Genomic DNA, 56,997 nt, shown 5'->3' with positions numbered 1-56,997 from the left:
TCTCCGCCGCGATCTCCTTCAGGAGCGCTTCGGTCACCTCATAGGCGCTCATCTCCGGTTTCAGGTCATAGGTGGCCACCTTGGGGGAGTCGATCAGAATCCGGTCCTCCCCCGGAAATGGATCTTCCCGGCCTCCGCTGAAGAAAAAGGTGACATGGGGGTATTTCTCCGTCTCGGCGATGCGCAGCTGACGGAGACCGTGTTGGGACAGGACCTCGCCGAGGGTGTTGTCCAGATCCGTCGGCCGGTAGGCCACATACCCCTGCACCGTCTCGCTGAAGTGGGTGAGACAGACATAATACAGGTTTTTCGGCCGTTGGGGTCCCCGGTCAAAGCCGCGGAAATCCTCGTTGGTGAAGGCGAGGGAAATCTGGATCGCCCGGTCGGGGCGGAAGTTGTAAAAGATCACGGCGTCGTCGTCTTCGATCAGACCCACCGGTTGATCCTTTTCATCGACGATCACCGTGGGCATCACAAACTCGTCGTAGACGCTCTTTTCATAGGATTCCTTGACCGCCTGGACGGGATCCCGGTATTTGGGTCCTTCTCCGTAGACCATCGCCCGGTAGGCCTTTTCCGTCCGGTCCCAGCGGCGATCCCGATCCATGGCGTAATACCGCCCCTGAATCGTGGCGAGCCGCCCGGTCCCCAACTCCTCCATCTTGGAGAGCAGCTGCCGGATGTATCGGATGCCGCTGTCGGGCGCCACATCCCTCCCGTCCAAAAAGGCGTGGACCAGCACATCGGGGACCTGCTGCCGGGCCGCCAGCTCCAGGAGGGCGAACAGGTGGTCGATATGGCTGTGAACCCCTCCGTCCGACAGCAATCCGTAAAGGTGCAGCTTGCTCCCGTGTTCCTTCACGTGGCGGATGGCTCCGAGGAAGGTTTCGTTTTCAAAAAAGCTCCCCTCCCGGATCGCCTTCGTCACCCGGGTCAGATCCTGGTAGACGATCCGGCCGGCACCGATGTTGAGGTGACCCACTTCGGAGTTGCCCATCTGTCCCTCCGGCAGGCCGACGGCCTCGCCGCTGGCCTGAAGAAGGGTGTGGGGATAGCGGGACCAATAGCGGTCAAAGTTGGGCTTTTTCGCCTGGGCGACGGCGTTCCCATGGGTTTCCTCCCGAAGGGCAAAGCCGTCCAGAATGATCAGAGCCACCGGTTTTTTGCGCTCGTTCATCCTTTCTCCCTCCCGGAAGCCGCGGCGGCGACCAGTTGCCGGAACGACTCCGGATCCAGGCTGGCTCCCCCCACCAGGGCTCCGTCGATGTCGGCTTCGGCCAGGAACGACCCGATGTTGTCCGGCTTCACGCTTCCGCCGTACAGGATGCGCACTTCAGCTGCCACCTGCTGATCGTAGAGATCGGCGATCGTCCGGCGGACGAATCCGATCACCTCGCCGGCATCCTCCGCCGTGGACGCCCGGCCGGTCCCGATGGCCCAGACCGGCTCGTAGGCGACGATCAGCCGCTTCACTTCCTCCGATCCGAACCCGTCCAGGGCCCGCAGGATCTGCTCCCGCACCACATGCTTCGTTTTTCCGCTTTCCCGCTCCTCGAGCGACTCGCCGACGCAGAGGATGGGTACCAGACCGTGTTTCAGGGCGGTCTTCCCTTTCCGGTTGACCGACTCGTCCGTCTCGGCAAAATAGGCCCGCCGCTCGGAATGGCCGATAATCGTGTAGCGAACGCCGATATCGGTCAGCATCCGGGCGCTCACCTCGCCGGTGTACGCCCCCTCTTCGGCCCAGTGCAGGTTTTGCGCCCCGATTCCGATGCCGGTTTCCTCCGCCGCCTCGACCAGCGCGGGAAGGGCGGGATAAGGCGCGCAGATCACCGTTTCCACATTCCCGGGCAACGATCCCGAGCGAAGGGTGCTGAGAAAGGACAGCGCTTCTTTGACGGTCTTATGCATCTTCCAGTTTCCTGCGATGACGGGAATGCGCATGGCTGTCCCCCTTTCTGTGATTAGTCCCGGTCGTCCAGCGCGGCCACACCCGGGAGCTCTTTCCCCTCCATCAATTCCAGGGAAGCCCCGCCGCCGGTGGAGATGTGGTCGATTCGATCCGCCAGACCCGACTTTTCGATGGCCGCCGCGGAATCGCCGCCTCCAACGATGGACCGGGCTTTTGAATCCGCCAGGGCCCGGGCGACCGCATTCGTCCCCTCGTCGAAGGGTTCCTGTTCGAAGACGCCCATCGGCCCGTTCCACACGACCAGTCTGGACTGGCGGATCACTTCGGCAAACCGCTCGCGCGTCCTCGGCCCTATATCCAGCGCCATCCGGTCGGGGGGAATCGCCTCCACCGCCACCGCGCCGATGTCTTCGGGCTGCTCCAGCCGGTCCGCAACCACCACGTCGATCGGCAACAGCAGGTGCACTCCCTTTTCCCCGGCCAGCTCGATCAGCCGGCGGGCCAGATCCACTTTGTCCTGCTCCAGGAGGGATTTGCCCACCTCATGCCCTTGCGCTTTGATGAAGGTGTTGGACAAGCCCCCTCCGATCAGCAGATTGTCCACCTTGTTCAGCAGGTTTTCGATGACGCCGATCTTGTCCTTCACCTTGGCCCCGCCGATCACCGCCGTGAAGGGTCTCTCCGGCGACTCCAGGGCCTCGCCCAACACTTCGAGCTCCTTCTGCAGCAAAAAACCGGCCACCGCAGGCAGGTGACGGGCGATCCCCTCCGTGGAGGCATGGGCCCGGTGAGCCGCCCCGAAGGCATCGTTGACGTACAGATCGGCCAGCTCGGCAAAAGCCTTGGCCAGTTCCGGATCGTTTTTCTCCTCACCGGGGTGGAAGCGGACGTTTTCCAGGAGGAGGATCTGCCCCTCCGCCAATCGGGACACCCGTTCCGCCACCGAGGGGCCGATCACGTCGTCCGCCTTTTCCACCGGTTTTTCCAGCAGTTCCGACAGCCGCTCGGCCACGGGGGTGAGCCGCAGCTCCTCCTTGACCTGCCCCTTCGGACGGCCCAGATGGCTGGCGAGGATCACTTTGGCTCCCCTCTCCGCCAGGTGACGGATCGTGGGGAGCGCGGCGCGGATCCTCGTGTCGTCGGCCACTTTTCCTCCCTCCAGAGGGACGTTGAAGTCCACCCGGCAAAACACGCGTTGACCCCGGACGTCCACATCGCTGATCGTTTTCTTTTTCACGAAGTCCATCTCCCTCCGCACATGAGAAGGAGGAGAAGGCCTCTCCTCCGTTCCTCTCATATTCTAGGCTTTCAGACCCCGCTTGACAATATAAGCGGCCAAGTCGACCACGCGGTTGGAGTATCCCCATTCGTTGTCGTACCAGGCGACCACCTTCACCATGTTTCCTTCCATCACCATCGTGGAGAGCGCGTCGACGATGGAGGACCGGGAATCGCCGTTGAAGTCCTTGGACACCAGCGGCTCCTCAGTGTAGCCGAGAATCCCCTTCAGATCCCCTTCCGCCGCAAGGCGCAACGCTTCGTTGACCTCCTCCGCCGTCACTTCCCGATCCAGTTCGGCCACCAGATCGACGACGGACACGTTGGGGGTGGGAACGCGCATGGCAAAACCGTTCAGTTTCCCTTTCAGCTCCGGCAGCACCTTGGCAACGGCCGCCGCGGCCCCCGTCGTCGTCGGGATGATCGACATCCCGGCCGCCCTGGCGCGGCGCAAATCCTTGTGGGGAAGGTCGAGGATCTGCTGGTCGTTGGTATAGGAGTGGACCGTGGTCATCAGCCCGCGGCGCACGCCGAATTTTTGGTGAAGGACCTTCACCACCGGCGCCAGACAGTTGGTGGTGCAGGAGGCGTTGGAAATGACGTGATGGTTGGCCGGATCGTAGCTGTCCTCATTCACTCCCATCACGATGGTAACATCTTCGTCCTTGGCAGGAGCCGAGATGATCACCTTCTTGGCTCCACCCTGCAGATGCTTGGCCGCATCCTCCCGTTTCCGGAACCGGCCGGTCGACTCCACCACCAAATCCACCCCGAGTTCCCCCCAGGGGAGGTTGGCCGGATCCCGCTCAGCCAGCACCTTCACCGGGCGGCCGTTAACCGCAAAGCCCTCATCGGTCACTTCCACATCCGCCTCCAGGCGGCCGTGAACCGAATCGTATTTGAACAGATGGGCCAGCGTGCCCGCGTCGGTCAGGTCGTTGACCGCCACCACTTCCAGTTCGGGATGATCCATCAGCGCACGAAAAACATTCCGACCGATCCGTCCGAACCCGTTAATGCCGATTTTCGTCTTGGCCATCACATTCACCCTCCGATCCCTCATGGTTTATTGGGAAAGTCAAAGCATTACTGCGCTTTCTCCAGAATGGCCCGGGCCGCCCCTTCATCGGTTATCAGTGTATCCCGGCAGGCGACCGAACAAATCGCGGCGATGGCATCCGCCTTGCTGGCTCCTCCGGCCACCGAGATGATCCGCTCCATCCGCTGCAGATCATCCAGCCGGATCCCCACCGTCTTCATCCTGTGGACGATCTCCCCTTGGCGGTTGAAGTAATATCCGAAGGCCTCGCCCACCGCCTCCTTCTCCCGAAGATGACGCAGCAACTCCATAGAAGATTTGCGACGGACGGCCATTTCCATGGCGCCGCCGATTCCGTGCACCGCGATCCGGGCCGTTTTCAACAGCTCCAACACCTCGCGGATGTGCGGTTCCCGGATCACCGTGCGGTAAGTCTCTTCGCTCAGCTGGTCGGGAACATGCATCAGGCGGTAACTTCCCCCGGTCTTCTTGGCCATGAGCGAAGCGATGTAGTTGGCTTCCAGCTCCACTGCCTCTCCCAGTCCGCCTCGGGCGGGCACGAAGGTGGTCTCCTTCAGCTGCGGCGTCGGGGCCATCATCTCGGCGACCGCCGCGACGGTGGTCCCGCCGGCCACCGCCACCACCTGACCGGGACGGGCTTCTTCCCGGAGAAGACGGGCTCCCGCCCGCCCCATCTCCTTTTTCACCCATTGGGACTGATCAGCGTCGCCGGAAACGATGATCACGCGCCGGAGCCCCAGATGACGCCGAAGCGCCTCCTCCAGTTCCGTCAGACCGAAAAGCTCCTTGATCAAGGGCTCCATTTCCGCAAGCAATTCGGCGCCCTGCTGGGTGACGCGCATCCCGAGGGGATCGACGTGCACCAGACCCTGCAACCTCAGGAAATCCACCTCCGCCCGCAGGATTCGCTCCGTCGTCCCCATGGCCGCCGCCAGACTCCGTCGTCCCACAGGCTGCATCAGCTGCAGGTGCCGCAGCGTTTCATAACGCTTGCGCATCACCTCCAGCATGTCGGGCAATAATTTCTTTTGCAGTTCCAACAGCGACTTCATCATCTCACCTTTTCGATCGGGACAATTAATGTCCCTGTATAACAAAATATGTCCCAAGGCGGCAAAAAGAAAAGGAGGAACGGCTTCCACCCTTATTGTATCCGATGGATCGAAGGCTGACAAGGTGCAGGAAAAGCCGTTCCCGCCTCCTCTGCAAAGATTCCCTTGATTGTCACAGGCTCGGATAAAAGAAGCGATCAGCCGTCGTACCTGCGCCGGGCCATCGAGGAGGGAATCCCGAGCTCTTCCCGGTATTTGGCCACGGTCCGCCGAGAGATTCGAAGACCCCCGGCTCGGAGACGGTCGGCGATCTGCTGATCGGATAAGGGCTTGCGCTTATCCTCCCCCTGAATCAATTCCGCAATGCGCTTTTTCACGCTTTTGGCCGCCGTGCCTCCCGAAGCGGAATCGACTCCGGACGGGAAAAAATAACGGAAGGAAAAGAGGCCGCGCGGAGTTTGCACGTACTTGTTTTGGGTGGCGCGGCTCACGGTGGACTCGTGCAGACCCAGCTCCTCCGCCACTTCCCGCAGAGTGAGCGGCTTCAAGCAATCCACGCCGCGATCCAAAAAGGCCCTCTGCTTCTCGACGATCACCCGCGTCACCCGGTACAGGGTTTGTCGCCGCTGTTCGATTCCCCGAACGAGCCAAACCGCCGATTGAAACCAATTCCTGAGATAATCCGCCGCCTTCCGGGCCTGCTCCCCGCCGTCCACCATCATCCGCTGGTATCGGTCGCTCACGGTGAGGCGGGGCAAAAATCCCTCATTGACCAGGACGACGTAATCTCCGTTCACCCGCTCCACGCAGACATCCGGCAACACGTAGCGGGGAGCGGAGGAAGCGAAGGTCATGCCCGGCCGGGGATTCAAACTCTTCAGGCGATCGACCGCCTCCTGCACGCGCCGGACTTCACATCCCAATTGCCGGGCGATCTTGCGGATCCGGCCCCCCGCCACGTCGGGAAGGTGTCTTTCGGCGATCCTGAGAGCCACTTCGTCCGGGGGATCCTCCCGCAACAGCTGGAGACGAAGGCACTCCGACAGGGAGCGGGCTCCCACCCCCGCCGGTTCCAGGGATTGAATCACCTGGAGAGCCCGCTCAAAGGCTTGCGAATCGGCATTAAAGCGTTTACATACGGAGGTGTCATCGATTCTCAGGTACCCGTTGTCATCCAGGTTTCCGATCAAATAGCGGCAAAGGGCCCTCGTGCCGGAATCCAGATGCAGGTAGCGCAGCTGGGACTCCAACGCCTCCGCCAGGGACTCCGACGGAGCCGCCAGATTTTCGAAGGGAAACCCCTCCGCATCGCGGTTGGGGGCTCCCCGCTCCCCCCTCCCGCTTCGCCGGACATACGCCATCCAATCCCCCGGATCGGCATCCAGCAGAGGGACGTCGCTCTCTTCTCTCCCTTCCCCGCTCGGTTCGTCAATTTCCAACACCGGATTCTCCGCCAACTGTTCATGAATATACTGCTCCAAATCCGCCGCGGAGAGCTGGAGCAACTGAATGGCTTGACGCAATTCCGGCGTCATCACCAGTTTCATTCGCTGCTCCTGTATCAGACCGTAACTGATTTGCAAGGCCATCTTTTCCACCTCCGCGCGATTTCGACATCCGTTCAGTCGACGAGCCGGGTTGATTATTCACTCTTTTTCGACTTGAGCAAAAACCTTCCCGCCGAACATTCCCGGGATGAAACCGATCGACGAAAGGGTGACATCCTTCGACGCCTCCGGTCGAAAACCGTGGGTCCGCGTCGCGCTTTCATATCCATTTTACCACAAAAACCGCTGCCTGCTCTCGCGGAATTCCGTGGAAAAGCCTTTTTCGGCACCGACGGTCTCACAAAAGCTCCACCCCTTGATGAAAAAAGCGGAGTTGGTTACAATAATCCGTGGAAAGGGGATCCGGTCTGGAACAAAATTTCCCCTTGCATTTTCTCTCGCAACCCGTTATAATATACTCTGTCGCTGGCAAACACAGCATGCGCCTATAGCTCAGGGGATAGAGCGCTGGTCTCCGGAACCAGGTGCCCAGGTTCGAATCCTGGTAGGCGCACCACATTGGAGCAAAACGGCAGCCGATGAATCGGCTGCCGTTTGTCGTTTTGTTCCAATTGAATCTTGACCTTTTTTGATCTTTGGGGATATGATGATAGTGAGGCGATGACAAAGCGGGGTGAAACGAAACATCCCGCCCGGCGCCCCCGGACGGGGCGAAGGGGCGGCCCCTCACATGCAGGGTTTGTCACAGCCTCATTCAACCCTGCCATCCAAGGAGGAAGCAACCCATGTCCACAATGATTCCCATCGTCATTGAACAAACCAGTCGCGGCGAACGATCCTACGATATCTACTCCCGCCTTCTCAAGGACCGGATCATCCTCTTGGGCACCCCCATCAACGATCAGGTGGCCAACCTCGTGGTTGCCCAGCTCCTCTTCCTGGCCGCCGAAGATCCGGAAAAGGACATTTACCTGTACATCAATTCCCCCGGCGGATCCATCAGCGCGGGCATGGCCATATACGACACGATGCAACACGTCAAACCCGACGTGCAGACCATCTGCGTCGGACTGGCCGCTTCCATGGGTGCCTTCCTGCTCTCCGCAGGGGCCAGGGGAAAACGCTTTGCCCTCCCCAACAGCGAAGTGATGATTCACCAGCCCCTGGGCGGAGCGGAAGGACAGGCTTCGGACATCGAAATCCGGGCCAAGCGGATCCTGCGCATGAGAGACCGCCTGAACAAGCTGCTGTCCGAACACACCGGTCAACCGCTGGAAAAAATCGAGAAGGATACGGACCGCGATTACTTCATGAGCGCGGAGGAAGCCAAGGAATACGGGATCATCGACAAGATCCTCGACCACCCTCCGAAAAAATCGTGAGCAAGGATGGCATTCAAAACCCGGCCGTATTTCGGCCGGGTTTCTGATGCTAGACGTTTTTCTTCAAGGCGTTCACCAAGAATGCCGTCACGACGGTCCCCGCCAGGATGGCGACGAAAAACATCGGGACATGATCGACGGCCTGGAACAAGGCCACGATCGGCCCCCCGTGGGGAACGTGATCGGCCACGCCTCCCAACATGGCGATGACTGACGCCGCCATGGAACCGATCATGATGCTCGGAATGACGCGGAGGGGATCGCGGGATGCAAAGGGGATCGCCCCTTCCGTAATGCCGACCATCCCCATGGCCAGGGCGGCCTTGCCCGCTTCCCATTCCTCGGGATAATATTTCCTCTTGGCCAGCAGCGTGGCCAGCCCCATTCCGAGAGGAGGGGTGCAGATCGCCGGAGCGATCGCCCCCATGATGAAGGGTTGTCCCTCCCCGATCATCGCCGCTCCGAACAAAAAGGCCACCTTGTTGATCGGACCGCCCATATCAAAGGCGATCATCGCTCCCAGGACCAAAGCCAGCGCCACTTTGCCGGCCCCCTGCATGTCGTGGAGCCACTCGGTCATCGCCGACATGATCCCGGAAATGGGGGCGCCGATCCCATGGATAAACAGGAGAGCCGTCAGAAGGGACGTGACCAGCGGAATCACCAGGATGGGCATGATGGGCTGAATCACCTTGGGCACCGGTATTGAACGGATGCCTTTGGCCAGATAGCCCGCGAGAAACCCGGCGATGATCCCCCCGATGAATCCCGCCCCCGCTTCGCTGCCATAAAAGCTCCCGTCGGCCGCAATGTAGCCGCCGATCATGCCGGGTGCCAAACCCGGACGGTCGGCAATGCTGTAGGCGATATATCCGGCCAGGATGGGCACCATGAACAAAAATCCGGTTTCGCCCACTGCCAGAACCGGCTTCCAGATGGAATCGTCGGGCACCACAAACCCTTCCGGCGTCGCTTTTCCCCCGAAGCCGAGGGACAGGGCGATCAACAAACCGCCCACCACCACAAAGGGGATCATGTAAGAAACGCCGTTCATCAGGTGGCGGTAAAAGGAACGACCGGATTCGGCCTTTTCAACCGGCGACTCCTCCCGTTTCGGCTCTTCCCGTTCCGGGGCCCCGAAGACGGGAACTTCTCCGTCGACCAATCGCCGGATCAACTCCTCCGGGCGGTGGATCGCATCCTGAACGGAGCATTCCAGCACCCGCTTTCCCCGGAAGCGGCTTTTGTCCACATCCTTGTCCGCCGCCAGGATCACCCCGTCCGCTTCCTCAATCTCCTCCTGTGTAAAGGCGTTTTCCACGCCGATGGATCCCCAGGTTTCCACTTTGATGGTATGGCCCGCTTCATCCGCCGCCTTTTTCAGCTTTTCGGCGGCGATGTACGTGTGCGCGATCCCTACCGGACAAGCGGTCACGGCCAGCAATTTCATCCCGGATTCCCCCCTTTGGAAATGTGGGGCGAACTCAAACGACCATTCCGTTCAAGAAACCTGAGACAACAGCTGCAAAAACCAAGGGATTCGACCGTCACACTTATCCATTCCTCCGGCGGAAACCCGTCAAACCCCGAACGGAGCGACGCGATCGGCCCGGTTGCCTCCCTCTACGAAGAACTGGCCGCCCGCTTCGACCACTCCCGGGGCACATAGGCGCAGGTCGGATCGCTCTCCAAGGGATCGCCGGTCACGGCGTAAGCACGGGCCCGGGATCCCCCGCAGACGGAACGGAACTCGCACACCCCGCACTTTCCCTTCAGCCGCTCCGGATCGCGCAGGGAGACAAAGGTCGGGTGCGTCCGATAGATCTCCGTGAGGGAGCGCTCCCGCACGTTCCCGCAGGCGATCGGCAAAAAGCCGCTGGGATACACATCGCCGATGTGGGAAACGAAGGCGAAACCGTTGCCGTCGTTGACGGCGCGCGGTGCCCGCAACTGCCGTTGGCGCCCGGCCACCCAGGGAGGAGCACCGGCCGCCGCTCCCGGACCGCTCTTCATTTTCTCCCGCTGCATTATCACGCGGCGGTAGGGAGGCGCCGCCGTCGTCTTGATGTCAAAGGGGACGCGCCCGGAGAGATCGGCCAGCCAGTGGAACACCCGCTCATGCTCCTCCGCGGTGATCATGTCGTCCGCCTTGCCGCGGCCGGTGGGCACGAGGAAAAAGACGCTCCACAGCACGATGCCCATCTCTTCGAGCAGGCGAGCAATGTCGGGCAGATCGTCGAGATTGTAGCGACTGACGGTGGTGTTGATCTGCAGCGGCATCCCGAGCTTGCGCAGCATGCCGATGGCGCGCATGGTCAGGTCGTAGGATCCGGACGTGCCGCGGAAGGCGTCATGGATCTCCGCCGTCGATCCGTCGAGACTGAAGGCCCATCGGTCGAGCCCCACCTCCATCGCCCGGCGCATCGCTTTCTCCGTCACCCGCGGGGTGGCGCTGGGCGTGAGCGATACGATCAGCCCCTGCCCTTTGGCGTATTCGGCCAGCTCAAAGAGGTCCTCCCGCATCAGCGGATCGCCGCCGGTGAAGACCAGCAGGGGGGCGCCCAAATCGCGAATCTCGCGAATCAAGGCTTTCCCCTCTTCCGTCGTCAACTCGCGGGGATCCCGACGATACTGCGCCTCGGCCCGGCAATGGAGGCATTTGAGGGCGCAGGCACGAGTCACTTCCCAGATGACCAGAAAGGGAGATTGGTGAAAGTCAATCAAAAGGGATTCCTCCTTATGAAAGGGATAACGACGCCCTGTTTTCCCGTCCCGGCGGGACCGAAACGGGAAATCCTGTTTGTTCACAACGTAACAAAGTCTTTGGAAAAACAGTATGAAGTTCGTCACACTCTCCCCTGAATCGTTGGGGTACAATGAAACCAAACACTCCGTCATGAGCGGACATCAAGTCTTTGCGGACATCAGGTCTTAGCGGAAGATTTGCGACATCGCCGGGCACAGCCCCCGGTCGGGCGGTTGTCCCAATTTTGATCCATCGAGGTGATGGACTTGTCTCAATTGGTCCCTCTTCTCCGCAATGTGCCGCTGTTTCTGGATCTCACCGACGAAGAGCTGGAACGGATCGCTTCCATCGCGATCCCGCGCTCCTACCCGAAGAAATCGCTCATCTTCGCGGAGGGAAGCCCGCGCGAAGCCGTCTATTTCATCGTCGACGGGCTCGTCAAAGCCTTTAAGGTGGATGCCAACGGACATGAGCAGATCGTCTCCCTGCTGGCCAAGGGGGACATGTTCCCCCACACGGGATTCTTCGATCAGAGCCCCTACCCCGCCAACGCCGAAGCCGTCAAGCCCACCCGCGTCTTCGCGATTCCCATCCAATCCTTCGAGCAGCTTTTGCTGTCCACTCCCACCATCGCGGTGAAGGTACTGCGGGTTTTGGGGGCAAAAATCCGCGAGCTGCAAGAAAAGCTGCAGGAACTCACCTACCAGGATGTGCGCCACCGCATCTGCGCCATCCTCCTGCGGCTGGCCGAAACCCACGGAACAACCCAGGACGGAACGGTGGTGCTCCGGCTCCCCGTCACACACCAGGACCTGGCCAGCATGGCGGGAACCACCCGCGAGAGCGTCAACCGCATGCTCAACGATTTGCGCCGCCAGCGCATTTTGGAAATGAACCGCAACCATATCGTCCTCAAGGATGTGGAAGCCCTCAAATCGTGGGCGGACGAGTGGCGGAAAAAGCGATGATGGAAAGGACGAGGAAGAGCAACGATCCGACGATCTCGATGATTCCCACCTTCATCGGACGGATCGTCTTTCCGCCCCACAAGAAGGCCCTGAAGGCCGAAAAAGCGTAGGGCAGGACGAACCAGGGCTCCAGGAGAGCCGTCAGGATCAGGAGCAGCAGGTGATATCCCTTTGAGGCGATCAGCCATCTTTCGTTTTTGCGCTCCCGAAACACCGACTTGACAAAAAAGACGCTCCCCAAAAAGTACAGGATACACGGCACCGCAACCCACAGGGCCATGGCGTCCCAACTCCCGGCTCCGACCATGTGGGCGGCCGCACCGCCGACCGAAAAGGCGAGAATGGCGCACAGGTCATTGACGAAGGAACGCTCGTTTCGCCGGTACGCGTACCACCCGTTGATGCAGAACAACGCGGCCAGCACGGGGCCCGCCCATAACAGCGAAGGCTCCCAAAGGAGCGGGGGGATCAGGAAAACCATCCCCAGGGCCCAATAAATCAGCGCCCAACGGACAAAATTGCGCCGATCTTTCCGCCGCATCAGCGCCAGGCGGAAGGGATAGGCCGCCAGGTAAAACAGCATCCATCCGAAAAACAGCGGAAGATGCAACCATTTGGGCCCACCCACGAACATGCCAAGGAGAAAGGGGACGGATACCATGGCCCATCCGCCATGTTCCCTCGGAAGGATCGGTTTCATCGCAGACTCCTCCAGTCTTCAAAATGAGCATCCCGCCGTGCCTCGGGGTTTGTTCTGTTCTCATCGTAACCCAGGACTCACCCCTTCATCGTGACAAATATCACAGTTTCGCAAAACCTTCACCATTCCGCTTCCTGCGCAAACGGAGAGGAGGATTCCCCATGACTTCCGCGGTGTCCGCCCATCGGTTTGTCGACTATTTCCAACCGGAGCAGCTGAAGCGGTTGAGCTCACTGATGACCTCCAAAAGGGTGAACAGCGGCATCAACTTGTTCCAGGACAAAGAACAAGCCGATTATCTCTACTTCATCCATGAGGGGATCGTCAAGATCTTCAACAACACCGAAAGCGGGGAGGAAATCGCGCTCTCCCTCAAGTACGCCGGAGACCTGGTCGGTGATCCCTGCACGCTCCCGTCCCCCTTCCAGTGGAGCAACGCCGTCACCTTGACGGATGCGTTCCTCGGCGTCATCCACAAGGAGGAATTGGAGGCCCTGCTGCTCCGCCACCCCGACCTGGCCATCCGGTTCATCCAGTGGCTCACCGTCAACCAGCGGATTTTGGAGACCAAAATGCGCGATCTCCTGGTATACGGCAAAACCGGGGCGCTCGCCTCCACCCTGATCCGCCTCTGCAACACCTGCGGCAAAAGGACGGAGGAGGGCATCCTGATCCCCATGCGGCTGACCAACCAGGATCTGGCCAACTTCATCGGCGCCACCCGGGAAAGCGTCAACCGCATGCTGAGCCGGATGAAAAGGGAACACATCCTCAGCATGCGGTCCGGCAGGCTGATCATCCACGATCTGAACCGCCTCCGAAAGCTGTGCCACTGTGACGGCCGCTGCCCCGGAAACGTATGTATCATCTGAATTTCCGAGATTCCCCGTCAAAAAATTGAAGCGGCGCATCCTCGACGGCATGCGCCGCTTTCCTTGCAGTCAAATCGCCTGAACCCTCTCCAGAAGCTCTTCCTTTTCCGCATCGGACAGGATGCGCTCCGCCATCGGAAAGAGCACGTTCTCCTCCTTCATAAAATGGTCCGTCAAGATCTGCACGGCCGTCTCCACCTCACCGGCGATCCTCCGGGCGGCATCCGCCCCGGCGGACTCGTCGAACTTCTCCACTTCGGAGAGGAACTCGGACAGGCGCGCCTTGGCTTGCTCGTGTTCGTATTCCATCACGGCGATGGGCCCCGTCTCCCGTCCGATATATTTGGCCATCATCGGAAACAGGACATCTTCCTCCCGCTTCGAGTGGAGATCCAACTCGGCCGTGAAGGAACGAACCTGTTCCTCCAGGGAGCGCAGGGCTTCCTTCCATCCCCCGCTTCCGGCATCGCCAGCGAACCCTCGGGCCGAATCCGCCAACTCCTCCATCTGCTTCAAAAGCGGCGGGTGTTCTCTTTTCAACCGTTCCAAGCCTGCGCAGAGGGGACCGGAGGCTTCAGCGAAACCCATCATCCCACAGCCGGGTCCGATATCCATCACCCTTCCCTCCTTGTCTCGTTTGCCTTTATTTTAGGAAGGAGGCGCCACGAAAAACGTGACGAACATCACACCGGCGCGAATCCCGATGAAAACAGGAAGGCAGGCGAAACGAAAGCGACGGCTCCCGTCTCCCTTCCCGGAAGATATCTCCTGCTCTCCCGTCATGAACGCCCCTCCGCCCCTCCACATGCTCTGCGCCTCAGCTCTTCTTCCATCAACCGGCGCACCGTCCTGACGATCTCGTCGATTTCCTCCCGCGTCGCCTCGTCCTGGTGAATCCCCATGGCAACGGTGACGGTGCATTTCAGGGATAAAGCCGCCATGCGGGCCGTCTCCGCCGCCAAATCCCCCTCCCGATGCCCCGGAAGGACGTGCGTTTCCACCTTGACCCGGTCCCCCTCCCGATAAGCCGTGGCCACCGCCCCGATGTGCTCCCGACCGCCGGTGATCAACACGGCGAGATCGGTTCCCACCGGAACGGTGCGCAGGCGAATGCGGATCGGACGAGTCACCAAGCACCAACACCTCCCGACCATCCCGACCTTTACTCCACAGACAATCGCAACTCCGGCGTCGGTTCCCCCTTCATCCTGAAGAAGGCGCAGCCGGGGTCCTCTGCCATTGTAAGCGTACCTGCGAGCCCGACTGTGAATTGTGTCAAATCCGGGGCGTCATCCTTGAACAACAAGTGTCAAATCGGTTAACACGTTAAAACTTGTGACGGGAGTCACAAGTATCCCTTCCGTCTCATCCTATACTGGAATCGCCCTAAAACCAAAGGATGGGAGGAAGACGGGATGAAATCGAAGCTTCGAACATCCCCTCAGAAAACCTCGACGGTTAAGGGGAACCTGTTGAAGCAGATTCTGATCGTCACGCTCATCGTCAGCTTCACCGTCCTCCTCGTCGGGGGATATTGGGTTTATGAATCGATGGCCCCCCGCCCTGCGAAGGTGATCAGCCCCTCGGGAGACGTGATCACCACCGCCGAGCAGATCAAGGGCGGTCAGGCCGTTTACCAGAAATACGGGTTGATGGACTACGGATCGGTGCTCGGTCACGGTTCCTATCTGGGTCCGGACTACACCACGGAGGCGCTTCACATCGTCGTCACGGAGATGCAGGATTACCATGCCAAACAGGATTTTGGAAAGCCCTTCGCCCGGTTGAACGAATCGGAAAAATCCCTCATTAGAGAAAAGGTGAAAGAAGAAATCAAGGTCAACCGGTACGATCCCGATGCCGACATCCTCACTCTCACCGACGCCCAGGTACACGCCCTTCAGAAGGTGCGAAAGCACTACCGAACCGTCTTCACGGAGGGGGATGGACGCGGGATTCTGCCGGGCCTGATCCGGGAAGAGCACATGCCGGATACCGGCCGCGCCTGGGTGGCGGAGGGGGATCAGCTGACGCAAATCGCCGACTTTTTCTTCTGGACCGCATGGCTTTCCAGCGTCAACCGCCCGGGCGAAACCCATACTTTTACGAACAATTGGCCCTATGACGAAGATGCGGGCAACGCGATGACCTTCGCATCCATCTGGTGGAGCGCAGCCAGCACGGCCCTCCTGATCGGTTTCACTGCGCTCATCCTCTACTTCTACCATCGCTACAAGCTGGATATGCAAGAGGCCTACTCCGAAGGCCGATTCCCACGCTACAACCTGGAAGCCCTGCCGATCACCCCGAGCCAGCGCAAAACCGGCAAATATCTCGCCGTCGTGGCGGTTTTGTTCCTCGTCCAGGTGATGTTCGGGGCGCTGCTCGCCCACTATTACATTGAACCGGATTCCTTCTTCGGCCTGGATTGGATCGCCGACATCCTCCCCTTCAACATCGCCAAGGGATACCACCTGCAGCTGGCCATCTTTTGGATCGCGACAGCCTGGTTGGGCATGGGAATTTACATCTCTCCGCTCGTCGGAGGACGCGAGCCGAAACGGCAGGGTCTCCTGACGGACCTCCTGTTTTGGGCCCTCGTGATCCTGGTCGCCGGCAGCATGATCGGCGAATGGCTGGGTGTGAAGGGATACCTGGGCAACCTGTGGTTCCTGTTTGGCCATCAGGGATGGGAGTATCTAGAGCTCGGACGCCTGTGGCAAGTGATTCTGGCCATCGGCATGTTCATCTGGCTGTTCATCGTCTACCGCGGATTGCGCCGCACGTTGAAAGAGGAAACGGACAAGGGCGGCCTGGTGCACCTGTTGTTCTACTCGGCCGTCGCCGTGCCGGTCTTCTACGTCTTCGCCTTCTTCTTCAACCCCGGCAGCAACATCACCTACGCCGATTACTGGCGCTGGTGGATCATCCATCTGTGGGTGGAGGGCATCTTCGAGGTCTTTGCCGTCGTCGTCATCGGCTTCCTGCTCGTGCAGATGGGGCTCGTCACCAAAAAATCGACGGTTCGCGCCTTGTACTTCCAGCTGATCCTCCTGCTCGGCAGCGGGGTGATCGGAACCGGTCACCACTATTACTGGATCGGCGCCCCGGAGATCTGGATCGGCCTCGGCGCGGTGTTCTCGGCGCTGGAAGTGATCCCGCTCACGCTGCTCATCCTGGAAGCCTACGGACACTACCGGATCATGAAACAGGGCGGCGTATCCTTTCCGTACCGGGCGGCCTTCTGGTTCCTCATCTCCACGGCCGTATGGAACCTCGTCGGCGCAGGGGTGCTCGGCTTCCTGATCAATCTCCCGGCGGTGTCGTACTATCAGCACGGCTCCTTCCTGACACCGGCCCACGGCCATGGAGCGCTGATGGGGGTCTACGGCATGTTCGCCGTCGCCGTCTTGCTCTACACCCTGCGCAACATCGTCAAGCCGGAAGCCTGGAACGACCGCATCCTCAAGATCTCCTGCTGGGGGCTCAACATCGGCTTGGCGGGCATGATTCTCATCACGCTGCTCCCCGTCGGAATCCTGCAGCTGGCCGAATCCTATCAGGTCGGGTTCTGGGCGGCCCGCGACCCCGGATTCTACCAGGAACCCGTCGTTCGGACGCTGCTGTGGTGGCGCATCCTTCCCGACACGATCTTCATCGTCTTCGGCGTGCTGCCACTGGCATGGTTCGCCGTCAAATCGCTCTTCCGCCTGCGTCCCTCCACCGTGAAGGACGGAGATTCCATCAAATAAAAAACCGATGTCACCGTTTCTTCCCGCGGCATGTCCGCGGGTTTTTTATCAAGACCAATCTTCGAAAGATTTGTAACGAAAAAGCGGATTTGTGTCCTGTATCACAATAAGGCTGATTGTTTCAATTATGATGAAGGCGAAAGGGGCTATAAATAAACCTTTATCCCCTGAATCTAATTGTGAATAATATCACAAGAGGAGGTCGTGTGCGATGAACAAAACCTTCGTCGCCCTTCTGTCGGTCGTCCTCGCCGCCGGTATGTTGGCCGGTTGCAGAAGCCCCTCCGAGTCGGACATCGCCGAAAAAACCGCCTCTCCGGACCATGCCGCGAATCAAGTGATGCCCGCCCACCGCGACGTCAACCAGAAACCCACCCCCGTCAAAATCGAGCGAACAAGCGCTCATCGGGTGAAAGTCGAAATGACCGCCCAAGTGACCGACATCGAAATCGACAAGGGAGTGACCTACAAGGCCTGGACCTTCAACGGGCAAGCTCCCGGCCCCCTCATCGTCGTCAGGGAAGGAGACACGATAGAATTCACCCTGAAAAACCTTGACCCCGCGATGCCCCACAGCATGGACTTCCACGCCGTCCACGCGGCTCCATCCAAGAAGTTCATCAACATCGCGCCCAATCGGAGTAAAACCTTCACCTATCAGGCCAGCAGTCCGGGGGTATTCATGTACCATTGCGGAACGGATCCGGTGCTTCAGCACATCGCCAACGGCATGCACGGCGTGATTATCGTGAAGCCGAAGGACGGCTATCCCACCGACCCACAGGTGGACCGCGAATTCACCCTGATCCAGAACGAATGGTACGCCAACAACAACCTGGATGACATGACCGACGGCCAGCCCGATTACGTGGTCTTCTCCACCAAGGCCCTGAAAAAGGGAGATCCCAATACCAACGGCACCACCTACAGCCTGAAAGAGAAGCCCCTGGAAGCCAAAGTCGGGGAAAAAATCCGCATTTACGTAAACAACGTCGGCCCCAACCACGTGAGCTCGTTCCACGTCGTCGGAACCGTATTTGATGACGTGTACCGGGATGGAAACCCCGACAACCGCTTGAGGGGCATGCAAACCGTCATGCTGCCGGCAAGCGGCGGAGCGGTGGTGGAGTTCACCGTCAAAGAGGCGGGGATCTATCCCATCGTGACTCACCAGTTCCATCACGCCCAAAAAGGAGCGGTCGCCCTCCTCAAAGTGACCGAATAACATGGCCGAATTTGTGATCGGGAACCGGTTTTCCACCGGCGCGACACCGCCGTTTGGAAAATCAGGTTCCTTTTTGTAAATCCCAAAACGCCGCCCTCCTCATCCAACCCCCCTTTCCGCGCCCCGCTCAGACAAAACGGAATAAGATACCAATATCGATCCCGAAACCCGCCGGTACTTCCATACGTTTTTCTATTTGATAGAAATCTTTTATTTCTTTTCAAGTCCTTAAATCCCCATTCCATTGCGTAGGGATGAACGAAAGGGTTTCCCGGAGGAGGTATCGCATGAAACGCTTGTGGAAAATGGCCGCCGCCCTATTCATGGCGTTCGTTTTGATCCATCCGCCATCGGCCGGCGCGGAAGCCGAAAAAGAAGGCTCATCGGACAAGCTATCCTACGCACCTGATCAAGTCATCGTCAAATTCAAGGAAAACGCCGAGCCCCGTTTGACCCTGAACATCCATCTGGAGTTGGACACGGATCTTCTCTTCCACAACAAAGAGATCGGTTTTGACGTGGTGAAAATCGAGGGCAAGTCCGTGGAAGAAGCGATTAAGGAGTATGAAAAGTCCCCCGACGTCGAATACGCGGAACCCAACTACATTTTCACCACCCAGTGGACGCCCAACGACTCCCTGTTCCCCGATCTGCAGTGGGGGCCCAAAAAGGTCCAGGCTCCCGCCGCCTGGGATGTGACAAAAAGCGACAGCAACACCTCGATCGCCATCGTTGACACGGGAGTGCAATACGACCATCCCGACTTGTCCGGAAAAGTCGTCCGGGGATACGATTACGTCGACAACGACTGGGACCCCTATGACGGCAACGGGCACGGAACCCATTGTGCCGGAATCGCCGCCGCGATCACCAACAACACCCGGGGAATTGCCGGGATGGCTCCCGATGCCAAAATCTACGCCGTCCGGGTACTGGACGACAGCGGCTCCGGCACGCTGCAAAATGTAGCCAACGGAATCATCCATGCCGCCGACAACGGAGCCGACGTGATCAGCCTCAGCCTGGGCAGCCCCAACGATTCCATCACCCTGAAGGAAGCCGTGGACTATGCCTGGAACAAGGGGGTTGTCGTGGTGGCCGCCGCCGGTAACGACGGCTCCTCTCAACCGGCCTATCCGGCGTACTACAGCAACGCCATCGCCGTCGCCGCCACCGACAGCGATGAAAGCAAAGCCTCTTTCTCCAACTACGGCAGCTGGGTGGATGTCGCCGCCCCGGGGGTGAACATCTACTCCACCTACACGGACAGCAGCTACGCCAGCCTGTCCGGCACCTCGATGGCAACGCCCCACGTGGCGGGACTGGCCGGGCTCCTGGACGCCCAGGGTCGTAGCGCTTCGGAAATCCGGGCGACCATCGAAAACACCGCCGACCCGATTTCCGGAACGGGCACCTACTGGAGCAAAGGGCGGATCAACGCCTACCGGGCGGTCAACTATTAAATGCGCCGTGAAGCAAACCGGAGGACGGAAAGATTTCTCCCTCCGGTTTTCCTTTCTTCCCTCTTTCCCGCGCCCTTCTCTCGCCTGAATGCGAAACCCCACCCGGGTATTACTTCTTTTTTCTTAATTCTATACACCCGGAAAAAATCCGTTTTTCACACCCGAGAAATCGAATCGGCAATTCCCGAAAGATCCCCGATCTTTCTAAAATCTACAGAGGACGTTCTTTCCGAGCACGTCGCACACAGGATCGAATTGCCGGGAGATATGTCTTTCGGATTTTAGTGCTTTACAGCAAAACATCGATAAATTTCGCTGTTAATTGTTGATTTTTATTTTAGTCTGTATTAAAATAATTGTTGGAATTTGATTGGCATTTAAAGATTTCCATCCCGACGTCCATCATCACATCCCATCACCACCCTCACGATCGGTTCACCTCCGCTGCTCTCCTCATCGCCTCCATGGACCAGCACCCCCTCCCTACCACCGGCTCGCTTCCACGATCTGCTCAAGAAATGACAACACGGTTTCGACAGTTCCCGTTCGTCCGCCGTCGGGAAAACCCGTTCATGCTCCGTTCATTCCCCCTCCGGGGTGAATGATAAAACCCACTTCCAGAGGAGGTCATGCCTCTATGAAGCGATTGTTGGCGATCGTCGCCTCGCTGGTGCTGGCTATCGTCCTGATTCAACCCCAAGCCGCCGGGGCCGAATCAGCCGTTCAGGCGGACAAGCCGGCTTACGCCCCCGACCAGGTGATTGTCAAATTTAAGAAGGGCACATCAGCCAGCGCGATGAAAACCGCCCACCAGGATGGGCAGGCAAAGCTCCTCTCCCGCAACACGAAGCTGGGCTTTGATGTCGTAAAGGTTGAAGACAAATCCGTGGAGCAAGCGGTCAAGGAATACGAGAAGAATCCCAACGTCGAATATGCGGAGCCCAATTACATCTACACCATCCAGTGGACCCCCAACGACCCCTATTTCTCCAGCCGGCAGTGGGGGCCCCAAAAGGTTCAAGCTCCCGCTGCCTGGGACGTCACCAGGAGCAGCAGCGACACCTGGATCGCCATCGTTGACACGGGAGTGCAATATGACCATCCCGACTTGTCCGGAAAAGTCGTCCGGGGCTACGACTTTGTGGATGACGACTGGGATCCGTATGACGGCAACGGGCACGGAACCCATTGTGCCGGAATCGCCGCCGCCGTCACCAACAACTCCCAGGGAATTGCCGGGATGGCTCCCAACGCCACCATCTATGCCGTCCGGGTGTTAAACAACAGCGGATCCGGAACCCTGGATGATGTGGCCAACGGGATCATCCACGCCGCCGACAGCGGAGCCGACGTGATCAGCCTCAGCTTGGGTGCTTCGGTCGGGGCCACCACCCTGAAAAACGCCGTGGACTACGCCTGGAACAAGGGAGTTGTCGTGGTGGCCGCCGCCGGTAACAGCGGGACGTCCCTTCCCTCCTATCCGGCATACTACAGCAACGCCATCGCCGTCGCCGCCACCGACAGCAACGACAACAAGGCCTCCTTCTCCAACTACGGCAGCTGGGTGGATGTCGCCGCCCCGGGGGTGAACATCTACTCCACCTACACGGGCAGCAGCTACGCCAGCCTGTCCGGCACCTCGATGGCAACGCCCCACGTGGCGGGACTGGCCGGGCTCCTGGATGCTCAGGGACGCAGTGCATCGCAAATCCGGGCGGCCATCGAAAACACCGCCGACCGGATCTCCGGAACGGGGACCTACTGGAGCAAAGGGCGGATCAACGCCTACCGGGCGGTCAACTATTAAAATGCGATGAAAATTAAAGCGGAGGGCGGAATCGTTCCGCCCTCCGATCTTTTTTCCTCATCGACCCGTTCACGCGCTTTGGCTCATCACTTGATGAATGAGATCCCGTTCGATTTCCTCGTTCAAACGCTTTACATAACCATGGAGCAAAAACAGATCGACGAGAACCCAGATCCCGACGATGCCGACAAGCAGGAACCCAATCAAAATGACCATGGTCAGATACCCGAGGAGAGTGAGCACCAGCTGAGTGACGGCCGTGCCCGTCTTCCTCACATAAAACCGGTGTGCGCCTAAACTTCCCAGAAGGATGGCCAATACGTAGGCGACGGCCACCGACTTTTTCTTGTGTTCCAACTCGCTCTGCACCATCGTCAACTGCTGCTGGCTCAACTGCTGCTTCAGCGACAGATTAGACATTTACAACCTCCTATAAATTAAGATGAATTCGCAGGTTTTCCAGTTCATTATAGATAAGAAACTTGATCAATGACAAGTAAAACCTATAAAAAAAGAAAATCCCCTTCCCCCGCTCCCCTTCAGACCCCGGAACCGGTACGGGCAAAGCTTCGCCACATCAAAACGATCCCGACCAGGAGCATCAAACTGGCCAGGAAAAGCCCTTCGAGGCGGAAAGGGATTTGCGCCGCCTTGGTCCATTCCGCCAGCCCCTGCAAAAACAGGAGGAGCTCATTCAACAAAAAGCCGGCATAAAAGGCGGAGCCCCCGTACAGGGCCAGTCTATCCATCTTCCAGATTCCGGCCATGCCGTATTGAACCAGGATGAACAAGCTGACGACGCCCAGCAGAGTCAGATGCAGATAACCGATCACCACGCTCCGGGTGTCATAGACGAGGGCGGCCAAGTCCGGCCAAAGGAGTCCCAGCTCCAGGGAGCTCTTGACAAAGAGCGCCAGCAGCGTCAACAGGAGACCGGTGTTGACCAGTCCGGAGCACTCCCTTCGGAGATGGCGCAGGCTTCCCCTCAAGGACCGGAAAAGGAGGAGAACGGCGATAAACTGGACCGCGCCCGCGGCGGCAGCCAGCCCCTTCACGAATTTCCCCGGCTCCGCCCACAGGATGGAATGAAAATAGCCCGGAAACAATGCGATGAAATACATCCAGAAGGCGGCCTTCATCCCCCCGGCGGCGAAGGGAATCCCTTTCCGCCGAAGCAAAAGGATGAACAACCCGATCAAAAACAGCAGGAGCCACCCGTTATACTGGAAATGCAGATAAAAATAGATGGCCATATCATACCAGGGCGTCTCCTTCATTCCCCGGGCGGCGATGAAAGCGAGGGAGAAGGGGCCGACGGAAGAGAGGATGAGCGCGATCAGGGAACCCTTGATAAATGGCGCTCCCATGCCGGAAAAGGCGGGGTTCTGCCGGACGGTCCGGTAAATCATGAATGCGATCCAGTACTCCGCGAAAATGTGCAGGGTCGATGCGGCGATGGACAGCGGCCCGTAACCCTGATACAAGAAGGCGACCAACATCGCCAGGGAAATCCCGGCCAATGCCGAAACCGCCAGGATAGCCTGCTTTTTTCGGTGAATGCGCGGCCAGAAGATGTGAAGAAAAACCGCGAAGCCTCCCAAAAAGGCCCAACCCAGCAGGGCGAAGTGGGAGTGGGCGTGAAGCACGTGGGGATAAGGGATGGAGGTCCCGGTGGCAAAGGGGTAAAAGCGCATCCAAACCCCGGTTAAAGCCACCAGCGAGAAAAACAGGAAGGAAACATGGACAATAAACCTCGGCATGTGATACGCCCCTCCTCCCCTCGTCCTTTTTTTCATCATGCTCCCTGCGAAAAGAAAGATCAACCTTCCGGGGAAAAAAGCCACAAAAACTTAAGAAAAAAAGATTGGCGCCGAAGGGCGCACAATCCCGGGAAAAACGCCGATATATTCTTCTCTGTCCGCGGGCTACTACATCCGGCAATAAAGGCGAAATTTCTCCGAGCACTTGGCCCGGATGTGTTCGTTGAGAAAGGGGTAATGAAAATCGTTGTTGCTGATGCGGACAACCACTTCGCAACTGTCTTCCTTCTGGTCGATCTTGATGATTTTCACACCCGTGGAACTCAACTTGCTCCGGACTTCCTGCAGCTGTTGGTTCACCTTGTCCAAAGCGCGCAGGTACATCAGGTGAATGGGTTCGCGCATGAGCAGGTTCACTTCGGACAAGGCCGATATGTCATGTCGGATCGCCTTCTTGAGGGTCTCCATCGAAACCAGTTCCTCGATCCAGTCCATGATCTCCGAAAAGGAGTTGATGGCATTTCTCGCCACTCCGGCTCTCCCCCAGCTCTTTAAACCTCTTCTTTGTTGACCATTTCCGCGAGGGCTTCAACCGCTTTTTCGGCATCAGGACCATCGGCGGAGATGACGATCTCCGTCCCCTTCGCCACGGCGAGGCTCATAATCCCCATGATGCTCTTGGCATTGACTTTCTTGTCATCCTTTTGGACGAAAATTTCGGAAGCGTACTTGTTCGCCTCCTGGACGAACAGGGCGGCCGGGCGGGCGTGAAGACCGGTTTGCAATTTGACGACAACGCGTTTTTCCACCATTTTATTTTCCTCCTCTTGGATGCTCACAAAATATTATATGAAACCCGGTTGGAATAGCCGGGTGATTAACCCTCCGTATGACGACGCAGTTGCTTGGCGATTTCGTCCAGCTTCCGCAGGCGGTGATTGACCGCCGATTTGCTCACTTTTCCGCCGGGCAGCATCTGCCCCAATTCCGTCAGGGTGATATCGGGATACTTCAGCCGCGCCTCGGCGATTTCCCGCAACCGGGCGGGCAGCTGTTCCAGTCCCAGCTCCCGTTCAATTAACCGGATATTTTCGATCTGGCGCATCGCCGCCTGGATCGTCTTGTTCAGGTTCGCCGTTTCGCAGTTGACGAGCCGGTTGACCGAGTTGCGCATGTCCTTCATGATCCGGACATCCTCAAATTGGAGGAGGGATTGATGCGCCCCGATGAGGCTCAGAAATTCCCCGATCTTGTCCCCTTCCTTGACATAGACCACATATCCCTTTTTCCGTTCAATCACCTTGGCGTGAAGGTGAAACCGGTTCATCAGCCGACAGATGGCCTCGGCGTGGTCCTGGTAAGTGGTGACGATCTCCAGATGGTAGGAGCCGCTGTCCGGATTGTTCACGGATCCGCTGGCCATGAACGCCCCGCGAAGATAGGAGCGGCGGCAGCAGGGGGAGGCGATCAGTTCGGGGTCGATGCCCTCGGTCTGCGTCAGTCCCTCCCCGTTCTGCAGGATCTTCAGGTCGAGAAGCACCCGCTTCGCCTCCGAGGTGAGGCGGTTGAAGTACACATTGTTCTTTTTCAGGCGGACCTTTTTTCGGACGAGAACTTCAGGATGAACTCCGTACAATCCCTTGATCAAAGAGAAGATGTGTCGGGCGATGGCGGCGTTTTCCGTGGATACATCCAGCGCGATGGAGCGGCGATGGAGCGAAATCGTCCCGTTGATCCGCACCAGGGCGGAAAGCTCCGCCCTTTGGCAGCAAGGCGGGGATTCAACCCGGGCCAGCTCGTTCTTCGTTTGGGCGGCAAAAGAAGACATGGGGGGCACCTCTTCTCTATCCGCTGCAGCGGCGGCGCTTCCGCTCCCGCACCCGATTGAGAATATGGCGGCAAAGGCGGTCCGCATCATGGCGCAGGTAGGAATCGGAACCGTACAGCAGAAGGTTGTCGGCAATGACGTGACATCCCAATTCCTTGAGGCGATCGATATCCGGCAGAACGGTTTCCGCCCCTTTCGCCGCGTACTTTCGCCGGATCGACGGCGGCGGCACCGCATTGTTGACAATCACCGTGTCAAAAAAGCGGTCCCCGACGTGATCGTAGATCGCCTGGACGTGATCCGAGGCGGTAAAACCGTCGGTTTCCCCCGGCTGGGTCATCACGTTGCAGATGTAGAACTTGTCGGCGGAAGATGCCCGTATCGCCTCGGCCATCCCCCGCACCAGCAGATTGGGCAAAATGCTGGTGTAGAGGCTTCCCGGACCGATGACGATGGCATCCGCCCTGGCAATGGCATCGAGGGCATCATCGTGGGGAGCGGGTTGAGGCGGGTGAAGAAAGACGCGACGGATTTTCTTCCCCGATTTGGGGATTTGCGACTCGCCACGGATGATGGTGCCGTCGGTCATTTCAGCCAAGAGGACCACGTCCTGCGAACTGGCTGGCAGAACCTGCCCCCGGACGGCCAGCACGCGGCTCATCTCCTCGATGGCCTGGGTGAAATCGCCGGTAATCTCCTTCAACGCGGCCAACATCAGGTTGCCCAGCGCATGGCCCGCCAGCCCGTCCCCGTTGGTGAACCGGTGTTGCAGGACCTGTTCCAACAGGGGTTCCGTGTCGGCCAGGGCGATGAGCACATTGCGCACATCACCGGGAGGAGGCATTTGCATATCGTCGCGGAGGCGTCCGGAACTCCCTCCATCGTCCGCCACCGTCACGACGGCGGTAATATCGACGTGGGCCTTCTTCAATCCGCGCAGCAAAACCGGCAGCCCCGTCCCCCCGCCGATCGCCACGATGTGGGGACGGCGGGATTCCCCCCTGGGGTAATCTTTCATCCTTGACACCTCATTTACGCATCCTTTTCGATATCCCGATGCGCGACCCGACAGCTTTCCCTTTCGTTGAATATCCGGGAAAGATGCTCCGCGATGGCCACCGAACGGTGTTTCCCCCCCGTACATCCGATCCCCACTACCAGCTGAGTCTTCCCTTCCCGATGATAATGGGGAAGGAGAAAAGACAGAAGATCCTTCAACTTGTCGATGAACTGCCTGGTCTCCTCCCATTTCATCACATATTCGTACACGTCCGAATCCTTTCCGGTGTGCGGCCGAAGGGATTTCACATAGTGGGGGTTGGGCAGAAAGCGGACGTCAAAGACCAGATCCACGTCGATGGGAACCCCGTACTTGAATCCAAAGGAAAGAAAGGTGACCGTCATTCGCTCCCGTTCCGACTGGCCGAATCGGGCGGCGATCTTTTCCTTCAGTTGGTTCGGTTTCAGGTGACTGGTGTCGATGATGTGATGGGCTCGCCCTTTGATCTCCTCGAGCAATCTCCGTTCCTGCAGAATCCCGTCCAAGGGCGTTCCGTCCCGGGACAGGGGGTGGCGGCGTCGGGTCTCCTTGTACCGCCGCACCAGGGTCTGATCGCTGGCTTCCAGGAAAAGAATCTGGTAATGAATCCCGTGGTGCTTCTCCAGGGTGTCCAGAGACTCAAACAGGGAAGAAAAAAATTCCCGACCCCGCAGATCGATCACCAACGCGGCTTTCCGCAGCTTTCCCTTCGATTGCTCCAAAAGCTCCGCAAACTTGGGCAGCAGAATGGGCGGCAGGTTGTCGATGCAAAAAAACCCGAGGTCCTCCAGGCTTTGCACGGCCACGGTCTTGCCCGCGCCCGACATGCCCGTGATCACCACCAGGTTGATGCCTTTTCCCGCGTCCACTCCACCACCCCCTTTTTTCATCCGCTTTCTTTATTATATGTTTCAATGCCCCCTGCGAGCAATGAGGCCGGCCGCTCCGATCACCCCCGCGTCGTTTCCCAATTGGGCGGGAACGATGGACACTCCCTCCGCCGCGGACGGCAGCGCGTGCTTCTTGTACGCCTCCCGAAGGGGCCGGAACAGGGAATCTCCGGCCCGGGCCACTCCTCCACCGATGATGAATCGGGCCGGATTCAGGATGACGGAAAGGGTGGCCATCGCCCTTGCCAGGGCATCGGTCGCACGTTCAACCACTTCCAGTGCGACGGAATCCCCCGCCTCCATCGCCCGGAACACGTCACGGGACGAGAGGGTGCCCGCTTGCACCGCTTCGGCCAAGGTGGTCTTCCGGCCCGAGGCCGCCATTTCCTTCGCCATGCGGACGATACCGGTGGCGGAAGCGATGGTCTCCAGGCAGCCCCGCTGGCCGCATCCGCAGAGGGCACCGCCTTCCTCCATCCGGATGTGGCCGATCTCCCCGGCCGCGCCGCCGACGCCGTGAACCAGACGGCCGCCGGCGATCACTCCGCCTCCCACTCCTGTTCCCAGCGTGATGCAGACCAGATCCGAAACCCCCGCCCCTGCTCCGCTCCAGGCCTCGCCGAGGGCGGCGACGTTGGCGTCGTTGTCGATCATCACCGGCCGCTCCCATTCTTTCTCCAACAGGTCCCGGATCGGAACATTTTCCCAGGGCAAATTGGTCAACCGTTTCACAATCCCCCGGGGAATGTCCAGAAAGCCGGGCAGGCCCACCCCGATGCCGGCAACCTGATCCCAAGAGGCGCCCGACGCCTCCGCCGCTTCCCGTGCGCAGGACGTGATCCGTCCGATCACCGCGTCCGTTCCCTCCTCGGCCCGGGTGGGCCGCTCCGTCTTGTACAACAGGTTCCCCGATGGATCCACCACGCCCACCTTGATATTGGTTCCGCCGAGATCCACACCGATATATCGTTTCTCCATTCCCCTCGATCCCCCGCATTGAAAGGCTTTTTCCTCTTTATACTTTATGGGACATTTTCGGTCAAGGTTGGACCTCTTTTGTCCCTGGAAGGCCGTTCAAGGTGTATCGCAACAATTCCTCCTCCGGCGAGTATACAAACCGTCCCACCAGGAATTCCTGCCGCAGGGCGATCCGCTCCAGGAAGATCCGGTCGCCGGAGGCGGCGGGCAGTCGGGACAGCGACGTCACCGGATGCCATGCCAGAATTCCCTCTTCCGATTCTTTGAGGGGCACTCCCCTGTAGCGGTCGGCGAAAAAAGTGAACATCATCCATTCCTTGGCCAACCCGCCCCGGTCCTCCACACACATGGTGAACACGCCGCACAGGCGGGCATTTTCCAGCCGGAGTCCGGTTTCCTCCTCATACTCGCGGAGGAGCGTGTCCATGATCGACTCGGCCGGCTCCATCTTCCCACCGGGGGCCACCCACCAGCCGCGGCGCGGTTTTTTTAAGAGCAAGACGCGATCCTTGTCGCGCAGAATGCAGTTGACCACCCGTTGCATACTTTCACCCCTGTTTATCATACCACCTCTACCGGGAAGGAACAATTTAAGCTTTTTTGTCGAAGCTTGTATTATCACAAAATCCCACACCACCCATCCGCCGGATAAAATTGAAAAAGGCCCGGCAGACTCCCCCTCGACCCGATTTGACCGCCTTTTCCGACAGATCAGCGAATCATAACTTGCCACTATCTTTAAAGACGGCGATCTCCCGATACCCCCACTGTTCGTTCTTTGTTCGCCCCCGGCCGGAGGACACCTCCATCACATACCGGAACAAATCGTCCGCCAGCGTCTCCATCGTTTTCCCTTCGGTGAGTTGTCCCGCGTCAAAATCGATGATGCAACGTCGTATTGGTGGCGATTTTTACCGTTGGCACCGGTCCGACGAACGAAGTTCCCCCGCCCGCGGGAGTCAAAGCGGTAAAAAAATTTTCGTAAACAGGCTGGTTATGACGAAGAATGGATTCTTCAATTCGTCGATCAACCGTACAGGCTGTTCAAAGACGCCCCCATCCGCGGCCCTGCCCTCAGCACCGTTTAGCCCCGAACATTTCCGGAACCTCCGTCAATGGTCGTCCCGTCATGTCCGACCAGAGAGTGGGCGGTAATTCCAAAAAAAATCCGTCGGATCCTCCGCCTTTGAGCCCGACGATCAGGCGTGAAACGGATAGGGAGCGGCGGGGGAAAGACTTGGCGCAGTCAACCAAATTCCGAATTCGTTTCAATCTGTCTTCCCTTTCCGGTCGCTGGACTCCCGTGCTCCCCCAGGCAAAGATGATTGATCAGGCGCTTTTCCGCGCAAAAAAGCACCGACCAGAGGGTCGGCGCTTTCCCGACAATGCAACCATCAAAGGCGGGCCGTTTCTTCCTTCTCCTTGGCCAGCGCTTCGTTCAGCTCCTCGATGTACTGCTGAGCTTCCATGGCGGCGATGCTTCCGTCGCCGGTGGCGGTGACCACCTGGCGAAGGTTTTTCTCGCGGACGTCTCCGGCGGCGAAGATGCCTTTGAGCCGGGTGCGCATCCGTTCGTCCGTCTCAATGTATCCTTCTTCGTTGGTGATCCCCAGATCGCGGACCCATTCGGTCAAGGGATCCATCCCGATGTAGATGAAGACCCCGTCACAGGGGAACTCCCTTCTTTCCCCCGTCTTGCGGTTGTACAGCTTCACGCCGGTGACCTTGTCGTCCCCCAGAATCTCCTCCACGACGGTGTCCCAGATGAAGTCGACCTTCTCGTTTTTGAAGGCCCGTTCCTGCAGGATCTTCTGGGCCCGCAGCTGGTCGCGACGGTGAATGATCGTCACCTTGGAAGCAAATTTGGTGAGGAAGACCCCCTCTTCCACGGCGGAGTCCCCGCCGCCGACGACCACCAATTCCTTGTCGCGGAAGAAGGCGCCGTCGCAGACGGCACAGTAGGAGACGCCGCGTCCGGACAGACGGTCTTCCCCCGGGACGCCCAGTTTCCGGTGTTCGGCGCCGGAGGCGATGATCACCGCCTTGGCCAGGTAGGTCTCCTTGCCGGTCACCACTTTCTTGTAGGGCGTGCCGTCAATGATTCGCTTCACTTCCCCGAACTGGTACCGCGCCCCGAATTTCTTGGCATGCTCCAGCATCTTGTTGGCGAGATCCGGTCCCAGGATATGATCAAAACCGGGGTAGTTCTCGATTTCCTCCGTATTGGCCATCTGCCCGCCCGGCACACCCCGCTCCAGCATGAGGGTGTCCAGGTTGGCACGCGCGGCGTAGACGGCTGCGGTCATTCCGGCAGGACCCGCTCCGATGATGATGACGTCGTACACGTTGTTCTCCGACATTTGACACCCACCCTTCGGCGATCGTTGCAGATCATACTTCGGTCCCACTAATATAGATACCCGAGGCCCCACAGTCCCTAACCGGGCGAAGAAAGGCAACGCTTCGGCAGGGATGCATCCGGCCTTCGACACCGATTCGACGCGATCCGTTTTCCGTTTTTCGTCTCGTCCGGGGAGGTGCTGCCTCTTCCTCCCGCGTTTCGGAAGCGCCATCCGCATCCGGCGGACGATTTAAACGGGACCTATGGCAAATCTTCGACGGGCAAAAAGAGAGCCGCCCGTTTGCAGACGACACACCAACCGGCGACGGATGACCGCGTTCCGTTTCTCTCTGTTATTCACGAAGCTCCGTTTCCTTGGGGAAAAGATCGCATACCCGTTCCAATTCCCGGGCATGTCGGCCCACGGTGGCGGCGGCCACCCGATACTTCCGGGCCGCATCCGCCTGGGTGAAGCCAAGCCCGTGCATTTTGGCCACCACGTACTCCAGGGCGGCGGCCCATCCCTCCACCTTGCGGACCGTCGGGGGATCGGCTTTGCAGTGGGCGAGATACTGGGCCCACAAGGTCTGGGCATCCTTGATCTGGACGGCGTCGTACCGGCCGCGCATCCCGTCCAGGCAGCACTCCAACACCCGCTTCCACTGCTCCATCCAGGCGGAGAGCGTCGGGTCTCCCGACGGGGAGCAGATTTCCACCTCCCGCCCGCCGATCCAGGCGCGGTAGGGCTCCTCGGCCCCCATATGGCTCAGCACGAGCAGGGCCATCTTCTTCAGCTCATCCTCTTCCTCCGGCTTCATCACGAACTGGCGCAGCACCTGCTCCACTTCTTCGTCGGCGATCCAGGCGAACAGTTTGATGACCTGGAGCTTCGTCTCCCGGTCCCCGTGATTCAGCGCCCAGAAAAAGGAGGAGCGGATCAACGGATTTCGCTTGATTTGCTCCGCGGAGGCCTGACCCTGGGGGGCCAACTGACGAAACTGCAGCTCAAAGGGAAGTTGATAATGGTAGCTGATGGTGGGCACCCGAGAGTTCCCCCGGGACAGCCACTCCCTGCACTGGTTCAGATAGAAGCGCGGCACCTCGGACTCCGGGTCCGCTTCCATCGCCCGCTTCCAATACTTTTCGGCTTCGGCATGCCGACCCGTGTTGAAGGCCGCCGCCGCCGCATAGTGGTACAGGCTGGGTTCCGGCTGGGATTCCATTTTGAGGAGCCGGCGGAACATCTGGTAGGCCGTTTCGTGCTCGCCCAGAATGCCCATTGTCGTTCCCAGCTTGTACATGTGCTCCAGATGCATGGGAACCCATTTCTTCAGGGCGGCCACGAGGCGCTCCTTCTTGGCGGATTCCCCCATGTGCTGGTACAACACCGCCTGGTTGCACAGGGCGTGCAGATTGTTGGGATCCGCCTCCAGCACCTTCTGGATTTCCTGGATCGCCCGGTTCAGCTGCCCCGTGTAGTAATAAGCCAGGGACAAATTGTTGCGGGCGGCCAGAAAATCGGGGTACTCCTCCACCAGTTCCTCCAGGGCGCGGGTCGCCTGAAGAAAGCGCCCCTCTTCCAAATGGCAGCGGGCTTCATCGTGTTTTTTCATCCAGGCGTATTTGCCCCCGTAATCCGGCTGCCGCGGCGCCCGGCCCAATTCATAGGCCAGCATCTGCAGCATCTCGTTGGCTTCCTCCGCAAACTCCCCTTCCGGATCTTCCTCCAGGTAGCGGAGCAGGTATTCCTCGGCCAGATCGAAATCCTCCATGTTGGCCGCATTGTTCGCCATGTAAAAATAGCATTCGTACAGCTGGGGATCCACTTCGTTCAATACGCTTTCCAGCACCTCGTTCGATTCCTCGAACCGGCCCATCTCGGACAGGATCCCCGCCAGATTGCACAGGTTGATCGGATTGTCCGGCTCTTTCTCCGCGGCAATCCGAAAATATTTCAAGGCCTTGTCGTAATTGTGGCGGTCCAGGGAGCGGACCGCACGCTCAAAGAAGAAGCCGGCGTCCATCCGAAGACGGACCACCTTATTGGAACGAGCCTGTTTCTTTGCTGACTTTTTCATCTTCCCCCCACTCGGCGCAGGCCGATTGGCCGGTGGTATGGTATAAAAAGTATACCATATTTTCCACGCCAATGATATGCCCCGGATGGAGGGGGGAACAAGCCTGCGGACAGGCGGCGGACGGGCGGGCTCGAAACCCCGGGGCGCAGGCAGATCCAGTCGGGCCCCCGATCCGGAAATCGGGCTTTACGATCCCCAATAATCGACATAAAAATCGGATGGACAAAGCTCCGGCAATTCGATAAAATGGTTATCGAACAAACGTTCCCATTTTTCGTCGGAACCGCTCACCGACGACGGAAACATCCGGTCGCCGGCCCCCTGCCTTCCGATTGAACCGGCGGACCACCATTGGGGGGGATCACTTATGGCTTCTCCTGAACACCTGATCCACTGCCTGCAGCGGGTCAACGCCGCGATGCTCGCCCTCACCCGATGCCTGTCCGAGGAATGCACGCTGGAAGAAAGAAAACTGATCCTTCAGTTGGCCAGCGAATCCGCCGATCAATCCCGGCGGATCCGAAAGCTGCTGTATCAGCTGTACGGATCGGATCCGTACAGCGAAAAGCGAAGGGCTTACGGTTTTCGCGCGGAATCGGCGGTCCGCCGCCGGGAATCAAAAGCGTGGACGGTCCGTGAAAATCGGCTCAAGCTCATCCGCAACAACGACAAAGAGCACCCCGGTCAAGGTGCTCGAAAAAACGCCTACGCCGCTCTCAGCCTTCCCGGTGACGGCGGGACAGCTCCTCCAGCACTTCGTCCAGAGGAAGCTTCGCCTCCCGCAGAAGCACCAAGAGATGAAAAACCAGATCGGCCGTTTCGTATCGGAGTTCCTCCGGAGAGCGATTCTTGGCGGCGATGATCACCTCCGCCGCCTCTTCGCCCACCTTTTTCAGGATCTTGTCCAGCCCCTTCTCAAACAGGTAGGTGGTGTAGGAACCCTCGGGCCGCTCCGCCTCCCTGGATGCGATCAGCGACTCCAACCGGTTCAGGATGGCGAAGCGGCCATGTTCTTCCGTTTCCCCGGACGGGAGATCCGGCTTTTCAAAGCAGCTGGTCGTCCCCTTGTGGCAGGCGGGACCGGAAGGGATCACCCGCACCAGGAGGGCATCCCGGTCACAGTCGAAGGAAAGGGAAAGAACCCGCTGGGTGTTGCCCGATGTCTCCCCTTTATGCCACAACGCTTGCCGGGAGCGGCTCCAGAACCAGGTTTCCCCGGTCTCCAGGGTCTTGCGCAAGGCTTCCTCGTTCATGTAAGCCAACGTCAATACTTCCTTGCTCACGGCATCCTGGACGATGGCCGGCACCAATCCCCGCTCATCAAAACGAACCTGCGAAACATCCAGGGTCAGGGCCAACGGACGTTCACCCCCTTCTCCTTCAGGTAGGCCTTGACCTCTCGGATCCTCAGCTCCTGGTAATGGAAGAGGGATGCGGCCAAAGCGGCAGCCGCCGGGGTGGAGGAAAACACCTCATAAAAATGCTCCAGGGCGCCCGCCCCGCCGGAGGCGATCACCGGGACGCGGACGCTGGAGGCGACCCGACGGGTCAGTTCCAGGTCAAACCCGCTCTTTTGCCCATCCTGATCCATGCTGGTGAGGAGGATCTCCCCGGCCCCCCGCTCGGCCACTTCCTTCGCCCAGTCCACCGCCCGACGGTCGGTGGACCGGCGGCCTCCGTGGGTGTGGACCACCCAGTCCTTCCTTTCGGGGTCCCAGCGGGCATCGATGGCCACCACGATGCATTGGCTGCCGAAACGGCGCGCCCCTTCCTCCACCAGTTCCGGACGGAGGACGGCGGCGGTGTTGATCGACACCTTGTCCGCACCGGCGCGGAGAAGGCGGAACATGTCCTCCACGGAGGAAATCCCTCCTCCCACGGTGAAGGGGATGCTCAGCTCGGCCGCCGCCTCCCGGACGATGTCCGCCATCGTCCCCCTTCCTTCCTGGGAAGCGGAAATATCCAGGAAGACCAGTTCGTCGGCCCCTTCCCGGTCATACAGCGCGGCCAGCTCCACCGGATCCCCGGCATCCCTCAGATTGACGAAGGAGACTCCCTTCACCACCCGACCGTCCTTCACGTCCAGACAGGGTATGATCCGTTTCGTAATCATCGGCCTTCCTCTCCCGTTTCCCGAGTTAGACGCCTCATGGCCTCACCCAGGTCCAGTCCGCCCGTGTAGAGGGCGCGGCCGACCACGGCCCCGGCCACGCCTTCCCCGGCATGCCGGGCCAACCGGAGCACATCCTCCGTATCGCGAACCCCTCCGGAGGCGATCACCCGTTTTCCGCAAGCCCGGGCCAGGGAAAGGATGGCCTCCACGTTGGGACCGGACAGGGTACCGTCCCGCGAAATGTCGGTAAAAATAAAGGTTTCCGCGCCGTGGCGAACCATTTCCTTTGCCAGATCCTCCGCCGCCACCTCGGTGGTCTCCAGCCAACCGTGGGTGGCGACCCGGCCGTTCCGGGCATCGATGCCGAGGGCGATGCGATCCCCGTAACGGGCGAGGGCTTCCCGGACAAACCGGGGATCGTCGATGGCGGCGGAGCCCAGAACCACCCGCTGGACACCGGCGGAAAGCAAGAGCTCCAGCCTCTCCATCGACCGGACTCCGCCTCCCGCCTGAAGGGGGATGTCGACGCTTAAGGCTATCTCCCGGATCACCGGCAAATTGACCGGCTCGCCCGTACGGGCGGCGTCCAGATCGACCACGTGCAACCATTCGGCCCCCGCCGCCCGCCACTTCCGGGCGACTCCCACCGGGTCCTCATCGTATACCGTTTCCGCCCCGTAGTCCCCCTGATACAGCCGGACGCACTTTCCGCCCCGCAGATCCACCGCCGGATAGAGGATGAAGCTCATGACACCCCCACCTCGGATTCGCAAAGAGAAGCGAAGCGGCGGAGCAGTTCCCGCCCCAGCGTCCCGCTCTTTTCCGGATGAAACTGCATGCCGAAAATCCGGTTCCTGCCCACGACGGCCGTCACCGGCCCGTGATAATCGGTCACGGCCAGGATATCCTCCCGGTTGTCGGGCAGCACGTGATAGGAATGAACGAAGTACACGTACCCCTCATCCAATCCGTACAGGAGGGGATGAAACTGGATGAACGCGAGGCTGTTCCAACCCATGTGGGGAATGTTGAAGTCCCCCTCAAACCGCACTACGCGGCCGGGGAGGAGGTTCAGCCCCTGGTGATGACCGTGCTCTTCACTGACGGTGAAGAGAAGCTGCATCCCGAGGCAGATCCCGAGCAGAGGTTTTCCCTTGAAAGCCTCCCGTTTGATCACTCCGACGAGATTCCGTTCCGTCAGCTCCCGCATCGCGTCCCCGAAGGCGCCCACCCCGGGGAGGATGAGCCCGGACGCCCTTTCGACGGTTTCCGGATCGGAGGTGATGGCATAGGAAAAGCCCATCCGCTCCAGGGCGCGGCTGACGCTGTGCAGGTTGCCCATTCCGTAGTCGATGACGGCAATCATGCTAAAGCACCCCTTTGGAGGACGGGATCCCCTGGATCCGGGGATCCAACCGAGTGGCCTCGTCCAAAGCCCTCCCCAGGGCTTTGAACAGGGATTCGATCATGTGGTGGGTGTTCCGGCCGTAATGGAGAAGAACGTGGAGGTTCATCCTTCCCTCCATCGCCAGCTTCCAGAAAAACTCGTGAACCAGTTCCGTGGCGAAGGTTCCCACCCGCAAGTCGGGAAACTCGGCCTTGAACTCCAGGTGCGAGCGACCCGACAAATCCACCGCCACCTGGCCCAGGGACTCGTCCATCGGGATGACGGCATGGCCGTATCGGCGGATACCCGCTTTGTCCCCCAGGGCCCTGCGCAGGGCGGTCCCGAGGCAGATGGCGATGTCTTCCACCGTATGGTGGTCGTCGATATGAACATCCCCTCTCGCTCTCACCTGCAGGTCAAACAGCCCGTGCTTGGCAAACAGGTCCAGCATGTGCTCCAGAAAGGGAACTCCCGTCTCCAGCTCCGCCTTCCCCGACCCGTCCAGATTCAGGGTCAGGGTGATCTCCGTTTCCTTCGTTTTGCGATGAATCGTCGCGGTGCGATCACTCATCCCGTTTCTCCCCTTTTTCCCGCTCGAGGCGAACGCGGATCGATTCGGCGTGGGCACCCAGCCCCTCCCCTTCCGCCAGGGTGATCACCCGGGGGCCGACCCGCAGAAGCGCCTCCCGGCTGTAGGCGATCAAGCTGGTCTTCTTCAGGAAATCATCCACGGACAGGGGAGAAAAGAAGCGGGCCGTTCCGTTGGTGGGGAGGACGTGGTTGGGACCGGCGAAATAATCCCCCACCGGTTCCGGGCTGTACTCCCCGAGGAAGACGGCGCCGGCATTTTTGACCCGTCCGACCCAGCGCCACGGGTCGGCCACCAGAAGCTCCAGGTGTTCGGGGGCCAACCGGTTGGCCGTCTCCACCGCCTCCGCCAAATCCTCCGTGAGACAGATCGCCCCGTGTTCCCGCAAAGATTGGCCGGCGATCTCCCTCCGCTCCAGGGCCTCGCATTGTTTGACCAGTTCCAGGGAAACCTGCTCGGCCAAGGCGGAAGAAGGGGTGATCAGCACGGCGCTGGCCATCGGGTCGTGTTCCGCCTGGGAGAGGAGGTCGGCGGCCACGTATGCGGGATCGGCCGTTTCGTCGGCGATGACGACGATTTCGCTCGGACCGGCGATCATGTCGATGTCCGCCGTGCCGTACACCATCCGCTTCGCATAGGCGACGTAGATATTTCCGGGTCCGACGATCTTGTCCACCCGCCGGATGCTTTCCGTCCCGTAGGCCAGGGCGGCGATCCCCTGGGCCCCTCCCGCCTTCCAGATCTCCGTCACACCCGCCTCCCGCGCCGCCACCAGGGTGGGGGGATGGATGCTACCGTCGGGGAGGGGGGGAGTCACCATCGCGATTTCCTCCACCCCGGCCACCCGGGCCGGGATCACATTCATCAGCACCGACGACGGATAAGCGGCCCGCCCGCCGGGAACGTATACGCCCACCCGCTCCAGCGGGCGGATGAGTTGTCCCAATATCGTTCCGTCAGCCTCCGGTTCCATCCAGGACTGCCGCTTCTGCCGCTCGTGGTACCGGCGGATGCGCCGGGCCGCCTCCCGCAGCGCTTCCAACCACTCGGCGGACACCTGCTCGTAGGCGGCGTCGATCTCCTCTTCAGTCACGCGAAGGTCCCGGGGGGACGCACCGTCGAACATCTCCGTGTACCGCCTGAGAGCGGCGTCCCCCTCCGCCCGGACGGCGGAAAGGATCTCCCGGATCTTCCGCTCCTGGTCGGCCGGCAGCCCGCTTTCCCGCCGTCGCGTATCCAATTCCTCGGGCTTGACCACCCGGATCATGTTCTCACTCCTTCCCCCGTCACCACCGCCGCCAGCCGGGAACACAACCGGTCCACGGCTCCGCTCTTCAGGCGAAAGCTGGCCCGGTTGGCGATCAGGCGGGACGTGACGACGGCCACCGTCTCCAGCTCGACGAGACCGTTTTCCCGCAGGGTCCTTCCGGTGGAAACGATATCCACAATCCGGTCGGCCAGCCCGATCAGCGGAGCGAGCTCCACGGACCCGTTCAACCGGATGATCTCCACCTGTTCCCCCTGCTCCAAAAAATAGCGGCCGGCGATCCGCGGATATTTCGTCGCCACCCGCGGATGGAGGGTAGGGCGCCAGTCGGGGAGGGCGGCGACGGCAATCCGGCACCGGCTGATCCCCAGATCGAGCAACTCGTACACATCGCGCCCCTCCTCCATCAGCACATCCTTGCCCACCACTCCCAGGTCGGCCACCCCGTACTCCACATACGTGGGCACATCTCCCGGTTTGGAAAGGAAAAAGGAGAGGCCGGCCTCCGGCAGGGTCACCGTCAGCTTGCGGGTCGACTCAAAGCGCCCTTCCTCAACGGGGTACCCCGCCTCTTCGAAGAGCTCCAGCGCTTCCCGCAAGATCCGCCCCTTCGGCATGGCAATGGTCAGGGTATCATTTCCGGCCATCTTCTCCCTCCTCCCATCGGACGATGCGGTCGGCATCGATCTCCGTCCGCTGATCCGGATCGTCGGCGACGTGCAGAATCACCGCTTTCCCTTCCTTTCGGAGTTCCTGCGCCCGACGGATCGCCTCCCTCCGGGCGGAACGGGGATAAACCAACGCCACCCGCTCCATCTCCTGATCCGCAGCGGGACTCGCCTCCATCAGCCGGTCCGTCTTCAGGGCAAACCCCGTCGCCGGAGCCGGCCGCCCGAAGCGCTCCAGCAACCGGTCGTACCGCCCGCCGCTCACCAGGGGAAAGCTGGAAGGGAGAGCATATCCTTCAAAATAGACGCCGGTGTAATAATGGAGGCTGCCCACCAGGCTCAAGTCCAATACCACGTGGCGGTTCGCCCCGAAATCCTCGAGGGCCTCCCACATCTCCCAAAGGTGCCGGACGGCGTTCTCCACCCGGCGGGAACGCATCTGCGGACGAAGCGACTCGAGCCGATCCTTTCCCCCGCTCAGGTGAGGAAGGCGAAGGAGCAATTCCTTTCCCTCCGGGGTCAGGTTCAGCTGCGCCACCCGCTCCTTGTACCCCACGACATCCCGTGCGCCCAGGCATGCCTTCAGCTGCTCCACCTGCTGCGGATCCTCCACCTGCTCACGGAGGAGCCCGTCCAGCAGCTCCACGTGTCCGACCGCCAGTTGAAAGGGTGAAATCTCGCAGGCGGAGAGCGCCTCCGCCGCCAGAGCGATCACCTCGGCATCGGCCTCCGGAGAGGGATCCCCCACCAGCTCCACTCCGGATTGGAAAAACTCCACCGTCCGCGCCGAATCGTCCTGGGCGCGGAAAACGCTGGCATGGTAATAGAGGCGAATCGGAAGCGGTTCATCCTTCAAAACCGAAGAGACCATCCGGGCGATGGGCGCCGTCAAATCGGGACGCAGCACCAAGGTCTTGCCTTCCCGATCGATCAGCTTGAACATCTTGTATTCCGGTATCGCGCTGGCCGCCCCCACCGTATCAAAGTACTCCAGGGTCGGCGTCAGCACTTCCCGATACCCCCACCGCCGGAAGCAGGTTTGCACCCGCCGCTCCACCAGCCGCTTCTTGGCCGCCGTCGACGGGGGAAAATCGCGAAATCCGGTCGGTTTTTCAAACTGGCGCAGCTTTCCCATGCAAAAACCCTCCGACGTTCGCTTTAGCACGCTAAAGAAATCCGTTCCCTGTAGTTTAACACTCGCATCCTGAGGGCGTCAATCCCTTTTCCCGGTGAGGAGAACCTGTCAGAAAATCGACATCAGTCCGCGGGCTCCGCCCCGTCATCGCGCCTCGCCCGTTCCTTCAGCCAGGCGGCCAACTGCTCCAGCGCCTTTCTCCGGTAGGAATGCTCCAGGCGCTTTTCCGGCGGAAGCTCCGACAACACCCGGTCCTCACCCTCGGGAACAAAGACGGGATTGAAGGGGAAGCCCGGTTCCGGCCGTAGGCTCTCCGGCTCCGCCTCGATGATGCTGCCGTGGGTCCTGGCGGTGAAACAGCGAATCTTCCCGTCCCACAAGACGGCGACCGCTCCCTCCAGCCAGGCCTGCCGCGACTCGCCCGCAAGCAGCTTCATGAATCCCCTGTATCCGATCTGATCGAAAATCCTCTTGGTCAACACGCCGGGGAATCCCGGGTAGGCCTTCAAAAAAAGCCCGGCATCGTCCACCATCACCCGGTTCAGGCCCATTCGTCTCACCTGACGCAGCTTTTCCAGACAAACCTCCTCGATCCTTCCCTCCACCGGTTCCATCAGCATGAGGGAATGATGGATCACTTCGATGCCCAGTGGAGAGAGAATGGTCCGCGCTTCCTCCAGCTTCCCGACATTTTCCGTGACAAAACGAAGTTTCACCGTTTTCCCCCCATTCTTCATCCATTATACTTAAAACTGAAGTATGGACCGTTTCCGGAGGAGAATGGATCATGGAAAACTGGAGCACTTTCTTTTTTCTGGCGGGATTCTTGCTTGAACTTCTGGGGGTCTGGTTGTTTCTGAGAAAAAAAGAGGGTTTTTTTGAGCCGATCATCCTGGGTTTCCTCTGCTTTTTGGTGGGATTCCTCGCGTAAACGGTTGAGAGGCGGTCCGCCGCCGATAAATGCTTCGGGACATCCGATTTCCATACGCGACATGCCGGTTTCCCCGATCCTCGTCGGTGCGATCGACCGCCCGGTTGAACGCAACCGATGACGGAGAAGGGAAACATGTTATTATGTTAAGAGGTTGTCAATGATCCTGAATCGCACCGGAATAAGACGAGAGGAATCTCATCATAAATAGAACGAATGGACAGAAGGGAAGAGACATCTTGTATTCCTTGTGGCGACGTTTCCTGTTTCGATATGATCCCGAGCGGGTGCATGAATGGGCCGTCCGGGGGCTGGAGTCCCTGCAAACGTTTCCCGTGTTCCTGTCCTTATCCCGCAAGTTCTACGCGGTGGAAAATCCCGCCCTGGAAGTTTGTCTCTGGGGCTTGTCCTTTCCCAATCCGGTGGGACTGGCCGCCGGGTTTGACAAAAACGCCACGGTTTATCCGGCCCTTTCCGCCTTCGGCTTCGGGCACATCGAGGTGGGAACGATCACCCCGCTGCCGCAGCCGGGCAACCGCAAGCCCCGCCTGTTCCGGCTGACGCAGGAAGAAGCGATCATCAACCGGATGGGCTTCAACAACCGCGGAGCCCGCCAGGCGATGGAGCACTTCACCCGCCTGCCCCGGCCCCGCCTGCCCATCGGCGTCAACATCGGAAAAAACCGAAACACTCCCAACGAACAAGCTTTTCAGGACTACCGATGCTGCCTCCGCGCCCTGTACCGCCACGGCGACTATTTCGTCATCAACATCAGCTCGCCGAACACGGAGGGACTCCGGGATCTGCATCGGCCGGAGGCGCTGAAGCCGCTTCTGGAGGACATCCTGGGCGAGCGGGAAGTGCTGAGGGAGGAAACCGGGGAAATCCGCCCCCTCCTCCTCAAGATCTCGCCGGACCTGACCGATGAGGATTTGGATAAGGCGGTGGATGTCGCGTTGGAGGCCGGGGTGGACGGTTTCATCGCCACCAACACCACCCTGTCCCGGGACGGGATCTCCGCATCCCCCTTTCGCGAAGAAGCGGGGGGACTCAGCGGCCGTCCCCTGGCGAAGCGCTCCACGGAAGTGATTCGCCGTATCTTTCGGCACACCGGCGGACGCGTCCCCATCATCGGAACGGGAGGCATCTTCACCGGGGAGGACGCCTACGAAAAAATCCGCGCAGGAGCCAGCCTCGTCCAGGTGTATACCGGAATGATCTACCGCGGGCCATCCATCGCCCGGCAAATCAACCGGGAACTGCTCCAGCTCCTGAAGCGGGACGGACTCCATCACATCCAGCAGGCGGTGGGAAGGGACGCTTGAATGACCGGCACCGTTTTCACACGCCGGGAAAATCGGTCCCCCAAATACATCCTCCACACAGGGAACGGCCGTTGACGCGAAGTCAACGGCCGTTGTGTATCATCATGCCGAAGATCCGGTGCGCTTACCGATCATCCGCTCCTTCAACCCCGCCAGGATGCTGTACATGATCGGAACGATGAACAGGGTGAGGAAGGTGGAGGAGGTCAGTCCGCCGATCACCACCACCGCCAATCCCTGGGAGATCAGGCTGCCTTCACCGTAACCCAGCCCCAGGGGAAGCAGGGCGAAGATGGTGGCAAAGGCGGTCATCAGGATCGGACGCAGGCGGGTTCCTCCCGCTTCCAGCAGCGCGGAGCGAACGTCCAGCCCCCGCGCCCGCTGTTGCTGCACCCGGTCGATCAACACGATGGCATTGGTGACCACGATTCCGATCAACATCAGCGCCCCGATCAGGGCGGAAACACTGATGGGCTGACCGGAAATCCACAGGCCCACCAATCCCCCGATCACGGCAAAGGGCAGGGAGAACATGATGGTGAAGGGAGCGGTGGCTTCGCCGAAGGCGATGATCATCACCAGATAAACCGCCAGAACGGCGACGACCATGGCCACGCCCAGCTGGGCGAAGCTCTTATCCATCTCCTCGGTCTCTCCGCTGAGATTCACCGAGATGCCGGAGGGCAGGTCCATCTCGCCGATGATCTGCCGCACTTCCCGGGAGATGGCACCGGAGTCGGAGGTGGTGATGTCCCCGGTAACGGTGGCGTAGGGTTGGCCGTTCTCCTTCTGGATCGTCACCGGCCCCTTCACCTTTTCCACCTTGGCCACGTCGCCGAGCCGGACCAAGTTGCCGGTGGGGCCCATGATTTGGACATCCTTCAGCTCCTTCAGGGAATCGATGCCCTTCCGCTCCAGTCCCAGCTTGATCTCCTGCACCTGGGAACCGTTCTCCAGCTCCGTCACGGCGTCCGCCTCGAGCAGTCCCCGAACCGACATGGCCACCTGGGCGGCGGACAATCCCTCCTTGGCCGCCTTCTTCTGGTCAACCTCGATGTTCACCAGTTCCTTCTGCTCGCTCAGGTTGTTGGTCACGTTGACCAGACCGTTCACCTTCTCCATCCGGTCCGTGAGCTCCTCGGCCACCTTCCGGATGTCCTTCAACCGATCCCCCTTGACCACGGCGACAATCTCGCCGCTGGTGGGAATCATGCTGTTCACTTCATGAACGTTCAATTCCGCGTCTCCCTTGATCCGCTCCATGTCGTCGCGGACCCGCTTCAGGAAGACGTCCATCTTCGTATCGGGGTCCAGACTGACAAACGTGTTGACGCGGTTTGTGCTGCCGATCGAACCGTCCCCCGCCAGCTGTCCGCGCAGGTTCCCCACGGTGGTGGAGACGACGCGGACCTCGGGGTAGGCCTTCAACTGGTCTTCGATCTCCTTCGCCTTGTCGTTGGTCACCTCCAGGGCCGTACCGGAGGGCATCTTGACCTCAATCTGGATCGCCTTGTCCTTATCCGCCGGCAAAAAGCTGGTTCCCACCACCGGGATGAGGAGCAGGCTGGCCAAAAGCATCACCGTAGAGAGCAGAAGGACCGTCTTCCGGTGATCCAGCGCCCAGGACAAGGCCTGCCGGTAGATCCGGGCCATGCGGCTCTCCCGGTGTTCCGTCTTCAGCTTTCTCCCGTTCAGGAGAGTCAGTTTGGCGAGCAGCGGCACCACCGTCACCGCCACCACCAGCGAGCTGAGCAGGGCGATCACGACGGTGACGGCAAAGGGGACGAAAACTTTTCCGACAATCCCGCTCACCATCCCCAGGGGCACGAACACGGCCACCGTCGTCATCGTCGAGGAAGCGATCGCCGAACCCACTTCCTTGGTGGCGAACTGGATCAGGGCGATCCCGCGCTCCCGGGTCTTGGAGAAATGGCGGTAAATGTTCTCGATCACGACGATGCTGTCGTCCACCACCCGGCCGATGGCCACGGCAAGCCCGCCCAGGGTCATGATGTTGAGGGTGATGTCCGCCTGGTTCAGCAGGGTGAGCGTGGTCAGCACCGAGAGCGGAATGGACACGATGGCGATCAGGGTGGTGCGCAGGTTGCGCAGGAACACCAGAATCACCAGGGAAGCGAACAGGGCGCCCAGCAATCCCTCCCGCACCATCGTCATGATGGAATCCTTCACGGCCCGGGACTGATCGTGCAGAAGGGTGGTCTCGATCTCCGGATGCTTTCTCTTCAGCTCGTCCAGCTTGGCGTTGACTTCTTCGACCGCCTCGACCACGTTCCCGTCCGGCGCCTGGATCACCTCGATGTTGACCGAGGGTTTGCCGTTGGTCCGGGTGATCAGCGTGTTTCCTTCCGAGGTTTCCTTGATCTCGGCGATATCGGACAGTTTGATCGTCCGGATTTTTTGTTCACCGGCGGACGGTTTCTTCATCTTCTGGCCGGATGCCTTGGGCGGCTGAAGGCCGGAGGGGATCTGGGCGTTTTTCCCGCCCGTTCCCTTCGGCTGGGGCATCTGCTTTTGAATCTGCTTCATCCGGTTGTCGATTTCCTTGAGCCCTTTTTCCTCCGCTTGGATCTTGGCCTTCAGCATCGCCACTTCGCGGGCCGCTTCTCCGTCCCCGGGATTTTCCCGAAGCCTCCGTTCCGCCTCGTTCAGAGCGATGCGATCCCCGAGGAGTTGGGCCTGCAACTGCTGCGCCGACTGCAACAGCTGCACCTGGGCCTGCACCAGTCCCACGCCCTGGCCCACTTGACCCAATCCCTGGCCGATCTGACCCACGGCTTCACCCAGTCCGCCCACGGCCTGACCCAAGCCGCCGACGGCTTGACCCAAGCCTTCCATCCCCTGGCCGATCTGCTCAAAGGCGTCCTTCATCCCCGCCTGGGCATCGGGGTATACCGTCAGGCGCATATTCCGGAGATCCTCGACGGAGGTGATCTTCTGGTCGACGCGCACCGGCATATCCAGCCGGTCCACGCGCAAATCTCCCACCGGAATGGAAACGTTGTTCCCCTGCAGCGCCTGCTGCACCTGTTGGGAAGTCAAATTGTATTTTTTCAGTTTGTCCGGCTTGAGCCGAACCACCACCGCCTTGGGACCCTGCCCCTTGACATCGACCCGGCCGACGCCGGCGACCGACTTCAAGGCCGGCTCCACTTCCTCCTTCACCCATTTCTCCAGTTCCTCCGGGTCCTTGTCCTCGCTGTACAGGCTGACGATCATCATGGGGAAGGTGTCGAAGCCGAAGCGGTTGAAGGTGGTTTCCATCGCTTCGTCGGGAAGCTGGAGCCGGTTCACCGCCTCTTCCATCTCTTGCTGGGTCTTGTCCAAATCGGCATCGAAATCAAATTCCACCACCACGACCGAGGTGCTGTCCGCCGAAATGGACTGTACCTTTTTCGCCCCCTTCGTTCCCATGAGCGCCTGCTCGATGGGCTGGGTCACCTTTTCGTCCACGTCCTCCGGCGACGCTCCGGGATAGGGGGTGATCGCGACGATCACCGGAAAAGAGATGTCCGGCATCGCTTCCATCTTCATCTGTCCCGCCGAATACACCCCGCCGAAGGTGACGAGAAGAACCAAGATGAGTACGGCGGCCACATTTTTCAGGGAAAAGCGGGTCAACCAGCTCAAAACGGAATTCCTCCTTGTCGCAAAAATCGTATACCCGGTGTCGACCATATCCATGAAAGGTGTCGGCATGTGCTTCGGCGCGGTTTCGTCTCGGGCTTTTGCCGCATCCCTGAAGCTTCGTCTGACGCATCCCATTCACCCGGGCCGGGACTCCGACAAACCGACGGGGAGCCGACTGTTTCTCCCGCCGGAAAGGAAATGAGGCGTAAGAAATCCGGCAACCAATCGAGGACCTGCGTCAGGGCGTCAAATGCCGCATCCGACCGGAATTCTCCGTGGAAGTTCCCTTCGCTGGGCAAACCTCCACGTTACGGCGATCCCGCGGGGATCTTCATCACACCCTTCAGGAAACACTATCCTCTCCAAAGGGATTTTTTCCTTTTCTCCCACTCTTCATCAAGTCCGTCCAGCCGCTCCAGGCAGAGATCATGCAGCGCCTTCATCTCCATCAACCTCCGCCTGGCCGTTTCAAAGCTTTCCCTCTGTTCCTCGGGATAAGAGGTCGGAAAATCCGCGAGGATGCTTTCCAGAAACGAAGAAATATGGCGCATCGCCGCAAGGCTGATCCGGATGGATACCAAGCCGGCATCCTCCGCCAGCTGGTAATAGTCCCGCCGATCGCCAAGGCGGGAAACCTTTACGCACAGCCCCATCCTCTCCAGGGCGCGGATGCGGATGCTGACCGCCGCCTTGGTCACTCCCAGCCGGTCGGCCATTTCCTGCAAACCGAGCGGCTTCTCGGAGAACAAGAGCAGAGAAAACAGGTGCCCGTTCAGCGGACTGTTCCCGCTCCACTTGAAGGAGCGGGCGATCTCTTCTCCGAGCCGGTTCTTGATATCCTCCAAATCGCGGAAGATAAGCCTTCACCCTTTCAGATTATTAACGTTAACAAGGTTAAAAATATCATTAACGATGTTGATTATAAAAAATCGCCCTTTTCCGTGTCAACAGGGTTCCGGGCGGAAGGCGGACCATGCGATTGATAGAGCGATCCGATTGGAGTACAATGCTTTTACAGAGGAAGAAATCCAGACAGCAGGATACACGCGCCGTCAACACGTTACCGCAAACGGAGGTTGAACCATGTCCCTCATCTTCGAACCCTACACGCACAAAAACGTGACCCTTTCGAACCGGATCGTCATGTCGCCGATGTGCATGTATTCGGCGACCCGTGAAGGAGAGGTGACCGACTGGCACATCGTCCACTACGGGACGAGGGCCGTCGGCAGGGTCGGAATGATCATGCTGGAGGCCACCGCCGTGGAAAGCCGCGGGCGGATCAGCGACCGCGACCTGGGCATCTGGAGCGATCATCATGTGGACGGCCTGAAAAAAATCGTCGATTTCGCCCACGACCAAGGGGTGAAGATCGGGATCCAGCTGGCCCACGCCGGGCGAAAGGCGGAGCTGGACGAGCCGATCATCGCCCCCAGCGCCGTCCCCTTCGACGAACGGAGCAAGATGCCCCAGGAAATGACCAAAGCCCAGATCGAGGAAGTGATCCGGGCTTTCCGGGAAGGGGCGCGCCGGGCGGATGCGGCCGGCTTCGACGTGGTGGAAATTCACGCGGCCCACGGATATCTGCTCCACGAGTTTCTCTCCCCCATCGCCAACCGGAGGGAGGACGAATACGGCGGCTCCCTCGCCGACCGCTTCCGGATGCTGAGGGAGGTGGTGCGGGCCGTCCGGGAGGTTTGGACGGCGGATCGTCCCCTGTACGTGCGCATCTCCGCCGTCGATCACGACGAGAGGGGGCTCACCCTGGAAGACAGCGTGGAAATCGCTCGTCTGTTGAAGGAAGAGGGCGTCGACCTGATCGACGTCTCCTCCGGCGGCATGGTGCCGAAGCCCCCGGCCCGGGTGTACCCCGGCTATCAAGTGCACTATTCGGAAACCATCCGGAAAGAGGCGGGCATCCCCACCGGCTGCGTCGGCATGATCACCACCCCGGAGCAGGCGGAAGAAATCCTCGGAAACGGGCGCGCCGATCTCGTCTTCCTGGGAAGGGAACTCCTCCGCAATCCCTACTGGGTGATCGACGCCGCCCGCCGGCGCGGCCTTTCCTTTGACGGAGCCCGGCAATACGAGCGGGCGTATCGCTAAAGGCACCCGATGGCCGAACCGCCTTCTTTCGACGGGTCGCCGCCGATGGCGGCGGCCTTTTGATTTTCCATCGCCCGCCGACAAAGCCCGGTTGCATCTCCCCCCTTTTCACCCCATAATCAGGGTGGGAAGGAAGAATTGGGTGAAGGTGAAACGCGGTGAAGAAGATCATCCATCTGGATCTCGACGCCTTTTTCGCCAGTGTGGAACAGCTGGACAATCCAAAGTTGCGGGGCAAACCGGTCATCGTCGGCGGCACGGGAAAGCGCGGCGTGGTGTCCACCTGCAGTTACGAAGCCCGCGCCTTTGGCGTGCGATCGGCCATGCCCATGGCGATGGCCCGCAAGTTGTGCCCGCACGGGGTTTTTTTGCCGGTGAGGCATGAACGGTACCGGGAAAAATCCCGAGAGGTTCGCCGCATCTACACCCGGTACAGCGATCTCGTCGAAACCGTGGGCCTGGACGAAGCCTACCTAGACGTCTCCCACTATCCCGATGCCGTGCCGATCGCCCGGGAACTGAAAGAAAGGGTCCGGGCTGAGACGGGACTGACCTGCAGCATCGGCCTCTCTTACAACAAATCGATGGCCAAGATCGCCAGCGATTTGAAAAAGCCGAATGCCTTCGTGATCATCCGGCCGGAACAGGCTTTGCACATTTTGAAGGATCTGCCGATCGGGGCGCTGCACGGGATCGGAAAAAAATCCCAGGAACGCCTGAAAAAAATGGGCATCCGCACCGTCCGCGACTTTTGGCGATTGCCCTTGGAAGAAGTGGTCCAGATGTTCGGCAAGTTCGGCTACGATCTGTACTACCGGGCCCGGGGAAAAGACGATCGGGAAATCGTCACCAACCGTCCCCGCAAATCCCACTCCCGCGAAACCACTCTGGCCGAAAATCTGTACGACCGGGAATCGGTGGCCCGAGTCGCCAGGAGTCTGCTTGAGAAAGTGCAGCAAAAGCTGTCCGATGAGGAGTTCCCCCAAACCCTGACGCTGAAAATCAAATATGCGGACTTCACCGTCCACTCCAAACAGCGAACGGTCCGCGAACCTTTCCCCGACTGGCCGAAAATCCTGGAGGAATTGCTGGATGCCTTCGACTACTCCCCCGGCATCCGCCTGGTCGGGGTGGGTTTTTCCAATTTCGCAAAGCGGTCGGAAGTGATGTATGAACAGCTCTCGCTCCCCCTGGGGGACGAATTGCTCTGACGACCCCGTCATCCCCCGGCGCGGAAACCCTTCCCGCAGTCCCCATCCTCCGCCGGCCGGCGGAGGAGGCAAACTTCCGGTCCGCTCAGCGCTCTCCCCCCTGAATCCCCGCTTTCCAGAACTCGATCCCCCCTGCCGCCAACAACAGGCTGAAAAAAAGGAAAAAGGGAGGGATGTCATTCCACCTGGGTGCCGCAGGCGCGCGATGGGCGCTCACGGCGTCGGCCAGGTTGTACAGGGCTTCAACCACATATCCCCCGACCCACACCAGTACGCCCGAAAGGAAGAGAGCAGAGCCGATTACCGCATTTACCGCCTGATTCCGCGCAGTCCATCGCTTCGCAAGAGAACCCGGTCGGAAAATCCGGGAAAGGAGGTACTATCCATCATAGGGAGCCCCTCCGCAAATCGCCTTGGGGTGGAGTGCCGAAGGGCAGGAAGAAAAAAACGAGCTTCCGCTTCGCTTCCGTGCAGGCGGGCCGTCTGACGGGCCTCCTGCCAAGCACCCGTGACGGAAAGGGGGCCGAAGCCCCCGACGTTCAACCGACCGGTCCTAGGTGTTTCGTTCCCTTTCACCGCCGCCTCTTTCCCGTTTCTCCTCCCCTTGCCGAATCACCCGGATCGGATTGCCGGCCACAAAGGCGCCGGGGGGGACGTCTCGGTTGACGACGGATCCGGCCCCGACCACCGCCCGGTCGCCGATGACCACCCCGGGGAGGACCGTGGTGTTGGCCCCGATCATCACCTGGTCGCCGATCACCACGTCCCCCAGCCGGTACTCGTCGATCAGATACTCGTGGGCCAACAGGGTGGTGTTGTAGCCGATGATGCAATCGCGGCCGACGCGGATCCGCTCGGGAAACATCACGTCGATCATGGCCATCATTCCGAAGGCGGTCTTCTCCCCGACCTCCATCCCCAAGAAGGTGCGGTACATCCAGTTTTTCAAGCCGAGAAAGGGAGTGTAGCGGGCGATGTGAATCACGAGGGCGTTCCTAAGCACCTTCCAAAAGGAAACGGTCCGGTACACCTGCCAGAGGGAATTGCTTCCCTCCACGGGAAAACGTTCCGTTCGCCGCATGTTCATCCGCCTCCGGACTCCGCATCAATTTCCACGATGTTTAACAGATCCTCCATCTCCTCCAGCACGTGATCGGGGGAGAGGGCCAGGAGCTCCTCCTTGCCGTGCCAGCTCCAGGCCACCGCCGCCGCATCCACGCCGGCCCGCCGTGCCGCCAACAGATCGAAGCGGCTGTCCCCCACCATCAAAGTCCGGGCGGGGTCGGCCCCGACCGCTTCCATCGCCCGGAGGATCGGGTCCGGGTGGGGCTTGGGCCGCCCGGCCTCCCCGTAGCAGACGACCGTTTTCATCCATTTGTCCAGCCCGAACAGGGAAAGTCCCTTCTCGACGGTGATCCGCTGCTTGTTGGAAACCACCCCCAGGGCAACCCCCGCCCGGTGCAATTTCTCCAGCACCTCGGGTACCCCCGGAAACAGCTTGACCCAATCGTCGTGACAGGCCAGGTTGTGCTCGCGGTAGGTTTGCACCATCGCCTCCCACTGCTCGGGATCCAACCTCCGCATCGTGTCATGCAAAGGCTCCCCCAGGCAGGAGAGGATCTCTTCCCGGCTGTATTTCCCCGGGCAGTGCCTGCTCAGGGTGTGCTCGTAGGAGGCCAGGATCAGGTCGTTGGTGTCGATCAGCGTCCCGTCCAGGTCGAAAAGGACGGTTTCGTATCTCATGCGTGATCCCCCCGGACGGAAACGGAAGCCCCGCGGTCCTTCGGCCACAGCCAGGCCACCGTGACGGTGAGGAAAATCGCCGCCCCCAGCCGGATCAGCAGGAGGGCGAAGATGTTGACTCCGAGGGGGACGAACAGGAGGGTATCCTCCACCACCGCGTGGCAGGCGGCCAGAAAGAGAATGATCAGCGTCATCTCCCGACGGGAAAACTGCTGCTCCCGGGCCTGCTGGATGATGACGCCCGCCCCCATCGCCAGGCCGAACAGGAGGCCGCCGGCCATGGTGACGGCCCCCCGAGGATCCAAGCCCAAGGGTCGCATCAGGGGCTTCATCCACCCGGCGAAGCGGTCCAACACCTGAATGTCCTTGAGCACCTGGATGCCGATCATCAGGGGAATCACCACCAACGCCAGCTGAAGCGCGCCCGTCAGGGCCGTCTTGAGGGCGAGCAGAATGATTTCCCCCCAGCCCTCCGGCACATCCTCAGCGGCGCCCACCCATCCGAAGGACGCCCGTTCGCCGCCGCCGCTCCACAGGATATGAATCAACAGCGCCGAGATCAACGCCAAGCCGATGCGGACCGAGGCTACCAGAAAGGGGTTGAGCCCCACCCGGCGGCAGAGGGCGGTTTCCACGAGCAGGTTGTGGGAGAAGCTGAGCATCACCGCCAGGATCAGGACCTGTTTCACCGTCAGATCCATCGTCAGAATCGCCCCGATGGCGGCGTACAGATTGAGCAGATTGCCCAGGGCGAGGGGAACCGCCGCTTCCCCCGGCAGTCCGAACCAACCCATCAGGGGGGTGAGCCCCTCCACCAGCCATTCGATCACGGGAGTGTACTTCAGCACGCTGACCACCAGGGTGACGGGCAGGATCACCTTGGTCAGTTCCCAGGTTGTCTCCAGACCGGATCGCCAACCGCGACGCCAATCGATCTTCCTCATCCCGAAACCCTTCCTTCGGACTCCAGGTAAGACTGGCGGGCATATCCCAGGCCCCTGCGCAACAGGATCAGGAGAATTCCCGCCAAGGCCAGACAGAGGCTGACCAGCTGCGCGATCCGAACGTTTCCGCCGGACAGCGCCCCCGGTTCAAAGAGGAGGTTCATCGGCGCCCAAAGGGCCTCCAGCAGTCCCGCCAGCCACTCCGGGCCATTGAAGGCGAGGCTGTCCGTGCGCAGCCCTTCGATGAAAAAGCGCCCCAGGGAATACCAGATGAGATAGCTGAACAGGAGCTCCCCCCGCTTCGGGTTGACACGCCGCAGGAGCAGAAGAAGCAGGAACCCCGTCAGATTCCAAACCGATTCGTACAGAAAGGTGGGATGATAATATACGCCGTCTATGTACATTTGCTCAATGATCCAATCCGGCAAGTGCAGGCTCTTCAGGAAATCCAGGCTGACCGGCCCCCCGTGGGCCTCCTGGTTGACGAAATTGCCCCAGCGCCCGATCGCCTGCCCCAAAATGATGCTGGGCACCACGATGTCCGCCGTGAGGAGAAAGGGCATCCCCCGTTTCCGGAGAAAGAAATAACCCGCGAGAAATGCGCCGATCAACCCGCCGTGGATGGCCAGACCGCCCTTCCAAACGGCGATGATGTCCCCCGGGTTCTGGGCGTAGTAATCCCACTCGAAGAGGACGTAATAAAGCCGCGCCCCGAGAATCGCCGCGGGGATCACCCAGACCACCATGTCGAGGAACAGATCGCTGTCCAGCCCGTGCCTTTTTCCTTCCCGAACGGCCAGCCACAGCCCGACCAGCGCCGCTGTTCCGAGAATGATACCGTACCAATGAATCTTTATCGGTCCCAGGGATAGGGCAACCGGATCGATCACCTGTGCAAACAACATCCGATGGCGCTCCCTTCAAAGATAGGTTTCGTGTCCCGTGTTCTTTTCCCATTGTAACCTAGATCATATCAAAAAAGAATGCAGGCGTCCCGAAGAGCCCTAAAAAGACCCATTCCCTCGTGTTTACAGGAAGAAAAGGGGATCCTTCCCGTCTTGGCCGAATCAAGTCCTCCGGCGCGACGATGGACGGGCTATCGGAAGTACCGGATGAAATATATGTAATATTTAGAATTTAATCTGCCGATACAAAAAAAGCCGTTGTTCCGCATCCTCCCGGCACTTCCGGAGCGGATAACGGCACGGCGATCCCTCTGGCACCAATAAACGATATACAACAAGTTCCCCGAAGTGATTGAGATCATGAACGAACGCATCCCATTTGAAGGTTGCCCGCACCGCGCCATGAATCACAGTTCCATCCGACCCGGGCCTAAAAGCAAAAGGGAGCATTCCGCTCCTTCGCTTTCGGCTTTGACGGTTCCCACCCCGGCAGTCCGGAAGGTAAAGGCCCGACAGACCTGACCCGGACGACGGATTGCAGCGATCGACCCTCCCCCACGGGCGATGGTGCCGGTGCGGCGCCTGCGGAACCCGCTCCTGCTGGCCTCATCCGATCTTCCTCGGGATAATCAGTCCAGTTCCTCGGCTTCGTCGATCGCTGCGTTCAGCCTCTGGGCGAAGCGTCGGGCGGCGTTGTGGCCCATCTTTTTCAGCCGAAAGTTCATCGCCGCCACCTCGATGATCACCGCCAGGTTGCGGCCCGGCCGGACAGGGATCGTGAGCTGGGGAAGCTCGGTCCCGATGATGCGGATTCGCTCTTCATCCAAGCCGAGGCGGTCATACTGGCGGTCTTCCTGCCAGGCCTCCAGGCGGATCGCCAGGGAAATCTTTTTGTAGTCCCGGACTGCGCCGGCCCCGAACAGGGTCATCACATCGATGATGCCCAGCCCCCGGATCTCCAGGAGATGCCGGATCAGCTCCGGCGCGTGGCCGACCAGGGTTTCTTCTTCCGTCTGGATGATCTCCACGGCGTCGTCGGCGACGAGCCGATGGCCCCGCTTGATCAGCTCCAGGGCGGTTTCGCTCTTTCCGATCCCGCTGGCACCCATCAGGAGCACCCCGACGCCGTACACATCGACGAGCACACCGTGCAAGGTGGTCTTGGGCGCCAAGCGCTTCTCCAGGTAGTTGGTCACCTTGCTCCCGAACTTGGTCGTCGACAGGGACGTGCGCAGGACGGGGATCCCCTTTTCCTTCGCCGCGTCGCTCAGTTCCTTCGGAGCCTGCTGATTCCGGGTGATGCAGAAGCAGGGGGTGCGATCATCGCAAAGGCGGCGGGCCCGTTCCTTGCGGATCGCCTCCGGCAGTCCCTCGATAAAGGTGAGCTCCGTCCTCCCCAGCAATTGGAGCCGCTCGGCGGGATAATAGGTGAAGAATCCGGCCAGTTCCAGCCCCGGCCGATACAAATCGCTCGTCGAGATGGTCCGGCCAAGCCCCTCCCATCCGGTCAAAATCTCCAGGTCAAATTGCTGCATCAGCTCTTGAACGGTTACCTCTTTACCCACTTCTTCACCCCCTTCCCGGTCATAAAGGTGAAAAGGGCCGCCGGCGATGCCGGCCGCCCTCATTTTACAACACCGCTACTTCCGTTTCTTTGTCAAAAACATGGCATTTATTCATATCCAGGGCCAGTTTGACCTGGGCGCCGGGGCCGTACTGAGTACGGGCGTTCACCCGGGCGGTCAGCCATTTTTCACCGACGCCGCTGAGGTAGAGATACATCTCGGAACCCATGTGTTCCGCAACCTCCACTTTGACTTCCACCGCGCTGTCCGGGGAGGCTTCCAGGAAGACCGGCTCGTCGTGAATGTTCTCCGGCCGGATCCCGAAGACCACCTCTTTGCCGACATATCCGCCGTCCCGGAGGGTCTTCGCCTTGCCGTCGGGAATTTTCACCTGCAGTCCCTTGGTCCGGAAGTAGACGTCCCCGCCTTCCTCAAAGAGGGAGCCCTCGATGAAGTTCATCGCCGGGGAGCCGATGAAGCCGGCGACGAACATGTTGGCGGGATGCTCGTAGATCTCCGTCGGCGTGGCCGCCTGCTGGATCACCCCGTCCCTCATCACCACGATCCGGTTCCCCATGGTCATCGCTTCCGTCTGGTCGTGCGTCACGTAGATGACCGTCGTCTCCAACCGCTGATGCAGCTTGCTGATCTCCGTCCGCATCTGGACGCGCAACTTGGCATCCAGGTTGGACAAGGGCTCGTCCATCAGGAACACCTGCGGCTCCCGGACAATCGCCCGCCCCAGGGCCACCCGCTGCCGCTGTCCGCCGGACAAGGCCTTCGGCTTGCGGTCCAGAAGGTGTTCAATGTCCAGGATTCGTGCCGCCTCCCGAACCCGCTTGTCGATTTCGTCCTTTTTGAATTTGCGCAATTTGAGCCCGAAGGCCATGTTGTCGTACACATTCATGTGCGGATACAGGGCGTAGCTCTGGAACACCATGGCGATGTCCCGATCCTTGGGCGGCACGTCGTTCACCAGTCGATCCCCGATGTACAGCTCGCCCTCGCTGATTTCCTCCAGCCCGGCGATCATCCGAAGCGTGGTGGATTTCCCGCAGCCGGAGGGACCGACCAAGACCAGAAATTCCTTATCCTCGATATCCAGGTGAAAATCCTTGACTGCGGTCACATCTCCGAACCGCTTGTACACGTGATTCAACCGAACCCTTGCCAAGCGCTCCTCCCCCTTTTGTCAGCATGTTCAGTTTCATTCTAGCGGAAATCTGCTGAAAAAAACCATGTGGGAATGCACAAAAAAAGACGGGAGCGGTTTGGGCAAACTGCACAAATCCCCTCTACCCGCTTCCCTTGGCGCTCAACAGCAGGGCCAGTCGCATCGCCACCGCATCCTCAAACCGGCGGGCATCCAGCCCGGTTTCCTGCTTGAGCCGATCCAGCCGGTAGACGAGGGTGTTGCGGTGAAGGTGCAAACGGCGGGCGGCCTCGCTCACATTGCCGTCGAGGCGGAAAAAGACTTCCAGCATCCGCCGCCATTCGACCTCCTCCCAAAAGGGAACGGGCGAAAGATCGCTCAAAAAGGCCTCCGCCTCTTCCCGGCCGATCTGATCGAGAAGGCGTTCCAGCCGGAGCTGCCAGGTCCCGTGAACCGCCTGTTCCGGATAAAAGGTCCTGCCCAACCGTCCCGCTTCGCGCAGGGAGGCGAGGGCGCCGGGCAGTTCACGGGGGGATTCCACCGGAGGATGAACCATCACCCGGACCCGTTCCCCCGCTTCGCTGGTGACGACGTCAGCCAGTCCCTCGGCTGCCCCGAGCAACACTTCCTGCCACGGCTCTCCTCCGTCGGTATCGACCAGCGCCCAGGGTACGAGGAGCAGCATTTCCCCCGGATAGAGCGGCAGAATCCAGGTTTTCCCTTCAAAATAGCGGGCGAGAATGCGCCGGATCTCCTCCGATCCCTGCCCGCGGATGGCCCCGCGATGAACCACGTAAAAGGGAACACGCCGGTCCCAGGGAAGCCCATCGACGTCGGGAGGCGGTTCCGAAGGGCGGTCTCCCTTCAGCCAGCGGATGAGAGGGGTCATGTCCCCAGCGGGCTCCTCCTCCTTCCGCTCCCATTCGGTGAGCAGAAGCCGGACGAGGGAAACCTCCCGGGTAGAGAGGTTTCCCTCCACCTCCAACCAGACCGTCTCCCCTTCCCCGTTGTCCCTGCGAAGGGGAAAGCGCGCGCCCTTTCCTTCCTGCCCGTTCCGCTCCTTCCGGAGCCGGACGGGGAGGCCGAGGGCACGGCTCAATTTGCGGATGAAGTGTTGTAAGTCCGGATCCATCGCTGTCCCGCCTTTTGCAGCCGATTTGATGGAAGTCTTGACGCGAATAACCGGTGTGAAAAAACCCCGTTCGGAAGGGAGAAGAGATCCGTGTACAAAGGGGAAACGGCTTCACCCCGTCACCGCAATCAGCGGTCGCCGCTCCGCCGGGAATCGGTCGAGCCGGGGACTGCCCGCCTCCCGCCTAAAAAGCCGCCACCCCGCCGTCGGCGCGGGGTTCCGTTCCGCCGACCAGCGCGTCCCCGATCCGCCAAATGATCTGACCGCGGCCGAAGGAGGCGGAATCGGATAGAACCCGGATATCATGCCCCTTTCGGACCAGGGCCTCCGCGATGTGATTGGGGAAGAGCTGCTCCACCAGCACCTCCCTCCCCTTCACCCATTGCCAGCGCGGGGCGTCCAGGGCGGCTTGGGGATTCAGGCGGCGATCGATGGTGTTGACGATCACCTGGAGGTGCCCCTGGGGCTGCATAAAGCCGCCCATCACGCCGAAGGAGCCGACGGCCCGCCCGTCCCGGGTCAAAAAGCCGGGGATA

At 60.1% G+C, this 56,997-nt stretch carries 55 protein-coding genes and 1 tRNA gene (2 of these 56 running past the window's edge); 11 read left to right on the top strand and 45 right to left on the bottom strand.

What is annotated here, in order from left to right:
* The 6 genes from gpmI to rpoN all read right to left on the bottom strand — a co-directional run.
* Positions 1 to 1,177 carry the 5' portion of a 2,3-bisphosphoglycerate-independent phosphoglycerate mutase gene (gene gpmI, locus CLV97_RS05680; protein ID WP_106344552.1) on the bottom strand. The gene continues 362 nt to the left of window position 1, outside the view, so 1,177 of the gene's 1,539 nt are visible here — the first part of the coding sequence; the start codon lies at positions 1,175 to 1,177; its stop codon lies beyond the left edge, outside the window.
* Positions 1,174 to 1,944 carry a triose-phosphate isomerase gene (tpiA, locus tag CLV97_RS05675; RefSeq protein ID WP_106344551.1) on the bottom strand — a complete coding sequence of 257 codons (771 nt, stop codon included), beginning with the start codon at positions 1,942 to 1,944 and terminating at the stop codon, positions 1,174 to 1,176. Before tpiA ends, gpmI begins: the two co-directional genes overlap by 4 nt.
* A 20-nt stretch (positions 1,945 to 1,964) precedes the next feature.
* On the bottom strand, positions 1,965 to 3,149 hold the full coding sequence (locus tag CLV97_RS05670) for a phosphoglycerate kinase (RefSeq protein ID WP_106344595.1): 1,185 nt from the start codon (positions 3,147 to 3,149) through the stop codon (positions 1,965 to 1,967).
* A 63-nt stretch (positions 3,150 to 3,212) separates the two neighbouring features.
* Positions 3,213 to 4,229, bottom strand: coding sequence for an ArsJ-associated glyceraldehyde-3-phosphate dehydrogenase (locus CLV97_RS05665; protein ID WP_106344550.1), 1,017 nt, complete (start codon positions 4,227 to 4,229; stop codon positions 3,213 to 3,215).
* A 47-nt stretch (positions 4,230 to 4,276) separates the two neighbouring features.
* Positions 4,277 to 5,302, bottom strand: a complete 1,026-nt coding sequence (locus CLV97_RS05660; protein ID WP_106344549.1) for a sugar-binding transcriptional regulator — start codon at positions 5,300 to 5,302, stop codon at positions 4,277 to 4,279.
* Between the two features lie 197 nt (positions 5,303 to 5,499).
* On the bottom strand, positions 5,500 to 6,891 hold the full coding sequence (gene rpoN, locus CLV97_RS05655) for an RNA polymerase factor sigma-54 (protein WP_106344548.1): 1,392 nt from the start codon (positions 6,889 to 6,891) through the stop codon (positions 5,500 to 5,502).
* A 400-nt stretch (positions 6,892 to 7,291) separates the two neighbouring features.
* Here rpoN and CLV97_RS05650 point away from each other — a divergent pair.
* Positions 7,292 to 7,366 (top strand) — tRNA-Arg (locus CLV97_RS05650).
* Between the two features lie 229 nt (positions 7,367 to 7,595).
* Positions 7,596 to 8,192, top strand: coding sequence for an ATP-dependent Clp endopeptidase proteolytic subunit ClpP (gene clpP, locus CLV97_RS05645; RefSeq protein WP_106344547.1), 597 nt, complete (start codon positions 7,596 to 7,598; stop codon positions 8,190 to 8,192).
* 49 nt (positions 8,193 to 8,241) lie between these two features.
* On the opposite strand, the gene CLV97_RS05640 is transcribed toward clpP, so the two are convergent.
* Positions 8,242 to 9,642, bottom strand: coding sequence for a PTS fructose transporter subunit IIC (locus tag CLV97_RS05640; RefSeq protein ID WP_106344546.1), 1,401 nt, complete (start codon positions 9,640 to 9,642; stop codon positions 8,242 to 8,244).
* A 173-nt stretch (positions 9,643 to 9,815) separates the two neighbouring features.
* Positions 9,816 to 10,916 carry a TIGR04053 family radical SAM/SPASM domain-containing protein gene (locus CLV97_RS05635; protein WP_106344594.1) on the bottom strand — a complete coding sequence of 367 codons (1,101 nt, stop codon included), beginning with the start codon at positions 10,914 to 10,916 and terminating at the stop codon, positions 9,816 to 9,818.
* 282 nt (positions 10,917 to 11,198) lie between these two features.
* On the opposite strand from CLV97_RS05635, the gene CLV97_RS05630 reads away from it, so the two are divergent.
* Positions 11,199 to 11,906 (top strand): Crp/Fnr family transcriptional regulator, encoded by a 708-nt coding sequence (locus tag CLV97_RS05630; protein WP_106344545.1) that lies wholly within the window; start codon positions 11,199 to 11,201, stop codon positions 11,904 to 11,906.
* Here CLV97_RS05630 and CLV97_RS05625 read toward each other — a convergent pair.
* On the bottom strand, positions 11,869 to 12,606 hold the full coding sequence (locus tag CLV97_RS05625) for a YwiC-like family protein (protein ID WP_106344544.1): 738 nt from the start codon (positions 12,604 to 12,606) through the stop codon (positions 11,869 to 11,871). The genes CLV97_RS05630 and CLV97_RS05625 overlap by 38 nt on opposite strands.
* A gap of 161 nt (positions 12,607 to 12,767) precedes the next feature.
* On the opposite strand from CLV97_RS05625, the gene CLV97_RS05620 reads away from it, so the two are divergent.
* Positions 12,768 to 13,478, top strand: a complete 711-nt coding sequence (locus tag CLV97_RS05620; RefSeq protein ID WP_170070372.1) for a Crp/Fnr family transcriptional regulator — start codon at positions 12,768 to 12,770, stop codon at positions 13,476 to 13,478.
* A gap of 69 nt (positions 13,479 to 13,547) precedes the next feature.
* Here CLV97_RS05620 and CLV97_RS05615 read toward each other — a convergent pair whose 3' ends face one another.
* From CLV97_RS05615 to lpdD, 3 genes are read right to left on the bottom strand one after another with little or no spacing between them, the layout of a single operon-like run.
* Positions 13,548 to 14,093 carry a hemerythrin domain-containing protein gene (locus CLV97_RS05615; RefSeq protein WP_245891384.1) on the bottom strand — a complete coding sequence of 182 codons (546 nt, stop codon included), beginning with the start codon at positions 14,091 to 14,093 and terminating at the stop codon, positions 13,548 to 13,550.
* A gap of 33 nt (positions 14,094 to 14,126) precedes the next feature.
* Positions 14,127 to 14,261: a hypothetical protein gene (locus CLV97_RS18765; RefSeq protein ID WP_281257586.1), complete on the bottom strand. Its 135-nt coding sequence runs from the start codon at positions 14,259 to 14,261 to the stop codon at positions 14,127 to 14,129.
* On the bottom strand, positions 14,258 to 14,608 hold the full coding sequence (lpdD, locus tag CLV97_RS05610; RefSeq protein ID WP_245891391.1) for a prenylated flavin chaperone LpdD: 351 nt from the start codon (positions 14,606 to 14,608) through the stop codon (positions 14,258 to 14,260). Before lpdD ends, CLV97_RS18765 begins: the two co-directional genes overlap by 4 nt.
* Positions 14,609 to 14,893: 285 nt before the next feature.
* Here lpdD and CLV97_RS05605 point away from each other — a divergent pair, with 285 nt between their 5' ends.
* From CLV97_RS05605 to CLV97_RS05585, 4 genes are all read left to right on the top strand, one after another.
* A complete protein-coding gene (locus CLV97_RS05605) occupies positions 14,894 to 17,230 on the top strand; it encodes a nitric-oxide reductase large subunit (RefSeq protein WP_106344541.1) in 2,337 nt (778 codons plus the stop codon).
* Positions 17,231 to 17,441: 211 nt separating this feature from the next.
* Positions 17,442 to 18,455, top strand: a complete 1,014-nt coding sequence (locus tag CLV97_RS05600; protein WP_106344540.1) for a multicopper oxidase domain-containing protein — start codon at positions 17,442 to 17,444, stop codon at positions 18,453 to 18,455.
* Between the two features lie 287 nt (positions 18,456 to 18,742).
* The gene (locus CLV97_RS05595) at positions 18,743 to 19,918 is read left to right on the top strand and encodes a S8 family peptidase (protein ID WP_146130416.1); all 1,176 of its coding nucleotides are present in this window, start codon (positions 18,743 to 18,745) and stop codon (positions 19,916 to 19,918) included.
* A gap of 637 nt (positions 19,919 to 20,555) precedes the next feature.
* Entirely contained in the window at positions 20,556 to 21,725 is a 1,170-nt protein-coding gene (locus CLV97_RS05585; RefSeq protein ID WP_106344538.1) for a S8 family peptidase, read from the top strand.
* Positions 21,726 to 21,794: 69 nt separating this feature from the next.
* Here CLV97_RS05585 and CLV97_RS05580 read toward each other — a convergent pair whose 3' ends face one another.
* From CLV97_RS05580 to CLV97_RS17840, 22 genes are all read right to left on the bottom strand, one after another.
* Positions 21,795 to 22,145, bottom strand: coding sequence for a TM2 domain-containing protein (locus tag CLV97_RS05580; RefSeq protein ID WP_146130415.1), 351 nt, complete (start codon positions 22,143 to 22,145; stop codon positions 21,795 to 21,797).
* 119 nt (positions 22,146 to 22,264) lie between these two features.
* Positions 22,265 to 23,485, bottom strand: coding sequence for a hypothetical protein (locus CLV97_RS05575; RefSeq protein WP_106344537.1), 1,221 nt, complete (start codon positions 23,483 to 23,485; stop codon positions 22,265 to 22,267).
* 168 nt (positions 23,486 to 23,653) lie between these two features.
* Positions 23,654 to 24,016: a YhjD family protein gene (locus CLV97_RS05570; protein WP_106344536.1), complete on the bottom strand. Its 363-nt coding sequence runs from the start codon at positions 24,014 to 24,016 to the stop codon at positions 23,654 to 23,656.
* Positions 24,017 to 24,036: 20 nt separating this feature from the next.
* Positions 24,037 to 24,297 (bottom strand): HPr family phosphocarrier protein, encoded by a 261-nt coding sequence (locus CLV97_RS05565; RefSeq protein ID WP_106344535.1) that lies wholly within the window; start codon positions 24,295 to 24,297, stop codon positions 24,037 to 24,039.
* A 65-nt stretch (positions 24,298 to 24,362) separates the two neighbouring features.
* Positions 24,363 to 25,313 (bottom strand): DNA-binding protein WhiA, encoded by a 951-nt coding sequence (whiA, locus tag CLV97_RS05560; RefSeq protein ID WP_106344534.1) that lies wholly within the window; start codon positions 25,311 to 25,313, stop codon positions 24,363 to 24,365.
* A gap of 16 nt (positions 25,314 to 25,329) precedes the next feature.
* Positions 25,330 to 26,331, bottom strand: coding sequence for a gluconeogenesis factor YvcK family protein (locus CLV97_RS05555; protein WP_106344533.1), 1,002 nt, complete (start codon positions 26,329 to 26,331; stop codon positions 25,330 to 25,332).
* Between the two features lie 14 nt (positions 26,332 to 26,345).
* On the bottom strand, positions 26,346 to 27,221 hold the full coding sequence (gene rapZ / locus CLV97_RS05550; RefSeq protein ID WP_425440547.1) for an RNase adapter RapZ: 876 nt from the start codon (positions 27,219 to 27,221) through the stop codon (positions 26,346 to 26,348).
* A gap of 42 nt (positions 27,222 to 27,263) precedes the next feature.
* Positions 27,264 to 28,220, bottom strand: coding sequence for an ROK family glucokinase (locus CLV97_RS05545; RefSeq protein ID WP_106344531.1), 957 nt, complete (start codon positions 28,218 to 28,220; stop codon positions 27,264 to 27,266).
* A 61-nt stretch (positions 28,221 to 28,281) separates the two neighbouring features.
* Complete coding sequence (locus tag CLV97_RS05540) at positions 28,282 to 28,764, bottom strand: 8-oxo-dGTP diphosphatase (protein WP_106344530.1); 483 nt, start codon at positions 28,762 to 28,764, stop codon at positions 28,282 to 28,284.
* Between the two features lie 175 nt (positions 28,765 to 28,939).
* A complete protein-coding gene (locus CLV97_RS05535) occupies positions 28,940 to 29,104 on the bottom strand; it encodes a hypothetical protein (RefSeq protein WP_425440550.1) in 165 nt (54 codons plus the stop codon).
* A 510-nt stretch (positions 29,105 to 29,614) separates the two neighbouring features.
* Positions 29,615 to 30,580, bottom strand: coding sequence for a thioredoxin-disulfide reductase (gene trxB / locus CLV97_RS05530; protein ID WP_106344528.1), 966 nt, complete (start codon positions 30,578 to 30,580; stop codon positions 29,615 to 29,617).
* Positions 30,581 to 30,914: 334 nt separating this feature from the next.
* Positions 30,915 to 32,639: a tetratricopeptide repeat protein gene (locus CLV97_RS05525; RefSeq protein ID WP_106344527.1), complete on the bottom strand. Its 1,725-nt coding sequence runs from the start codon at positions 32,637 to 32,639 to the stop codon at positions 30,915 to 30,917.
* Positions 32,640 to 33,355: 716 nt separating this feature from the next.
* Entirely contained in the window at positions 33,356 to 33,997 is a 642-nt protein-coding gene (gene hisIE / locus CLV97_RS05520; protein ID WP_425440546.1) for a bifunctional phosphoribosyl-AMP cyclohydrolase/phosphoribosyl-ATP diphosphatase HisIE, read from the bottom strand.
* Entirely contained in the window at positions 33,988 to 34,752 is a 765-nt protein-coding gene (gene hisF, locus CLV97_RS05515) for an imidazole glycerol phosphate synthase subunit HisF (RefSeq protein ID WP_106344526.1), read from the bottom strand. The genes hisIE and hisF overlap by 10 nt, the downstream gene beginning before the upstream one ends.
* Positions 34,749 to 35,501 (bottom strand): 1-(5-phosphoribosyl)-5-[(5-phosphoribosylamino)methylideneamino]imidazole-4-carboxamide isomerase, encoded by a 753-nt coding sequence (gene hisA, locus CLV97_RS05510; RefSeq protein ID WP_106344525.1) that lies wholly within the window; start codon positions 35,499 to 35,501, stop codon positions 34,749 to 34,751. The genes hisF and hisA overlap by 4 nt, the downstream gene beginning before the upstream one ends.
* Complete coding sequence (gene hisH, locus CLV97_RS05505) at positions 35,498 to 36,118, bottom strand: imidazole glycerol phosphate synthase subunit HisH (RefSeq protein WP_106344524.1); 621 nt, start codon at positions 36,116 to 36,118, stop codon at positions 35,498 to 35,500. The genes hisA and hisH overlap by 4 nt, the downstream gene beginning before the upstream one ends.
* Before the next feature lies 1 nt (position 36,119).
* Positions 36,120 to 36,710 (bottom strand): imidazoleglycerol-phosphate dehydratase HisB, encoded by a 591-nt coding sequence (hisB, locus tag CLV97_RS05500; RefSeq protein ID WP_106344523.1) that lies wholly within the window; start codon positions 36,708 to 36,710, stop codon positions 36,120 to 36,122.
* Positions 36,703 to 37,992, bottom strand: a complete 1,290-nt coding sequence (hisD, locus tag CLV97_RS05495) for a histidinol dehydrogenase (protein ID WP_425440549.1) — start codon at positions 37,990 to 37,992, stop codon at positions 36,703 to 36,705. The genes hisB and hisD overlap by 8 nt, the downstream gene beginning before the upstream one ends.
* Positions 37,992 to 38,642, bottom strand: coding sequence for an ATP phosphoribosyltransferase (hisG, locus tag CLV97_RS05490; protein ID WP_106344521.1), 651 nt, complete (start codon positions 38,640 to 38,642; stop codon positions 37,992 to 37,994). Before hisG ends, hisD begins: the two co-directional genes overlap by 1 nt.
* Positions 38,629 to 39,798, bottom strand: a complete 1,170-nt coding sequence (hisZ, locus tag CLV97_RS05485; protein ID WP_106344520.1) for an ATP phosphoribosyltransferase regulatory subunit — start codon at positions 39,796 to 39,798, stop codon at positions 38,629 to 38,631. Before hisZ ends, hisG begins: the two co-directional genes overlap by 14 nt.
* A 122-nt stretch (positions 39,799 to 39,920) precedes the next feature.
* Complete coding sequence (locus CLV97_RS05480) at positions 39,921 to 40,514, bottom strand: non-canonical purine NTP pyrophosphatase (RefSeq protein ID WP_170070370.1); 594 nt, start codon at positions 40,512 to 40,514, stop codon at positions 39,921 to 39,923.
* A gap of 17 nt (positions 40,515 to 40,531) precedes the next feature.
* The gene (locus CLV97_RS17840; RefSeq protein ID WP_146130414.1) at positions 40,532 to 40,792 is read right to left on the bottom strand and encodes a hypothetical protein; all 261 of its coding nucleotides are present in this window, start codon (positions 40,790 to 40,792) and stop codon (positions 40,532 to 40,534) included.
* Positions 40,793 to 40,968: 176 nt separating this feature from the next.
* Between CLV97_RS17840 and CLV97_RS05475 the strand changes: the two genes are divergently transcribed.
* Complete coding sequence (locus tag CLV97_RS05475) at positions 40,969 to 42,054, top strand: quinone-dependent dihydroorotate dehydrogenase (RefSeq protein ID WP_106344518.1); 1,086 nt, start codon at positions 40,969 to 40,971, stop codon at positions 42,052 to 42,054.
* Between the two features lie 102 nt (positions 42,055 to 42,156).
* On the opposite strand, the gene CLV97_RS05470 is transcribed toward CLV97_RS05475, so the two are convergent.
* Both CLV97_RS05470 and CLV97_RS05465 read right to left on the bottom strand, forming a co-directional pair.
* On the bottom strand, positions 42,157 to 45,702 hold the full coding sequence (locus CLV97_RS05470) for an efflux RND transporter permease subunit (protein WP_170070369.1): 3,546 nt from the start codon (positions 45,700 to 45,702) through the stop codon (positions 42,157 to 42,159).
* 353 nt (positions 45,703 to 46,055) lie between these two features.
* A complete protein-coding gene (locus CLV97_RS05465) occupies positions 46,056 to 46,547 on the bottom strand; it encodes a GbsR/MarR family transcriptional regulator (RefSeq protein WP_106344516.1) in 492 nt (163 codons plus the stop codon).
* Positions 46,548 to 46,785: 238 nt separating this feature from the next.
* Here CLV97_RS05465 and namA point away from each other — a divergent pair, with 238 nt between their 5' ends.
* Both namA and CLV97_RS05455 read left to right on the top strand, forming a co-directional pair.
* Positions 46,786 to 47,808, top strand: coding sequence for an NADPH dehydrogenase NamA (gene namA / locus CLV97_RS05460; protein WP_106344515.1), 1,023 nt, complete (start codon positions 46,786 to 46,788; stop codon positions 47,806 to 47,808).
* A gap of 158 nt (positions 47,809 to 47,966) precedes the next feature.
* On the top strand, positions 47,967 to 49,019 hold the full coding sequence (locus CLV97_RS05455) for a DNA polymerase IV (RefSeq protein WP_106344514.1): 1,053 nt from the start codon (positions 47,967 to 47,969) through the stop codon (positions 49,017 to 49,019).
* Positions 49,020 to 49,104: 85 nt separating this feature from the next.
* On the opposite strand, the gene CLV97_RS18055 is transcribed toward CLV97_RS05455, so the two are convergent.
* The 9 genes from CLV97_RS18055 to CLV97_RS05405 form a co-directional block, all read right to left on the bottom strand.
* Positions 49,105 to 49,269, bottom strand: a complete 165-nt coding sequence (locus CLV97_RS18055) for a hypothetical protein (protein WP_170070368.1) — start codon at positions 49,267 to 49,269, stop codon at positions 49,105 to 49,107.
* A gap of 303 nt (positions 49,270 to 49,572) precedes the next feature.
* The gene (locus CLV97_RS05445) at positions 49,573 to 50,100 is read right to left on the bottom strand and encodes an acyltransferase (RefSeq protein ID WP_106344512.1); all 528 of its coding nucleotides are present in this window, start codon (positions 50,098 to 50,100) and stop codon (positions 49,573 to 49,575) included.
* Positions 50,101 to 50,102: 2 nt separating this feature from the next.
* Positions 50,103 to 50,762, bottom strand: coding sequence for a pyrophosphatase PpaX (gene ppaX, locus CLV97_RS05440; RefSeq protein WP_106344511.1), 660 nt, complete (start codon positions 50,760 to 50,762; stop codon positions 50,103 to 50,105).
* Positions 50,759 to 51,706, bottom strand: coding sequence for a nucleoside recognition domain-containing protein (locus tag CLV97_RS05435; RefSeq protein WP_106344510.1), 948 nt, complete (start codon positions 51,704 to 51,706; stop codon positions 50,759 to 50,761). The genes ppaX and CLV97_RS05435 overlap by 4 nt, the downstream gene beginning before the upstream one ends.
* On the bottom strand, positions 51,703 to 52,611 hold the full coding sequence (gene lgt, locus CLV97_RS05430) for a prolipoprotein diacylglyceryl transferase (protein WP_146130413.1): 909 nt from the start codon (positions 52,609 to 52,611) through the stop codon (positions 51,703 to 51,705). Before lgt ends, CLV97_RS05435 begins: the two co-directional genes overlap by 4 nt.
* A 629-nt stretch (positions 52,612 to 53,240) precedes the next feature.
* The gene (gene hprK, locus CLV97_RS05420) at positions 53,241 to 54,176 is read right to left on the bottom strand and encodes an HPr(Ser) kinase/phosphatase (protein WP_281257585.1); all 936 of its coding nucleotides are present in this window, start codon (positions 54,174 to 54,176) and stop codon (positions 53,241 to 53,243) included.
* A gap of 64 nt (positions 54,177 to 54,240) precedes the next feature.
* A complete protein-coding gene (locus CLV97_RS05415) occupies positions 54,241 to 55,350 on the bottom strand; it encodes an ABC transporter ATP-binding protein (protein ID WP_106344507.1) in 1,110 nt (369 codons plus the stop codon).
* A 121-nt stretch (positions 55,351 to 55,471) separates the two neighbouring features.
* Positions 55,472 to 56,461 (bottom strand): PucR family transcriptional regulator, encoded by a 990-nt coding sequence (locus CLV97_RS05410; RefSeq protein WP_106344506.1) that lies wholly within the window; start codon positions 56,459 to 56,461, stop codon positions 55,472 to 55,474.
* Positions 56,462 to 56,645: 184 nt separating this feature from the next.
* Positions 56,646 to 56,997, bottom strand: the final stretch of a protein-coding gene (locus CLV97_RS05405) for a gamma-glutamyltransferase family protein (RefSeq protein WP_106344588.1). It continues 1,205 nt past the right edge of the window; the window shows 352 of its 1,557 coding nt (coding positions 1,206–1,557); its start codon lies beyond the right edge, outside the window; it ends in the stop codon at positions 56,646 to 56,648.

Source organism: Planifilum fimeticola (assembly GCF_003001905.1).
Lineage (GTDB): Bacteria > Bacillota > Bacilli > Thermoactinomycetales > DSM-44946 > Planifilum > Planifilum fimeticola.
This window is presented reverse-complemented; position numbering and strand designations above follow the sequence as displayed.

What these genes read in the sequence shown, in the direction of transcription:
- tpiA (WP_106344551.1), bottom strand. Translation starts at nt 1,944, where the DNA reads ATGCGCATTCCCGTCATCGCAGGAAACTGGAAGATGCATAAGACCGTC.
- CLV97_RS05665 (WP_106344550.1), bottom strand. Translation starts at nt 4,229, where the DNA reads ATGGCCAAGACGAAAATCGGCATTAACGGGTTCGGACGGATCGGTCGG.
- CLV97_RS05660 (WP_106344549.1), bottom strand. Translation starts at nt 5,302, where the DNA reads ATGAAGTCGCTGTTGGAACTGCAAAAGAAATTATTGCCCGACATGCTG.
- rpoN (WP_106344548.1), bottom strand. Translation starts at nt 6,891, where the DNA reads ATGGCCTTGCAAATCAGTTACGGTCTGATACAGGAGCAGCGAATGAAA.
- clpP (WP_106344547.1), top strand. Translation starts at nt 7,596, where the DNA reads ATGTCCACAATGATTCCCATCGTCATTGAACAAACCAGTCGCGGCGAA.
- CLV97_RS05640 (WP_106344546.1), bottom strand. Translation starts at nt 9,642, where the DNA reads ATGAAATTGCTGGCCGTGACCGCTTGTCCGGTAGGGATCGCGCACACG.
- CLV97_RS05630 (WP_106344545.1), top strand. Translation starts at nt 11,199, where the DNA reads ATGGACTTGTCTCAATTGGTCCCTCTTCTCCGCAATGTGCCGCTGTTT.
- CLV97_RS05625 (WP_106344544.1), bottom strand. Translation starts at nt 12,606, where the DNA reads ATGAAACCGATCCTTCCGAGGGAACATGGCGGATGGGCCATGGTATCC.
- CLV97_RS05620 (WP_170070372.1), top strand. Translation starts at nt 12,768, where the DNA reads ATGACTTCCGCGGTGTCCGCCCATCGGTTTGTCGACTATTTCCAACCG.
- CLV97_RS05615 (WP_245891384.1), bottom strand. Translation starts at nt 14,093, where the DNA reads ATGGATATCGGACCCGGCTGTGGGATGATGGGTTTCGCTGAAGCCTCC.
- CLV97_RS18765 (WP_281257586.1), bottom strand. Translation starts at nt 14,261, where the DNA reads ATGACGGGAGAGCAGGAGATATCTTCCGGGAAGGGAGACGGGAGCCGT.
- CLV97_RS05605 (WP_106344541.1), top strand. Translation starts at nt 14,894, where the DNA reads ATGAAATCGAAGCTTCGAACATCCCCTCAGAAAACCTCGACGGTTAAG.
- CLV97_RS05600 (WP_106344540.1), top strand. Translation starts at nt 17,442, where the DNA reads ATGAACAAAACCTTCGTCGCCCTTCTGTCGGTCGTCCTCGCCGCCGGT.
- CLV97_RS05595 (WP_146130416.1), top strand. Translation starts at nt 18,743, where the DNA reads ATGAAACGCTTGTGGAAAATGGCCGCCGCCCTATTCATGGCGTTCGTT.
- CLV97_RS05585 (WP_106344538.1), top strand. Translation starts at nt 20,556, where the DNA reads ATGAAGCGATTGTTGGCGATCGTCGCCTCGCTGGTGCTGGCTATCGTC.
- CLV97_RS05580 (WP_146130415.1), bottom strand. Translation starts at nt 22,145, where the DNA reads ATGTCTAATCTGTCGCTGAAGCAGCAGTTGAGCCAGCAGCAGTTGACG.
- CLV97_RS05575 (WP_106344537.1), bottom strand. Translation starts at nt 23,485, where the DNA reads ATGCCGAGGTTTATTGTCCATGTTTCCTTCCTGTTTTTCTCGCTGGTG.
- CLV97_RS05565 (WP_106344535.1), bottom strand. Translation starts at nt 24,297, where the DNA reads ATGGTGGAAAAACGCGTTGTCGTCAAATTGCAAACCGGTCTTCACGCC.
- whiA (WP_106344534.1), bottom strand. Translation starts at nt 25,313, where the DNA reads ATGTCTTCTTTTGCCGCCCAAACGAAGAACGAGCTGGCCCGGGTTGAA.
- CLV97_RS05555 (WP_106344533.1), bottom strand. Translation starts at nt 26,331, where the DNA reads ATGAAAGATTACCCCAGGGGGGAATCCCGCCGTCCCCACATCGTGGCG.
- CLV97_RS05545 (WP_106344531.1), bottom strand. Translation starts at nt 28,220, where the DNA reads ATGGAGAAACGATATATCGGTGTGGATCTCGGCGGAACCAATATCAAG.
- CLV97_RS05540 (WP_106344530.1), bottom strand. Translation starts at nt 28,764, where the DNA reads ATGCAACGGGTGGTCAACTGCATTCTGCGCGACAAGGATCGCGTCTTG.
- trxB (WP_106344528.1), bottom strand. Translation starts at nt 30,580, where the DNA reads ATGTCGGAGAACAACGTGTACGACGTCATCATCATCGGAGCGGGTCCT.
- CLV97_RS05525 (WP_106344527.1), bottom strand. Translation starts at nt 32,639, where the DNA reads ATGAAAAAGTCAGCAAAGAAACAGGCTCGTTCCAATAAGGTGGTCCGT.
- hisF (WP_106344526.1), bottom strand. Translation starts at nt 34,752, where the DNA reads ATGATTACGAAACGGATCATACCCTGTCTGGACGTGAAGGACGGTCGG.
- hisA (WP_106344525.1), bottom strand. Translation starts at nt 35,501, where the DNA reads ATGAGCTTCATCCTCTATCCGGCGGTGGATCTGCGGGGCGGAAAGTGC.
- hisH (WP_106344524.1), bottom strand. Translation starts at nt 36,118, where the DNA reads ATGATTGCCGTCATCGACTACGGAATGGGCAACCTGCACAGCGTCAGC.
- hisB (WP_106344523.1), bottom strand. Translation starts at nt 36,710, where the DNA reads ATGAGTGATCGCACCGCGACGATTCATCGCAAAACGAAGGAAACGGAG.
- hisG (WP_106344521.1), bottom strand. Translation starts at nt 38,642, where the DNA reads ATGGCCGGAAATGATACCCTGACCATTGCCATGCCGAAGGGGCGGATC.
- hisZ (WP_106344520.1), bottom strand. Translation starts at nt 39,798, where the DNA reads ATGGGAAAGCTGCGCCAGTTTGAAAAACCGACCGGATTTCGCGATTTT.
- CLV97_RS17840 (WP_146130414.1), bottom strand. Translation starts at nt 40,792, where the DNA reads ATGTCGCGTATGGAAATCGGATGTCCCGAAGCATTTATCGGCGGCGGA.
- namA (WP_106344515.1), top strand. Translation starts at nt 46,786, where the DNA reads ATGTCCCTCATCTTCGAACCCTACACGCACAAAAACGTGACCCTTTCG.
- CLV97_RS05445 (WP_106344512.1), bottom strand. Translation starts at nt 50,100, where the DNA reads ATGCGGCGAACGGAACGTTTTCCCGTGGAGGGAAGCAATTCCCTCTGG.
- ppaX (WP_106344511.1), bottom strand. Translation starts at nt 50,762, where the DNA reads ATGAGATACGAAACCGTCCTTTTCGACCTGGACGGGACGCTGATCGAC.
- CLV97_RS05435 (WP_106344510.1), bottom strand. Translation starts at nt 51,706, where the DNA reads ATGAGGAAGATCGATTGGCGTCGCGGTTGGCGATCCGGTCTGGAGACA.
- lgt (WP_146130413.1), bottom strand. Translation starts at nt 52,611, where the DNA reads ATGTTGTTTGCACAGGTGATCGATCCGGTTGCCCTATCCCTGGGACCG.
- CLV97_RS05410 (WP_106344506.1), bottom strand. Translation starts at nt 56,461, where the DNA reads ATGGATCCGGACTTACAACACTTCATCCGCAAATTGAGCCGTGCCCTC.